Origin of the sequence: Aeromonas sp. FDAARGOS 1403 (assembly GCF_019047325.1) — a bacterium.
Classification (GTDB): domain Bacteria; phylum Pseudomonadota; class Gammaproteobacteria; order Enterobacterales; family Aeromonadaceae; genus Aeromonas; species Aeromonas dhakensis.
Map to the genome: position 1 here is coordinate 861,853 of NZ_CP077249.1, position 53,148 is coordinate 915,000.

53 protein-coding genes (2 of these 53 cut by a window edge) are annotated in these 53,148 nt (G+C 60.9%); 35 read left to right on the top strand and 18 right to left on the bottom strand.

All coding sequences use genetic code 11. From position 1 onward, the window contains the following. Positions 1-569, top strand: the 3' end of a protein-coding gene (locus I6L33_RS04155) for a sensor histidine kinase KdpD (RefSeq protein ID WP_201971891.1). The gene continues 2,020 nt to the left of window position 1, outside the view; the window shows 569 of its 2,589 coding nt (coding positions 2,021-2,589); its start codon lies off the left edge, out of view; its stop codon occupies positions 567-569. A gap of 38 nt (positions 570-607) precedes the next feature. Then, positions 608-1,291 (top strand): response regulator, encoded by a 684-nt coding sequence (locus tag I6L33_RS04160; protein ID WP_017766638.1) that lies wholly within the window; start codon positions 608-610, stop codon positions 1,289-1,291. Between the two features lie 4 nt (positions 1,292-1,295). Here I6L33_RS04160 and I6L33_RS04165 read toward each other — a convergent pair whose 3' ends face one another. Further along, entirely contained in the window at positions 1,296-2,423 is a 1,128-nt protein-coding gene (locus I6L33_RS04165) for a multidrug effflux MFS transporter (RefSeq protein ID WP_201971890.1), read from the bottom strand. 92 nt (positions 2,424-2,515) lie between these two features. Here I6L33_RS04165 and I6L33_RS04170 point away from each other — a divergent pair, with 92 nt between their 5' ends. Further along, positions 2,516-3,340, top strand: coding sequence for a helix-turn-helix domain-containing protein (locus I6L33_RS04170; RefSeq protein ID WP_017785134.1), 825 nt, complete (start codon positions 2,516-2,518; stop codon positions 3,338-3,340). Here I6L33_RS04170 and I6L33_RS04175 read toward each other — a convergent pair. Next, positions 3,270-3,503, bottom strand: coding sequence for a hypothetical protein (locus I6L33_RS04175; RefSeq protein WP_005307116.1), 234 nt, complete (start codon positions 3,501-3,503; stop codon positions 3,270-3,272). The genes I6L33_RS04170 and I6L33_RS04175 overlap by 71 nt on opposite strands. 282 nt (positions 3,504-3,785) lie before the next feature. On the opposite strand from I6L33_RS04175, the gene I6L33_RS04180 reads away from it, so the two are divergent. Further along, positions 3,786-5,036, top strand: a complete 1,251-nt coding sequence (locus I6L33_RS04180; RefSeq protein ID WP_216973606.1) for a valine--pyruvate transaminase — start codon at positions 3,786-3,788, stop codon at positions 5,034-5,036. A gap of 73 nt (positions 5,037-5,109) precedes the next feature. On the opposite strand, the gene I6L33_RS04185 is transcribed toward I6L33_RS04180, so the two are convergent. Together I6L33_RS04185 and I6L33_RS04190 are read right to left on the bottom strand one after the other, a co-directional pair. Beyond that, positions 5,110-5,550, bottom strand: coding sequence for an Hsp20 family protein (locus I6L33_RS04185; protein ID WP_216973607.1), 441 nt, complete (start codon positions 5,548-5,550; stop codon positions 5,110-5,112). Positions 5,551-5,642: 92 nt separating this feature from the next. Continuing rightward, a complete protein-coding gene (locus I6L33_RS04190; protein WP_010635612.1) occupies positions 5,643-6,056 on the bottom strand; it encodes an Hsp20 family protein in 414 nt (137 codons plus the stop codon). A 236-nt stretch (positions 6,057-6,292) separates the two neighbouring features. On the opposite strand from I6L33_RS04190, the gene I6L33_RS04195 reads away from it, so the two are divergent. Both I6L33_RS04195 and I6L33_RS04200 read left to right on the top strand, forming a co-directional pair. Next, positions 6,293-6,997, top strand: coding sequence for a YafY family protein (locus I6L33_RS04195; RefSeq protein WP_216973608.1), 705 nt, complete (start codon positions 6,293-6,295; stop codon positions 6,995-6,997). Between the two features lie 66 nt (positions 6,998-7,063). Continuing rightward, positions 7,064-7,441, top strand: coding sequence for a VOC family protein (locus tag I6L33_RS04200; RefSeq protein WP_201971886.1), 378 nt, complete (start codon positions 7,064-7,066; stop codon positions 7,439-7,441). Positions 7,442-7,543: 102 nt separating this feature from the next. Here the strand turns inward: I6L33_RS04200 and gyrB are convergent, their stop codons facing one another. The 4 genes from gyrB to dnaA all read right to left on the bottom strand — a co-directional run bounded on the left by gyrB (position 7,544) and on the right by dnaA (position 13,615). Further along, positions 7,544-9,955 carry a DNA topoisomerase (ATP-hydrolyzing) subunit B gene (gene gyrB, locus I6L33_RS04205; RefSeq protein WP_017766631.1) on the bottom strand — a complete coding sequence of 804 codons (2,412 nt, stop codon included), beginning with the start codon at positions 9,953-9,955 and terminating at the stop codon, positions 7,544-7,546. Beyond that, positions 9,952-11,055, bottom strand: a complete 1,104-nt coding sequence (recF, locus tag I6L33_RS04210) for a DNA replication/repair protein RecF (RefSeq protein WP_017787844.1) — start codon at positions 11,053-11,055, stop codon at positions 9,952-9,954. Before recF ends, gyrB begins: the two co-directional genes overlap by 4 nt. Positions 11,056-11,057: 2 nt before the next feature. Beyond that, complete coding sequence (dnaN, locus tag I6L33_RS04215) at positions 11,058-12,161, bottom strand: DNA polymerase III subunit beta (RefSeq protein ID WP_005307138.1); 1,104 nt, start codon at positions 12,159-12,161, stop codon at positions 11,058-11,060. An 83-nt stretch (positions 12,162-12,244) separates the two neighbouring features. Next, positions 12,245-13,615 carry a chromosomal replication initiator protein DnaA gene (gene dnaA, locus I6L33_RS04220; RefSeq protein ID WP_005307141.1) on the bottom strand — a complete coding sequence of 457 codons (1,371 nt, stop codon included), beginning with the start codon at positions 13,613-13,615 and terminating at the stop codon, positions 12,245-12,247. A gap of 313 nt (positions 13,616-13,928) precedes the next feature. On the opposite strand from dnaA, the gene I6L33_RS04225 reads away from it, so the two are divergent. The 8 genes from I6L33_RS04225 (at position 13,929) to mnmE (ending at position 20,279) form a co-directional block, all read left to right on the top strand. Then, positions 13,929-14,687, top strand: coding sequence for an amino acid ABC transporter substrate-binding protein (locus I6L33_RS04225; protein ID WP_005307144.1), 759 nt, complete (start codon positions 13,929-13,931; stop codon positions 14,685-14,687). Further along, on the top strand, positions 14,688-15,356 hold the full coding sequence (locus tag I6L33_RS04230; RefSeq protein WP_005307147.1) for an amino acid ABC transporter permease: 669 nt from the start codon (positions 14,688-14,690) through the stop codon (positions 15,354-15,356). It abuts the gene before it with no gap. A gap of 87 nt (positions 15,357-15,443) precedes the next feature. Next, positions 15,444-16,178 (top strand): amino acid ABC transporter ATP-binding protein, encoded by a 735-nt coding sequence (locus I6L33_RS04235; protein ID WP_005307149.1) that lies wholly within the window; start codon positions 15,444-15,446, stop codon positions 16,176-16,178. Between the two features lie 269 nt (positions 16,179-16,447). Next, the gene (gene rpmH, locus I6L33_RS04240) at positions 16,448-16,582 is read left to right on the top strand and encodes a 50S ribosomal protein L34 (RefSeq protein ID WP_005307156.1); all 135 of its coding nucleotides are present in this window, start codon (positions 16,448-16,450) and stop codon (positions 16,580-16,582) included. Then, complete coding sequence (gene rnpA, locus I6L33_RS04245) at positions 16,582-16,941, top strand: ribonuclease P protein component (protein ID WP_005307159.1); 360 nt, start codon at positions 16,582-16,584, stop codon at positions 16,939-16,941. Before rpmH ends, rnpA begins: the two co-directional genes overlap by 1 nt. After that, positions 16,908-17,156: a membrane protein insertion efficiency factor YidD gene (yidD, locus tag I6L33_RS04250; RefSeq protein ID WP_010635605.1), complete on the top strand. Its 249-nt coding sequence runs from the start codon at positions 16,908-16,910 to the stop codon at positions 17,154-17,156. Before rnpA ends, yidD begins: the two co-directional genes overlap by 34 nt. 5 nt (positions 17,157-17,161) lie before the next feature. Continuing rightward, complete coding sequence (gene yidC / locus I6L33_RS04255) at positions 17,162-18,808, top strand: membrane protein insertase YidC (RefSeq protein WP_216973609.1); 1,647 nt, start codon at positions 17,162-17,164, stop codon at positions 18,806-18,808. Between the two features lie 109 nt (positions 18,809-18,917). Continuing rightward, the gene (mnmE, locus tag I6L33_RS04260; RefSeq protein ID WP_042066464.1) at positions 18,918-20,279 is read left to right on the top strand and encodes a tRNA uridine-5-carboxymethylaminomethyl(34) synthesis GTPase MnmE; all 1,362 of its coding nucleotides are present in this window, start codon (positions 18,918-18,920) and stop codon (positions 20,277-20,279) included. A gap of 71 nt (positions 20,280-20,350) precedes the next feature. On the opposite strand, the gene fhuB is transcribed toward mnmE, so the two are convergent. The 5 genes from fhuB to I6L33_RS04285 form a co-directional block, all read right to left on the bottom strand. Continuing rightward, positions 20,351-22,333 carry a Fe(3+)-hydroxamate ABC transporter permease FhuB gene (gene fhuB / locus I6L33_RS04265; RefSeq protein ID WP_216973610.1) on the bottom strand — a complete coding sequence of 661 codons (1,983 nt, stop codon included), beginning with the start codon at positions 22,331-22,333 and terminating at the stop codon, positions 20,351-20,353. Then, positions 22,330-23,256: an ABC transporter substrate-binding protein gene (locus I6L33_RS04270; protein ID WP_216973611.1), complete on the bottom strand. Its 927-nt coding sequence runs from the start codon at positions 23,254-23,256 to the stop codon at positions 22,330-22,332. Before I6L33_RS04270 ends, fhuB begins: the two co-directional genes overlap by 4 nt. A gap of 18 nt (positions 23,257-23,274) precedes the next feature. After that, positions 23,275-24,039, bottom strand: coding sequence for an ATP-binding cassette domain-containing protein (locus I6L33_RS04275; protein WP_216973612.1), 765 nt, complete (start codon positions 24,037-24,039; stop codon positions 23,275-23,277). A 22-nt stretch (positions 24,040-24,061) separates the two neighbouring features. Next, positions 24,062-25,720 (bottom strand): multidrug ABC transporter permease/ATP-binding protein, encoded by a 1,659-nt coding sequence (locus I6L33_RS04280; protein ID WP_216973613.1) that lies wholly within the window; start codon positions 25,718-25,720, stop codon positions 24,062-24,064. Positions 25,721-25,799: 79 nt separating this feature from the next. Beyond that, the gene (locus I6L33_RS04285; protein WP_216973614.1) at positions 25,800-27,908 is read right to left on the bottom strand and encodes a TonB-dependent siderophore receptor; all 2,109 of its coding nucleotides are present in this window, start codon (positions 27,906-27,908) and stop codon (positions 25,800-25,802) included. Between the two features lie 383 nt (positions 27,909-28,291). Between I6L33_RS04285 and mioC the strand changes: the two genes are divergently transcribed. From mioC to glmU, 15 genes are all read left to right on the top strand, one after another. Next, complete coding sequence (gene mioC, locus I6L33_RS04290) at positions 28,292-28,741, top strand: FMN-binding protein MioC (protein WP_042051617.1); 450 nt, start codon at positions 28,292-28,294, stop codon at positions 28,739-28,741. A 509-nt stretch (positions 28,742-29,250) separates the two neighbouring features. After that, the gene (gene mnmG, locus I6L33_RS04295) at positions 29,251-31,140 is read left to right on the top strand and encodes a tRNA uridine-5-carboxymethylaminomethyl(34) synthesis enzyme MnmG (protein WP_017783543.1); all 1,890 of its coding nucleotides are present in this window, start codon (positions 29,251-29,253) and stop codon (positions 31,138-31,140) included. 20 nt (positions 31,141-31,160) lie between these two features. Then, a complete protein-coding gene (rsmG, locus tag I6L33_RS04300) occupies positions 31,161-31,787 on the top strand; it encodes a 16S rRNA (guanine(527)-N(7))-methyltransferase RsmG (protein ID WP_024942392.1) in 627 nt (208 codons plus the stop codon). 26 nt (positions 31,788-31,813) lie between these two features. Then, complete coding sequence (locus I6L33_RS04305) at positions 31,814-32,617, top strand: ParA family protein (RefSeq protein ID WP_005307193.1); 804 nt, start codon at positions 31,814-31,816, stop codon at positions 32,615-32,617. Continuing rightward, complete coding sequence (locus I6L33_RS04310) at positions 32,614-33,528, top strand: ParB/RepB/Spo0J family partition protein (RefSeq protein WP_042006318.1); 915 nt, start codon at positions 32,614-32,616, stop codon at positions 33,526-33,528. The genes I6L33_RS04305 and I6L33_RS04310 overlap by 4 nt, the downstream gene beginning before the upstream one ends. A 190-nt stretch (positions 33,529-33,718) precedes the next feature. Next, positions 33,719-34,129 (top strand): ATP synthase subunit I, encoded by a 411-nt coding sequence (locus tag I6L33_RS04315; protein ID WP_010635593.1) that lies wholly within the window; start codon positions 33,719-33,721, stop codon positions 34,127-34,129. Between the two features lie 8 nt (positions 34,130-34,137). Continuing rightward, entirely contained in the window at positions 34,138-34,920 is a 783-nt protein-coding gene (gene atpB, locus I6L33_RS04320) for a F0F1 ATP synthase subunit A (protein WP_005307200.1), read from the top strand. Positions 34,921-34,978: 58 nt separating this feature from the next. Next, positions 34,979-35,221, top strand: a complete 243-nt coding sequence (gene atpE, locus I6L33_RS04325) for a F0F1 ATP synthase subunit C (protein WP_005307205.1) — start codon at positions 34,979-34,981, stop codon at positions 35,219-35,221. A 52-nt stretch (positions 35,222-35,273) separates the two neighbouring features. After that, positions 35,274-35,744 (top strand): F0F1 ATP synthase subunit B, encoded by a 471-nt coding sequence (gene atpF / locus I6L33_RS04330; protein ID WP_005307207.1) that lies wholly within the window; start codon positions 35,274-35,276, stop codon positions 35,742-35,744. A 13-nt stretch (positions 35,745-35,757) separates the two neighbouring features. After that, positions 35,758-36,291, top strand: coding sequence for a F0F1 ATP synthase subunit delta (gene atpH, locus I6L33_RS04335; protein WP_005307208.1), 534 nt, complete (start codon positions 35,758-35,760; stop codon positions 36,289-36,291). Between the two features lie 15 nt (positions 36,292-36,306). Then, the gene (gene atpA, locus I6L33_RS04340) at positions 36,307-37,848 is read left to right on the top strand and encodes a F0F1 ATP synthase subunit alpha (RefSeq protein WP_010635591.1); all 1,542 of its coding nucleotides are present in this window, start codon (positions 36,307-36,309) and stop codon (positions 37,846-37,848) included. A 43-nt stretch (positions 37,849-37,891) separates the two neighbouring features. Continuing rightward, a complete protein-coding gene (gene atpG / locus I6L33_RS04345; RefSeq protein ID WP_005307212.1) occupies positions 37,892-38,758 on the top strand; it encodes a F0F1 ATP synthase subunit gamma in 867 nt (288 codons plus the stop codon). A gap of 33 nt (positions 38,759-38,791) precedes the next feature. Further along, on the top strand, positions 38,792-40,180 hold the full coding sequence (gene atpD / locus I6L33_RS04350) for a F0F1 ATP synthase subunit beta (RefSeq protein WP_005307215.1): 1,389 nt from the start codon (positions 38,792-38,794) through the stop codon (positions 40,178-40,180). Positions 40,181-40,198: 18 nt separating this feature from the next. Then, positions 40,199-40,627, top strand: coding sequence for a F0F1 ATP synthase subunit epsilon (locus I6L33_RS04355; RefSeq protein ID WP_005307217.1), 429 nt, complete (start codon positions 40,199-40,201; stop codon positions 40,625-40,627). A 94-nt stretch (positions 40,628-40,721) separates the two neighbouring features. Continuing rightward, positions 40,722-42,083 (top strand): bifunctional UDP-N-acetylglucosamine diphosphorylase/glucosamine-1-phosphate N-acetyltransferase GlmU, encoded by a 1,362-nt coding sequence (gene glmU / locus I6L33_RS04360; protein WP_099360459.1) that lies wholly within the window; start codon positions 40,722-40,724, stop codon positions 42,081-42,083. 50 nt (positions 42,084-42,133) lie between these two features. Here the strand turns inward: glmU and creD are convergent, their stop codons facing one another. The 4 genes from creD to blrA all read right to left on the bottom strand — a co-directional run bounded on the left by creD (position 42,134) and on the right by blrA (position 46,613). Further along, positions 42,134-43,495: a cell envelope integrity protein CreD gene (creD, locus tag I6L33_RS04365; protein WP_216973615.1), complete on the bottom strand. Its 1,362-nt coding sequence runs from the start codon at positions 43,493-43,495 to the stop codon at positions 42,134-42,136. Positions 43,496-43,612: 117 nt separating this feature from the next. Next, positions 43,613-44,407, bottom strand: a complete 795-nt coding sequence (gene blaOXA, locus I6L33_RS04370; protein ID WP_017780307.1) for an OXA-12 family class D beta-lactamase — start codon at positions 44,405-44,407, stop codon at positions 43,613-43,615. Positions 44,408-44,482: 75 nt separating this feature from the next. Then, positions 44,483-45,904, bottom strand: coding sequence for a beta-lactam sensor histidine kinase BlrB (gene blrB / locus I6L33_RS04375; protein ID WP_201892915.1), 1,422 nt, complete (start codon positions 45,902-45,904; stop codon positions 44,483-44,485). A 34-nt stretch (positions 45,905-45,938) separates the two neighbouring features. Then, a complete protein-coding gene (blrA, locus tag I6L33_RS04380; protein WP_026141422.1) occupies positions 45,939-46,613 on the bottom strand; it encodes a beta-lactam response regulator transcription factor BlrA in 675 nt (224 codons plus the stop codon). Positions 46,614-46,735: 122 nt separating this feature from the next. Between blrA and I6L33_RS04385 the strand changes: the two genes are divergently transcribed. Both I6L33_RS04385 and glmS read left to right on the top strand, forming a co-directional pair. Beyond that, entirely contained in the window at positions 46,736-47,509 is a 774-nt protein-coding gene (locus tag I6L33_RS04385) for a DeoR/GlpR family DNA-binding transcription regulator (RefSeq protein WP_005307234.1), read from the top strand. Positions 47,510-47,560: 51 nt separating this feature from the next. Next, complete coding sequence (gene glmS, locus I6L33_RS04390) at positions 47,561-49,393, top strand: glutamine--fructose-6-phosphate transaminase (isomerizing) (protein WP_216973616.1); 1,833 nt, start codon at positions 47,561-47,563, stop codon at positions 49,391-49,393. Between the two features lie 69 nt (positions 49,394-49,462). Here the strand turns inward: glmS and I6L33_RS04395 are convergent, their stop codons facing one another. Next, positions 49,463-50,239 (bottom strand): LuxR family transcriptional regulator, encoded by a 777-nt coding sequence (locus I6L33_RS04395; protein WP_016352388.1) that lies wholly within the window; start codon positions 50,237-50,239, stop codon positions 49,463-49,465. Positions 50,240-50,448: 209 nt separating this feature from the next. On the opposite strand from I6L33_RS04395, the gene I6L33_RS04400 reads away from it, so the two are divergent. The 4 genes in view from I6L33_RS04400 to I6L33_RS04415 are tightly spaced (each overlapping or abutting the next) and all read left to right on the top strand, a layout consistent with a single transcriptional unit that may run on beyond the window. Continuing rightward, the gene (locus tag I6L33_RS04400; RefSeq protein ID WP_216973617.1) at positions 50,449-51,210 is read left to right on the top strand and encodes a DUF3450 domain-containing protein; all 762 of its coding nucleotides are present in this window, start codon (positions 50,449-50,451) and stop codon (positions 51,208-51,210) included. Continuing rightward, positions 51,207-52,514, top strand: a complete 1,308-nt coding sequence (locus tag I6L33_RS04405) for a MotA/TolQ/ExbB proton channel family protein (RefSeq protein WP_216973618.1) — start codon at positions 51,207-51,209, stop codon at positions 52,512-52,514. Before I6L33_RS04400 ends, I6L33_RS04405 begins: the two co-directional genes overlap by 4 nt. Continuing rightward, a complete protein-coding gene (locus I6L33_RS04410; protein ID WP_005307253.1) occupies positions 52,511-53,041 on the top strand; it encodes a MotA/TolQ/ExbB proton channel family protein in 531 nt (176 codons plus the stop codon). Before I6L33_RS04405 ends, I6L33_RS04410 begins: the two co-directional genes overlap by 4 nt. Beyond that, positions 53,038-53,148 carry the beginning of a biopolymer transporter ExbD gene (locus tag I6L33_RS04415; protein ID WP_010635580.1) on the top strand. 291 nt of this gene lie beyond the right edge of the window, so 111 of the gene's 402 nt are visible here — the first part of the coding sequence; the start codon lies at positions 53,038-53,040; its stop codon lies off the right edge, out of view. Before I6L33_RS04410 ends, I6L33_RS04415 begins: the two co-directional genes overlap by 4 nt.

Sequence of the window (53,148 nt, forward strand, 5' to 3'; positions counted from 1 at the left end):
TGTTGCACTCGGTACAGGAGGAGGCGCGCCGCCTGCACAGCTATGTGCAGAACCTGCTGGACATGACCCGCATCGGCTCACCCGACTTCCAGCTGAAACGGGACTGGGTCGATCTGGCGGATCTGGTGGAGAATGCCCGCCGCCGGCTCGACTCTTCCTGGCGCCAGCACAAGCTGCTGGTGCACTTCGATCAGCAGACCCCCCGGCTCTATGTGCACGGTGCCCTGATCGAGCAGGTGCTGGTCAACATCCTCGACAACGCCTCCCGCTACTCGCCGGCCGGCACCCCCATCGAGTTCAAGGTGATGCTGGCGGACCCCGACCTCATCATCGACATCATAGATATCGGGGTCGGTATCGCCGAGTCGGACCGAGACAAGATCTTCAACCTCTTCTACACCCAGCCGGTTGGTGATTGCGGCAGCCGTGGTACCGGGCTTGGCCTCGCCATTTCCCGCGCTATGATAGAGGTCCATGGGGGCCGCATCTGGGCCTTTTCCGGCCCCAACGGCAACGGTACCTGCATGCGCATCTCCCTGCCGCTGGCCCTCAATGCTCCGGCGGCCTGATGGTCGCCGCCCTTTTTCATCAGCGAGCTGGAGGTTGAATGGCTCACATACTGGTCATCGACGACGAGGCGGCCATCCGCCGTTTTTTGCGGATCAGCCTGATCGCCGAAGGCCATCAGGTCAGCGAGGCGGTCGGCGTCAACGAGGGGCTGGCGCAGTATCGCCACCTCAACCCCGACCTGGTGATCCTGGATCTGGGCCTGCCGGATGGGGATGGCCTTCAGGTGTTGCAGGCCATTCGCGAACACCATCAGCATCCGGTACTGGTGCTGTCGGCGCGGGACTCGGAGCAGGAGAAGGTGCGCCTGCTGGATGCCGGAGCCAATGACTACATGAGCAAGCCGTTCGGCGTCGGTGAAATGATGGCCCGTATCCGGGTGCTGCTGCGCCAGCGGGCCGGGGTCAGTAGTGGCGAGCAGCGCCACTTCCCCCAGTGCGGGCTGACCCTGGACAGCAGCAGCCACAGGGTCACCCTGGGGGAGGAAGAGGTGGCCCTTTCCCGCAAGGAGTTCGCCCTGCTGCAGGCGCTGGTGTGCCACCCCGGCAAGCTGGTGCTGCAGACCCAGCTGCTCAACGACATCTGGGGGCCGAGCCACAAGGAGGACACCCACTACCTGCGCATCGTCATCGCCAGCCTGCGCAAGAAGCTGGGGGATAACCCTCAAGACCCCGCCCTTATCGAGACCGAATCCGGCATCGGCTACCGTTTTATCGGCAGCTGATGTTTCACGTGGAACGACGCCAGCAACAACACAGGGCCAACAGACCGCAACCACCGAGCAGCAGACCGAGATCCTGCAAGCTGGCTGCAACCGCCAACCCCAGGCTGAGCAGCAGGTAGTAACCGAGCCCGAACAGAGCGCCGGCACTGCCCGCCACCTCCCGATAGGCCAGCAGCGCCTGGCTCAGCACATTGGGGATAGCCAGCCCGAATGCTACCACCACCCCCATCATGGGCAGCAGAAACCAGAGTGAAGCCTGGCTGGCCCACACCAGCCAACCCGAGCCCAGTGCCAACAAGGCGGCAAGCCGGATCAGCGAGGCAGGCGACCAGCCAAGCCCCAGCAGACGCTTGTTGAGCAAACTGCCCCCCAGGGTCGCCAGTGCCAGCACAATACCGGAGTAACCAAACTCACCCGCGCTCAGACCCAGCCCGGCAAACAGAAATGGCGCCAGACTGTAGTAGCCGAACAGCATGGTGTTGAACAGCGCCACCAGAGCGGCGCTGCGCCACAAGCCGGTATCACGCACCATCCGGCATGCCAGCGGCCAGAGTGCCACTCGCTGGGTGGTGATCGGCCGGGTTTCCGGCAACTGCCGGCAGGCCATCAGCAACAAGCCGACTGCCAGCGCCAGCAGGGCGCCAAATACCCCGAGATAACCAAAACCATCGGCCAGCAGGCCGCCGCTCACCAGCCCCAGCACCGGGCTCAGGGAGAGCGCTATGCCCATCACCGAGAAGACCCGCGCCAGATCGCTGCCCTGATAGCTGTCGCGCAGCATGGTCTGGGTCACCACTGAGCCCACGGCGGCACCGAAGGCCGCAATGACCCGGGCCAGCAGCAGGGTTTCAAACTCAGTGGCCAGCAACGCCAGCAGGGTTCCGGCGCCATAGGTCAGCAACCCCGCCAGCATGGCGGGACGCCGCCCGATGAGATCGCACAGTCTGCCCCAGCACACCACGCCCGCCGCAAACGCCAGAAAATAGACCGACAGGGTCTGGGATGCCTGCCCCTCGCTCACCCGAAACTCAGTGGCGATATGGGTCAGCACCGGGCTGTAGATGGTCTCCACTATCTGGGGAAACATCATCAGCCCGACCACCAGCCAGAGCGGTGGCAACTTGTTGTTCATGACAAACCTCCTTCACTAGAGGCCGTCATTCTAGAGTGACGCCGATTGTCCGATTACAATAAGCGAGACTATAAACATCAATAATCGGACACATGGCCTTTATTCTTCCCGATCACCCTTTTGATCCTGACCAGCACGACGGCAGTGCCATCGGTATCGCCGCCGCCCTCGGCTGGCACGACTCTGGCCGCCACCAGCACAGGCGCCATCAGCTGCTGTTCGCCCAGGCCGGCTGCATGACCATAGAGCTGGACGATCAGGTCTGCCTGCTGCCGCCGACGCGGGCCGCCTGGTTGCCGGCGGGTCTGCCCCATCGGGTGCTGATGCGCGGGGTGGTGGCTTATCGCTCCCTCTATTTCACAACCGAACCCTGCTTGCCGGCCGAGATGGCGGTGCTGGCGGTCAACCCGCTGCTGCGGGAGATCATCGAACGGATGGCGCTCTGGCCGTGGGACAAACCGGAGGCAGAGCAGACCTGCACACTGGCATTATTGAAAGAGGAGCTGGCGCAAGCGCCGCGGGAATCCTGGCAGTTGCCGCTGCCGTCAGACGTGCGTCTGGCGGGCTGGCTGCAGGAGGTGAAACAGGGCGATGCCCTGCCCGATCGGCTCAACCGGCTGGCCGAACGGGTGGGTGCCAGTGACAAGACCATAGGCCGCATCTTCATGCGGGAGACCGGCATGAGCTACCAGGCCTGGCGTCAGCAGTGGCGACTGCTGCGGGCGCTGGAGCTGCTGGCCGAAGACGAGCCCATCAGCCGGGTGGCGGCTGCGCTGGAGTTCGCCAGCGACAGCGCCTTCATCGCCTTCTTCAGGCAACATACGGGGCAGACCCCCTTGCGCTATCTCAACTCTCGGGGTGAGTCGCATCGGCCGAGCTCGCCTCCACCACCAGGGTATCCAGCGCCAGCGGCTTGAGGTTGTGAATGGCTTCCGCCACCACGGCATGGGAGGCCTGCTGCTGCTGGGCCAATATTTCCTGCTCCAGCTTGACGCTGTCCAGTTCGGGTCTGGGGTATTCGTCGGCCATGACGTTCAGGCTCAGGCTGCTGGCAATCAAGGTTGCGATCAGGATTTTCATCTGGTGTGCTCCGGTGTGGTTGAGATGACCAGATAACTATTCCAATTGTCGTGCCACATCTATAACAGCATGATTTTGTTTAAATTAATTGTTTTTAGATAATAAATAGCTCCAGTTGGAAAACACCCTGTGGTCAGGGTTGAACCAACAAGTGGTTATTTTCACCACACTAGATTTTGCCTGCTGTTCCACGTGGAACGTCCCATTTTTTTGATCGACACCCGCTTTTAAACTGAGCTATGGTGCTAGCTCCCCCGTAACTGACTCTGGATCTGTCACCGAATGGAATTTTCCTTGTTCGGCGAGAAGTTCACTCGCCATGCCGGTATTACCCAACTCATGGATGACCTTAATCAGGGGCTGACCAATCCGGACGCCATCATGCTGGGTGGCGGCAACCCAGCCCCCATCCCCGCCATGCTGGAACGCTTTCAGGCCGAGGCCAAGAGCCTGCTCGACAACGGCGAGCTGGTGAAGGCGATGGCCAACTACGATGGCCCCCAGGGCAAGGACAGGTTCACCAAGGCGCTGGCGGCCCTGCTCAGCAAGGAGCTGGGCTGGGAGATCTCCGCCCGCAACATCGCCCTGACCAACGGCAGCCAGAACGCCTTCTTCTATCTGTTCAACCTGCTGGCGGGCGAATTTGCCGATGGCCGCAAGAAGAAGGTACTGTTCCCGCTCGCCCCCGAGTACATCGGTTATGCCGACTCGGCTCTGGCGGACGACTACTTCGTGGCCTACAAACCCACCATCGAGAAACTGCCCGACGGCCAGTTCAAGTACCACGTGGACTTCGAGAGCCTGCAGGTGGGTGATGACATCGGGGTGATCTGCGTCTCCCGGCCGACCAACCCGACCGGCAACGTGCTGACCGATGAAGAGATCGAGCACCTCGATCAGATCGCCCGCGACAAGGGTATTCCGCTGCTGATCGACAACGCCTACGGCGTCCCCTTCCCTGGCATCATCTTCAGCGAGGCCAAGCCGTTCTGGAACGCCAACACCATCCTCTGCATGAGCCTCTCCAAGCTGGGGTTGCCGGGCACCCGCTGCGGCATCGTCATCGCCGACGAGAAGATCATTCAGGCCATCACCAACCTAAGCGGTATCATCAATCTGGCACCGGGCAGTCTGGGCCCAGCCATCACCATTCCGATGATCGAGAGCGGCGAGATCATCGCCCTCAGCGAACAGGTGGTGAAACCCTTCTATCGGCAGAAGGCGGAGCTGGCGGTGCAGCTGCTGCGCGAGGCGATCCCCGATCCGCGCTTCCATATCCACAAGCCGGAAGGTGCCCTCTTCCTCTGGCTCTGGTTCGAAGACCTACCGATCCACTGCCAAGCACTATACGAGCGACTGAAGGCGAAGAACCTGCTGATCGTGCCGGGCCACTACTTCTTCCCCGGCATCGATGACCCGGAGTGGCGTCACAGCCGGGAGTGCATCCGCCTCAACTACTCCCAGAGCGAGGAGCTGGTGCAGCGCGGCATCGCCATCCTGGCCGACGAGATCAACGCCCTCTACGCCAGCTAATCCGCCCGGCGATACAAAAACAGAGAGGCCTGCAATGCAGGCCTCTCTTCTATCAGCTGGTCAGCGGTACTGTTTAGCCGGGCAGCGCCAGCTGCTCGGGTTTGCCGATGGGGATGGCGCGGGGCTTGAGCGCCTCCGGCAGCTCGCGCGCCAGCTCTATCGTCAGCAGACCATGCTCCAGCTTGGCACCCTGCACTTCCACGTGCTGGCTCAGCTTGAAGGCGAGCTCGAAGTCCCGCTCGGCGATCCCCTGATGGAGGAACTGGCGCTCGCCCATGGAGGCGACCTTGCGCCCCTTCACCTTGAGGGTGCCGTTTTCGGTCTCCAGCTCCAGCTCATTGCGCTCGAAACCTGCCACGGCAACCGTGATGCGATAGCCGTCGTGATCGCGCTTTTCGATGTTGTACGGGGGGTAAGCGGCGGTCTTCTGATCGAACAGGCCTTCCAGCTCACGTGCCATCCGCTCGAAGCCGACGGCATTGGAATAGAGATGAGAAAAATCGAGGTTACGCATGATCCTATCCTTCTATAAAGCAACAGGGTTTACTCTCCACGGGCCCGTCATCGGCACCCGGGAAACATCAACAATGCAACGAGGTCAGACTGTCAGCCGTTGATCTCGATCTTGCGGGGCTTCATCGCCTCGGGCACTTCGCGCACCAGGTCGATGTGCAGCAGACCGTTCTTCAGGTCGGCCCCCTTCACCCGCACATAGTCGGCCAGCTGGAAGCGACGCTCGAAGCCGCGTTCTGCTATGCCTTGATAGAGGTAGTTACGCTCGGTATCGGCCTGCTTGTTGCCCTTCACCGTCAGCAGATTTTCCTGGAAGCTCAGCTCCAGCTCTTCCTGGGTAAAGCCCGCCACTGCCATGCTGATGCGGTAGTCGCTGTCACCCAGTTGCTCGATGTTGTAGGGGGGGTAACCGGCATTGCCATTGCTGGCGGCAGATTCGATGAGATTGGCCAGACGATCGAAACCGATGGCAGAACGATAGAGCGGAGAAAAGTCGATAGAACGCATAGTATTATCCTCTTTTGAGCGATAACCGATTGTTTGCCCTCCTGATGGACGGGCGCCTGGTCGAAACCTCTGTCGAGCGTTCCGGCCTTGTTATCTATATAGAGGCCCGCTTTCGGCTTTCAAGGGCTCTGATCGAAAAATCTTCTCTCCGCCCATTTGCTGGCTTTTTCCTTATTGGGCTTCCTCCCCCAGTCACAAACATGGCACCCTGAGCGGAGATCTTGAGGAGTCACATCATGTCCCGTTCCGAACGCCTGCTGGCCCTGCTGCAACTGCTGCGCGGCCACCGCTACGCCATCACCGGCAGCGAGCTGGCCAGCCAGCTTGGCATCAGTCTGCGCACCCTCTATCGGGATATCGCCACCCTGCAGGCACAGGGCGCCCACATCGAGGGGGAAGCGGGTATCGGCTATGTGCTGCGCCCCGGCTTCATGCTGCCGCCGCTGATGTTCAGCGAAGAGGAGCTGGATGCGCTGGTACTGGGCTCACGCTGGGTGGCGGCCCATGCCGATCATGCCCTCAGCACAGCCGCCAGCAGCGCGCTGGCCAAGATAGAGGCCGTGCTACCCGCCGACTACCGCCAACAGCTGCATGCCAATGCCCTGCTGATCGGCACCGCTCGCGGTGACAGCCCCGTCGATGAGGCTCCGCTGCGCAGCGCCATCCGCCAGCAGCGCAAGGTGACCATGAGCTATCGGGATCTCAAGGAAGCGAGTTCGGAGCGCACCGTCTGGCCCTGTGCCCTCGGCTACTTCGACCAGGTGCGGATACTGGTGGCCTGGTGCGAGCTGCGCCAGGGCTTTCGCCACTTTCGGGTGGACAGGATCAGCGCGATGCGGCTGGAGGCGGAACCTTATCCTGGCAATCGGGAACGGTTGCTCAAGGAGTGGCGCGCCAGCCAGCAGATCCCGCAACCCAGATTCATTGCTGACAGAAACTGACAGCAGGCGGCGCCATGCTGATGGGGTCGGCGCCGATGCGCCATCTCATCAGCAAGGAGCATCACCATGTTAGTCCCCCAGTTCACCATCCTCTACGTTGCCAACCCGACCCGCAGCGCCCTCTTTTACCGCGAGCTGTTCGGCCGCCCACCGGTAGAAGAGTCCCCCACCTTTACCATGTTCGTGTTCGAGTCAGGCGCCAGGCTGGCACTCTGGTCCAGCGCCACGGTCGACCCCGCCGTGACCCAAACTGCCGGGGCCATGGAGCTGGCCTTCGCCCTCCCCGATGATGCCGCCGTCGATCGCCAGTCTGCGGAGTGGCAGGCGCGCGGGCTCACCCTGATCCAGGCACCGACCCGGATGGAGTTTGGCTACACCTGTATGGCCCTCGATCCGGACGGCCATCGTCTGCGCCTCTACTGCCCTGCACCTGAGCTGGGTTAATCGGGTTCAATGTTTCACGTGGAACGTGCCACCTCCTCCGCCAGAAAAACAAAAAGCCGCTCACAAGGAGCGGCTTTTTTATATCGTACTGACAGCGTCAAATTAGACGTCGAGGTTGGCCACGCGCAGGGCGTTGGTCTCGATGAAGTCGCGACGCGGCTCTACTGCGTCACCCATCAGGGTAGAGAAGAGCTGGTCGGCACCGACGGCATCGTCGATGGTGACGCGCAGCATGCGACGGGCTTCCGGATCCATGGTGGTTTCCCACAGCTGGTCCGGGTTCATCTCGCCCAGCCCTTTATAGCGCTGGATGTAGATGCCGCGCTTGCCTTCGCCCATCAGCCACTCGACCGCTTCGACGAAGCTGGCGACCGGCTTCACCTTCTCGCCACGCTTGATGTAACCGCCTTCCTCGATCAGGTTGGCGATCTCCTTGCCCAGCGAGACCAGCTGACGGTACTCGGAGGATTGCAGGAAGTCGTAGCTGATCGGGTATTCGCGGTCGACACCGTGCTGACGTACCACGGCGTGCGGCACGAACAGACGGCGCTCTTCATCGCGGCGCACCTGCATCTGGTACTGGATACCGTGGTTGCTCTCGTTGAGCACGGCTTCCATGCTCTGGCACCAGGCCTGCAGATCGCTCTCGCTGGTCAGCAGTGCTTCGTTCAGTTCCGGCTGATAGATCAGCTGGGTCAATACCGCTTCCGGCGCACGACGGGACATGCGGGTGATGAGGTGGGTCACGGCGCGATGCTGGTTGACCAGACGCTCCAGAGCCTCACCACCGATGGCCGGAGCAGACTCGTTGACGTGCAGGGTCGCACCATCCAGCGCCATGGCAGTCTGGTATTGCAGCAGCGCGTCCTCGTCTTTCAGATACTGCTCCTGCTTGCCCTTCTTCACCTTGTAGAGCGGCGGCTGGGCGATGTAGACATAGCCACGCTCGATGATTTCCGGCATCTGACGATAGAAGAAGGTCAGCAGCAGGGTACGGATGTGCGCACCATCGACGTCCGCATCGGTCATGATGATGATGTTGTGATAGCGCAGCTTGTCCGGGTTGTACTCGTCGCGACCGATACCGCAGCCCAGTGCGGTGATCAGGGTGCCCACCTCCTGGGAGGAGATCATCTTGTCGAAACGGGCCTTCTCCACGTTCAGGATCTTGCCCTTGAGCGGCAGGATAGCCTGGTTCTTTCGGTTGCGACCCTGCTTGGCGGAACCGCCAGCAGAGTCCCCTTCCACTATGTAGAGTTCGGAGAGCGCCGGGTCTTTTTCCTGACAGTCGGCCAGCTTGCCGGGCAGACCGGCGATATCCAGCGCGCCCTTGCGGCGGGTCAGTTCGCGGGCCTTGCGGGCCGCTTCACGGGCACGGGCCGCATCGATGATCTTGTTGACCACGATCTTGGCATCGCCCGGGTTTTCCAGCAGGAAGTCTGCCAGCTTCTCACCCATCGCCTGTTCGACGGCAGTCTTCACTTCGGAGGAGACCAGCTTGTCCTTGGTCTGGGAGGAGAACTTGGGATCCGGCACCTTGACGGAGATAACGGCAATCAGACCTTCACGCACGTCGTCGCCACTGGCGGCAGACTTGGCCTTCTTGCTGTAGTCCTCTTTGTCCATGTAGGAGTTGAGGGTACGGGTCAGCGCGGTACGGAAGCCCACCAGGTGGGTGCCGCCATCACGCTGCGGAATGTTGTTGGTGAAGCAGTAGACCCCTTCCTGATAGGCGTCGTTCCACTGCATCGCCACTTCGACGCCGATGCCGTCCTGCTCGGTGGTGAAGTGGAACACCTTCGGGTGGATCGGGGTCTTGTTCTGGTTCAGGTACTCGACAAACGCCTTGATGCCGCCTTCGTAGCAGAAGTGCGCCTCGCGGCCGTCACGCTCGTCCATCAGACGGATGGAGACGCCGGAGTTGAGGAAGGAGAGCTCGCGCAGACGCTTGGCCAGGATCTCGTAGTGGAACAAGGTATCGCTGAAGATGGTCGGGCTCGGCCAGAAACGCACTTCGGTCCCGGTGGTGGTGGCATCGCCGATCTGCTTGAGCGGGGCCTGTGGCTCACCCAGGTGATAGGTCTGCTCGTAGACGTGACCGTTGCGACGGATGGTCAGCAACAGCTTGTCAGAGAGCGCGTTCACCACGGAGACGCCCACGCCGTGCAGACCGCCGGACACCTTGTAGGAGTTGTCATCGAATTTACCGCCGGCGTGCAGTACGGTCATGATGACCTCTGCGGCGGAGCGACCCTCTTCCGGGTGAATGTCGACAGGAATGCCGCGGCCGTTGTCACGGACGGAGACGGAACCATCGGAGTGGATCTTGACCTGAATATCGGAGCAGTAGCCAGCGAGCGCCTCGTCAATGGAGTTATCGACCACTTCGAACACCATGTGGTGCAGGCCCGAGCCATCATCCGTATCGCCGATATACATCCCCGGGCGCTTGCGGACCGCATCCAGGCCCTTCAGTACCTTGATATTCGAGGAGTCGTAAGTATTTTCACTCATAGCTTACTCTCTGCCTTCTCTAACGTTTCGGAGATCTTGCCTTGTTCCACGTGGAACAACTTGCAGTCATTCGCATCCATCATGTCTGCGAGCTGACCGGTGTCGATGGCGGTGATGAACACCTGGGACGCACACTGCTTCAGCCTTGCGGCCAGCAAGCGGCGCTTGTCGACATCCAGTTCAGAGGCAAAATCGTCAATTAAAAAAATACAGCCACGGCTGCTATGTTGATTCAAATAGAGCCCTTGGGCCAGTCGCATGGCACAGACCAACAACTTCAGCTGACCCCTGGACAAAATATCCTGAGCGGGCACGCCGTTCGCCTTGAGGCGCACATCGGCCTTCTGCGGACCAACGCCCGTGTAACCCAGCGTCCGATCCCGCTCAAACCCCGCCTCCAGCAACTCATTGAGTGGGGTATCTTTTTCCCAGCCTCGATAGAATCCAAGGCTGATGTCGAATTCCGGCAAAAAGTCCGCCGTCATCTCCTTGATCAGGGGGGTAATGGCCTGACAATAACTGGCGCGAAACTCGGCCAGCTCTCCCCCCAACCGCACCAACTCCTGATCCCAGAACGCCAGTTGACGATACTGGGTGCTCTGGCGCAGCAGTGCATTGCGCTGTTTCAGCAGCCGCCGTACCCGTCCCCACAAGGAGAAGAAGGTCGGTTCTTGATGAAAAACACCCCAGTCGAGCCAGGCCCGCCGAGCCTGGGGCCCGCCGGTCAGCAGGTTGAAGCCATCCGGGTGGATCAGCTGCACCGGCAGCAGCTCGGCCAGGTCGGCCAGGCGCTGGGCCTGGGCACCGGCAATCTTGAGCTGGGTCTCGCCACTCTTGTCCTTGGCGAGGCCGATGGGCACCTGGCGCCCTTCCAGTTCGCACTGGGCGAACAGGGTAAACGCCCTCTCCCCCTGGCGGATGACCCGCCCGGTCAGGTGAGTGCGAAAGGAGCGACCGAGACCGAGGTAGTGAATGGCTTCCAGCACGCTGGTCTTGCCGCTGCCGTTGCACCCGACCAGGATATTGAGGCCGGGTGACAGCGCGAGACTGGCCTGCTGGATATTGCGAAAGTCGCTGAGCTGGAGTTTGACCAGGGACACGACTAGATCCGCATCGGCATTACCACGTACTGAGCATCCTGACTGTCAAAATCCTCAATAATGGCGCTGCTGATGGAATCGCTCAGGCTGATCCGGATTTGGTCACATTTTAACGTATTCAGCACGTCCAGCACATAAGAGACGTTGAAACCAATCTCCATCTCGCCGGCTTCGTATTGTACGTCAAGCAGCTCTTCGGCTTCTTCCTGTTCCGGGTTGTTGGCGGTGATGCGCAGCAGGTTTTCCTGCAGATTGAGACGCACCCCACGGAATTTCTCGTTGGAGAGGATGGCGGCACGGGCAAAGGCCTGGCGCAGATCCTCACGGCCGGCGATCAGGGCCTTGTCGCTGTTGCGCGGAATGACGCGGCGCCAGTCCGGGAAGCGGCCATCCACCAGTTTGGAGGTGAAGATGAAGCCATCGAGGGCGGCGCGCAGATTGCTGCGGCCGATCTGCAGCCGCACCGGCTTGTCTTCCGCTTCCAGCAGACGCACCAGTTCCAGCACGCCTTTACGCGGCAGGATGACCTGATGATCGGGCAGCGATTCGCTCACCACCTCGCGGCGGCAGGTCGCCAGCCGGTGACCGTCGGTGGCCACGGTACGCAGGCCATGGCCCTCGCTCTCGAACAGCATGCCGTTCAGGTAGTAGCGCACGTCCTGGCTCGCCATGGAGAACTGGGTCGCGTCGATGAGTTTTTTCAGCTCCAGCTGGCCGATGTCGAACTCGAGCACGGATTCCCAATCCTCGATGTTCGGGTATTCGGTGGCCGGCAGGGTCGACAGGTTGAAGCGGGAGCGGCCGGAGCGGATGATCAGGCGCTCGCCTTCGGTATTGAGACGAATGTCCGCCCCTTCCGGCAGACCGCGACAGATATCCAGCAGCTTGCGCGCCGGTACTGTGGTGCGGCCATCCTGACTGTCGCTGTTGAGATAGACCTGACCGATCATCTCCACTTCGAGGTCGGTGCCGGTCAGTGACAGCAGACCGTTGCTGACATCAAGCAGCACGTTGCCGAGAATTGGCAGGGTCGGCCGGCCACCGAGGGCACCGGACACCAGTTGCAGAGGACGTAACAGGGCCTCACGGCTAATTTCGAGCTGCATCTGTGCTCTCCGTTGTGATTAGGAGTAAAGGTTTCGGATCAGGTTGGCATGTTCAAGCTGCATCTGTGCACTCAGTTCCGTCATCAGGAAGAAAGGGTACGGATCAGGTTGGAATAGTCTTCCTTGATGTCGTGACTCTCTTCCTTCAGCTGCTCGATCTTGCGGCAGGCATGAAGCACGGTAGTGTGGTCACGACCACCAAAGGCATCACCTATCTCCGGCAAGCTATGGTTGGTCAGCTCCTTGGCCAGTGCCATCGCCAGCTGGCGTGGACGGGCGACGGAGCGGGAACGGCGCTTGGAGAGCAGATCCGCCAGCTTGATCTTGTAGTACTCCGCCACCGTCTTCTGAATATTGTCGATGGTGACCAGCTTCTCCTGCAACGCCAGCAGATCGCGCAGCGCTTCGCGCACGAAGTCGATGTTGATGGCGCGACCGGTGAAGTTGGCATTGGCGATCACCCGGTTCAGCGCCCCTTCCAGCTCGCGCACGTTGGAGCGCAGCCGCTTGGCGATGAAGAAGGCCACTTCGTCCGGCAGGTGGATTTGGTTCTCGTCCGCCTTGCGCATCAGGATGGCGACACGCGTCTCCAGCTCCGGCGGCTCGATCGCCACGGTCAGGCCCCAGCCGAAGCGAGACTTGAGACGATCTTCCACCCCGTTGATCTCCTTCGGATAGCGATCCGAGGTCAGGATGATCTGCTGGTTGCCTTCGAGCAGGGCGTTGAAGGTGTGGAAGAACTCCTCCTGGGAGCGCTCCTTGTTGGCAAAGAACTGGATGTCATCGATGAGCAGGGCATCGACGCTACGGTAATAACGCTTGAACTCTTCAATGGCGTTATTCTGCAGCGCCTTCACCATGTCCTGCACAAACCGCTCGGAGTGCATGTAGATGACTTTGGCGTCCTGCTTGCGCTCCTTGATGGCGTTGCCGACGGCATGCAGCAGGTGGGTCTTGCCCAGACCGGTGCCGCCATAGAGGAACAGCGGGTTGTAGGCCCCGCCCGGATTGTCGGCAACCTGACGGGCAGCCGCACGGGCCAACTGGTTGGACTTACCCTCGACGAAATTCTCGAAGGTATAGTTCACGTTGGTGTTGCTCTTGTGGTTCGGTTCGGGCTTGGCCTCGGCCTTGCTTTCCCAGCTCTTCTGCGAGTTATTCACAGGATCCGCACCCCGCGCCGGCGCCCTGGCCACCGCGACGGGATGGGGACGATTGCCGATGTCAAAACGCAGGGTGGGGCCATCGACCCCGCAGAGCTCATTGATGATGCCGTTCACCCGGATGAGATACTTGTCTCGAACCCAGTCCAGAACGAAACGATTCGGTGCATACAGGGTCAGAGTATTGTCACTCAACTCCGCTTGAAGCGGCCGGATCCACATGCTGAATTCTGCCGAGGGCAACTCATCTTGCAGCCGGTTAAGGCACTGCTGCCATAGCGAAGCAGTCACTCTAAACTCCCGTCGATTGATTAACTAAAGACCGGCTATTCTACGTTTTTAGCGGCTGGATCTCTAGCCGCGACCTCGCGGATCCAGCAAATAAGATCCTTGACTTTCAAGGATCCAGCAGCCGTGGATCTGATTTCATCCCCAAAGTTACCCACAGCCCGATCCCGTCACCGATGCACCAAAGATCCAGACCTGAAGCGGTTATTTTATATAACCAAATATCATTTATTCTTTAGGTTTTATTCCAATAACATCAGCGCAACCCCAGCGTTTACAACTAAAAATACAGAACTACAGAGAGAGAGGAATCACCATGACGTCATCCATCAAGCTGGTCTCCGGCGCCGCCATTCTGCTGGCCGCCCTGTCCGGTCAAGCCATCGCCCAGGAAACCATCAAGGTCGGCATGTCCGGCAAGTACTTCCCGTTCACCTTCGTCAAGCAGGACAAGCTGCAGGGCTTTGAAGTGGACATGTGGAACCAGATCGGCGAGCGCACCGGCTACAAGGTCGAGTTCGTGACCGCCAGCTTCTCCGGCCTGTTTGGCATGCTGGAAACCGGCCGCGTCGACACCATCTCCAACCAGATCACCATCACCGACGAGCGCAAGGCCAAGTACGCCTTCTCCCAGCCCTACGTCTATGACGGTGCCCAGATCGTGGTGCGCAAGGGCAACAGCACCATTCACGGCATCAAGGATCTGGAAGGCAAGAAGGTTGCGGTGAACCTGGGCTCCAACTTCGAAGAGCTGCTGCGCAAGAACGACCCCAACAAGAAGATCGACATCCGCACCTATGACTCCGCCTTCGAGCAGGACGTTGCCCTGGGCCGCATCGACGCCTTCGTGATGGACCGCGTCTCCACCGCCCAGCTGATCAAGGAATCCAAGCTGCCGCTGCAACAGGCTGGCGCACCGTTCGAGACCATCGAGAACGCCCTGCCCTTCCTGAAGACCCCGGAAAAGCAGGCACTGCTGAAGAAGGTCGATGACGCCCTCACCGCCATGCGCAAGGATGGTTCCCTGCGTCAGATCTCTGAAAAATGGTTCGCTTCCGACATCACCGACAAATAAATGATGGAATTTGACCTCGAATACACGCTGGGGCTGTTTCCCATCCTGCTCAAGTATCTGGGCACCACGATGGAAATGGCCCTGTGGGGATTCGCATTGGCACTCGTACTGTCGCTGGCCCTGGCGATAGTACGGGTCTTTCGCGTTCCCGTGATCCACTGGCTGGCGATGCTCTATATCTCGTTCTTTCGGGGTACACCGCTGCTCGTCCAGCTGTTCCTGCTCTACTACGGGCTGCCGCAGCTGTTCCCCATCTTCGTGGGAATGGATGCCTTCACCGCCGCCATCGTCGGTTTGACCCTGCACTTTGCCGCCTACATGGCCGAGTCGATCCGTGCCTCCATCATTGGCATCCACAAGAGCCAGATGGAAGCTGCCCTCAGCATCGGCATGAGCCGTTACCAGGCGATGCAGCGGATCATACTGCCGCAGGCGGCCCGCATCGCCACGCCGTCCCTGATGAACTACTTCATCGACATGATCAAGAGCACCTCGCTGGCCTTCACCCTGGGGGTGGCCGAGATCATGGGCAAGGCGCAGATGGAAGCCTCCTCCTCCTTCAAGTTCTTCGAGAGCTTCATGGCGGTGGCCCTGGTCTACTGGGTGGTGGTCATCTTCTTTACCCGCCTGCAGCATCTGCTGGAAGTGCGGCTCAACCGTGCCTATTAGGGGTTTGCCATGACAACGCAACCGACCCGCTTGCAATGCACGCCGGAAGTCCGTTTTAACTCTGCGCCTGTTTAAAGGAGGGCCATCATGATCAAGCTAACCGGCCTCTCCAAGGCATATGACGGCAATCAGGTGCTAAACAGCATCGATCTGGAGGTGAAAAAGGGGGAAATCGTCGTCATCATCGGCCCCTCCGGCACCGGCAAGTCCACCTTGCTGCGCTGCCTCAACCTGCTGGAGACTCCCGATACGGGCACCCTCGCCATCGACGATCTGCAGCTCAACCTGGCCAAGGCCAGCGAGCAGCAGGCCATCGAATTGCGCAAGCGCGCCTCCTTCGTGTTCCAGAACTACGCCCTGTTCGCCAACAAGACGGCGCTGGACAACATCGCCGAAGGGCTGATCACCGTCTGGAAACAGCCGAAGGCAGAGGCCCGTGCCACCGCCCTCGGCATCCTCAAGGACATCGGCCTCGCCGACAAGCAGGACGCCTATCCGGCCTCATTGTCGGGCGGTCAGCAGCAACGGGTCGGCATTGGCCGGGCCATGGCGGCTCACTCCAAGGTGATCCTGTTTGACGAGCCCACCTCGGCCCTCGATCCCGAATGGGTTGACGAAGTTCTGGGCCTGATGAAGGAGCTGGCCCGCCAGCACCAGACCATGGTGGTGGTGACCCATGAGATTGAATTTGCTCGAGATGTTGCCGATCGGGTGATCTTCATGGAGGGGGGCCGGATCGTGGAACAGGGCCCGCCGGATCAGATATTGGTCGATCCGCAGGATCCCCGCACCCGGGAGTTCCTGCGCAAAGTGCTTAAATAGCTCTCTCTTTGGCGGCTCTGCCGCCTTTTTTATTGGAGGATCCTTGTTAAACCCCGGGTTGCCAGTATAATCCGGAGCCCTTGATCCTTCGGATCCTCACGCTCGCCCAAGACCTTTTCCAGGTCGGGGCAGGATGGGAGGGAACGGCGGATTGACTAAAAGCCGAACTCTGTTTAGAATTCGGCCTCTTTTGCTAGTCGTCACACGCTATAGCTGGCGCGTCGGCTAAGTGTGACAATCAAAACTGTACAGAAATACGGAATCGAATCATGAAACGTACTTTTCAACCGTCCAACCTGAAGCGCAAGCGCTCTCACGGTTTCCGCGCCCGCATGGCAACTGCCAACGGTCGTAAAGTTCTGGCCGCTCGTCGTGCCAAGGGTCGTGCCCGCCTGGTAGTCTAATGCCTACCCAGCACGCCTTTTCTCGGGAGTTACGTCTGTTAACTCCCGAACACTTCAAACGCGTTTTCGCCGAGCCTGTCCGGGCCGCTTCTCCGCAGATTACACTTCTCGCCTCTCCCAATTCGCTCGAACACCCTCGCCTTGGTCTCGCCGTGCCCAAAAAAGCACTCAAGCGTGCCGTCTGGCGCAACCGTGTAAAACGGGTGGTTCGGGAAAGTTTCCGCCTCAATCAAGCCAATCTGCCCGCTATCGACATCGTCGTGATCGCCAAGGCCGGTGTGAAGGAGATGGATAACGAGGAACTGTTCAAGTTACTGGAAAAGCTATGGCGCACTCTGTCACGCCGTTGCAATGGGTAGCTGTCAAACTGATACGCCTGTATCAGCTAATCATTAGCCCTCTGCTCGGGCCGCGCTGCCGTTTCACCCCGACTTGTTCCCAATTTGCGATAGAAGCAATCCGACTTCACGGTTTCATAAAAGGCGTTTGGTTAGCCAGCAAACGTCTATTAAAATGCCATCCCTTATCCGAGGGTGGTTATGACCCGGTTCCGCAACCAAAGCGAAGAAACTGAAGACTATGGAATCACAACGCAATCTCATCCTGATCGGTTTGCTGTTCGTGAGCTTTTTGCTCTGGCAACAGTGGGAGTCCGACAAGGCTCCGAAGCCGGCCCCGACAACCGTGGCCCAAACCGAACATTTCGTACCTGAAGCCGGTCAGACCGGTGATATTCCTCAGGTTTCCGAGCAAGCCAACGCGAACACCGCACGCAAGCTGATCACCGTCACCTCCGACGTGCTCAAGCTGACCCTGGATACCCAGGGTGGTGACATCGTCTCTGCCGAACTGCTGGCCCACAAGCTGGAAGAAGGCAAGGATCAACCGTTCGTACTGCTGACCAGTCAGCCTGAGCACCTCTATGTTGCCCAGAGCGGTCTGGTTGGTCGCAATGGCCCGGACAGCCAGCCCCAGGGTCGTCCCACCTATGAAGCCGCCCAGACCAGCTACCAGCTGGCCGACGGTCAGGATCAAGTCGTCGTCCCGATGACCTGGACCGACAGCAAGGGCGTGGTCTTCACCAAGGAGTTCGTCCTCAAGCGTGGTGACTACGCAGTCGGCGTCGACTACAAGATCGACAACAAGTCTGCCGAGCCGGTCCAGGTGCAGTTCTACGGTCAGCTGAAGCAGAACGTGGCCACGCCGAAAGACCAGCAGGGTCACGCCATGGTGGCCAGCGCCTACCGCGGTGGTGCCTTCTCCAGCGAAGATACCCGCTACAAGAAGTACACCTTCGACGAGATGAAGGATGCCGACCTGAACAAGACCACCAAGGGTGGTTGGGTCGCCATGCTGCAACACTACTTCGTCTCCGCCTGGGCACCGAATGCCGACGACACCAACAGCTTCTACAGCCGTGTGATCCCTGGCAAAGACCAGGCCATCATCGGCTACAAGGCACCGCTGGTTGACATCGCTGCCGGCCAGCAGGCCGAAGTGACCAGCAAGCTGTGGGTCGGTCCCAAGCTGCAGGATCAGATGGCCAAGGTAGCCAACCACCTCGACCTGACCGTCGACTACGGCTGGCTCTGGTTCATCGCCCAACCGCTGCACTGGCTGCTGACCGTGTTCCACGGTTTCGTCCAGAACTGGGGTCTGGCCATCATCATGCTGACCCTGCTGGTGCGCGGCGTCATGTTCCCGCTGACCAAGGCCCAGTACACCTCCATGGCCAAGATGCGCATGCTGCAGCCCAAGCTGGCCGCCCTGCGCGAGCGCTTCGGCGACGATCGCCAGAAAATGTCTCAAGGCATGATGGAGCTGTACAAGAAGGAGAAGGTCAACCCGCTGGGTGGCTGTCTGCCGATCCTGGTACAGATGCCGATCTTCATCGCCCTCTACTGGGCACTGATGGAGTCCGTCGAGCTGCGCCACGCGCCGTTCGCCCTGTGGATCACCGACCTGTCGGTGAAGGACCCCTTCTTCGTGCTGCCGATCCTCATGGGTGCCTCCATGTGGTATCTGCAGAAGATGAGCCCGACCACCATTACCGACCCGATGCAGCAGAAAGTGATGCAGTTCATGCCGATCATCTTCACTTTCATGTTCCTCTGGTTCCCGGCAGGTCTGACCCTGTACTGGCTGGTGAGCAACGTCATCTCCATTACCCAGCAGACCATCATCTATCGTCAGCTGGAGAAGAAAGGCCTGCATACCCGCAGCTAATCGCTCCCGATGGCAAGATGGATGACAAAAGAGGCGGCCTTCGGGCCGCCTTTTTTATTACAATGACCCCACTGCTGTGAACCATCAGCGAACAAATGAGCCAAGCAAGATGACTACAGATACCATCGTGGCCCAGGCCACCGCCCCCGGCCGGGGTGGCGTCGGCATAGTCCGCGTCTCCGGACCCGCCGCCGAACAGGTCGCCGAGATAGTGCTCGGCAAGCTCCCCCGGGTGCGTTATGCCGAATATCTGCCGTTCAGGGATGAGCAAGGCCAGCCGCTGGATCAGGGCATCGCCCTGCTGTTCAAGGCCCCCAACAGCTTCACCGGCGAAGACGTGCTGGAACTGCAGGGCCACGGCGGCCCGGTGATCATGGACATGCTGGTGCGCCGCATCCTGCAGATAAAGGGGCTGCGCCCTGCCCGCCCCGGCGAGTTCAGCGAACGCGCCTTCATGAACGACAAGCTGGATCTGGCCCAGGCCGAGGCCATCGCCGACCTCATCGAGGCTTCCAGCGAGCAGGCCGCCCGCAGTGCCATGCACTCCCTGCAGGGGCAGTTCTCCGGCAAGATCCAGCAACTGGTGGAGAGTCTCACCCGGCTGCGTATCTATGTGGAGGCCGCCATCGACTTCCCGGATGAGGAGATCGATTTTCTCTCCGACGGCAAGGTGGCGGGCGATCTCTACGCCATCATGGACGAACTGGATGCGGTGCGCGGCGAGGCCAAGCAGGGCGCCCTGCTGCGGGAAGGGATGAAGGTGGTGATCGCCGGTCGCCCCAACGCCGGCAAATCGAGCCTGCTCAACGCCCTGGCCGGGCGCGAGTCCGCCATCGTCACCGAGATCGCCGGTACCACCCGCGACGTGCTGCGCGAGCACATCCATCTGGATGGCATGCCGCTGCACATCATCGACACCGCAGGCCTGCGCGACACCCAGGACAAGGTGGAGCAGATCGGCATCGAGCGTGCATGGGCCGAGATTGAGCAGGCCGATCGGGTGCTGTTCATGGTGGATGGCACCACCACGGCTGCGGTCGACCCGCGGGAGATCTGGCCGGAATTTGTTGATCGGTTGCCAAAAAAGATCGGCCTCACCGTCATTCGCAACAAGGCGGACCTGACCGGCGAAGATCTGGCGCCGAGTCAGGAGCAGGGCCACGCGGTCTACCGCATCTCCGCCAAGACCGAGCTGGGACTGCCCGCCCTGCGCGAGCATCTGAAAGCCTGCATGGGCTTCCAGGGCAACACCGAGGGGGGCTTCATGGCCCGCCGCCGCCACCTGGATGCGCTGGAGCGTGCCGCCGAGCGGCTGCTGGTGGCCAAGGAGCAACTGGAAGTGTTCGTGGCCGGCGAGCTGGTGGCCGAAGAGCTGCGGCTGGCGCAGGAGTCCCTCTCAGAGATCACCGGCGAGTTCAGCTCCGACGATCTGCTGGGCCGCATCTTCTCCAGCTTCTGCATCGGCAAATAACGCCGCACGGCAGGCAATAAAAAGCCCGGGTTCATCCCGGGCTTTTTATTGCGCGTTTTTCATCCACCAACCTAGAGGCGGCGCAGGCACCACATGAAGTAAGCGCCCCCTAACAAGGTGGAGACCAGCCCCACCGGCACCTCCTGCGGGAACAGGATCTGCTGGCCTACCCAGTCTGCCGACACCATCAGCAGGGCGCCGGAGACGGCGGCACCGAGCAGATGCCAGCGTGCCCGCACCAGCCCCATCAGTTTGGCCATGTGCGGTGCCAGCAGGCCGACAAAGGAGAGTGGCCCCACCACCAGGGTCGCGCTGGCGGTCAGCACGGCCACCAGCAGCAGGATGGCGAGCTGGGCCCGGTTGAGCCGAATGCCGAGCGCGACGGCCACCGCCGGCCCCATCGGCAGCAGATCGAGCCAGCGGCTGAGCAGCAGGCAGGCCGCCAGCAGCGTCAGCGCCAGCACCACCAGCCCACCGGCAATCGGCAGGGTGACGTAATAGGTGGAGCCGGACATCCAGGAGAGCAGTTGCTGCACCCGCAGGTCACCGTTGGCCAGCGCGATGGCCTGCAACGGCTCGAACAGCGCCGTGATGGCGATGCCGGAGAGCAGCAGCCGCTCCGGCTGGAAGCCGTGGCTGCGATTGACCAGCAGCAACAGCAGCAGACAACCGAAGGCACCTAACAGGCCGCCGGCCAGCATCATGGGCAGAGGCAGGGCGGGTAGCAGCAGCGCCGTGGCAATCACCCCCATGAAGGTGCCACCACTCACCCCCAGCAGCTCGGGACTCGCCATGGGGTTGCTGCTGACCCGTTGCAGCAGGGTGCCCGCCAGCGCCAGCAGCATGCCCGCCGCACCGGCCGCCAGGGTGCGCGGCAGCCGCCACTCCAGCTGGGCCTGCCAGCGCAGCCAGCTCGGCCAGCGCCAGCCGTCCATCCCCTGCCCAAACAGCAAAGAAGCGATCACCGCCACTACCAGCCCCATCAACATCAGGCCGACAAGGCGAGCCGGTGCCGGGTGGCGGGCCACCAGCAGGGCAGCATTCGCCTTTGGTGTGCCCGACTTGATACCCAGGCGCGGGATCAGCCACAACAACAGCGGAGCTCCCAACAGGGCCGTCATGGCGCCGGTCGGAATGAGTACAGAGCCGCTGCGGCTCAAGGATTGCAGCAACAGATCGGTGGCCGCCAGCAGCAGAGCGCCCAATAGCGGGGCCCACAGCAGTCGCAGGGCCAGTTTTCTCACCCCCAGCAAGCGCACCAGGGCGGGCGCCGCCAACCCGATGAAGCCGATCAGCCCCACCACGCTCACCACGCAGGCAGTGACGAACACCGCCAGCCCCAGTCCGGCGAAACGCAGGTGTTGAAGAGAGACCCCCAGACTGCGGGCACTGGCATCATCCAGCTCCAGCACCGCCAGCGGGCGCACCAGCACCGCGGCCAGCACGCCAGCCAGCAGCAGACGGGGCAGCAGGTAACTCACCCCGCTCCAGCTGTTCTGCACCAGCGAGCCACTGCCCCACACCAGCAAGCCTTTCAGCTCCTCCTGAAAGAACAGCAGGAGCCCCATGCTGATGGCAGCCAGATAGAGGTTGATCACCAGCCCGGCAAAGACGATGACCACCGGATTGAGCTGGCGACGCCAGGCCAGGGCAAACACCAGCCCCATGGCGAGACTGCCGCCGGCCATGGCGATCCACTCCCGCCCCAGCAGCAGCCAGGAGGGAGCAAACAGGGTCACCATCATCAGCGCCAGCTGGGCGCCGGAGGCTACCCCCAGGGTGGTGGGCGAGGCCAGCGGGTTGCGCAACACCTGCTGCATCAGGGTGCCGGCCAGCCCGAGGGCGGCGCCGGCCAGCAGGCAGACGGCAAGGCGCGGCAGCCAGCTGAAGTGGACTACCGCCTGGCTGGCATCGGTCAGATCTGGCGATAACAGGGTCGCCAGCCAACGCGCCACCGGCAATTGATCGGCCAGCTCCCAACCGGCGAGCGCCAGCGTCAATCCCAGCAACAGGCTGACAGGCAGTCGCAGCGGCGATGGAAAAATCTGGTTCATTGCAGCCCCTCCCCGCTTTGCCCATCCCGCTGCAGCGCAGTACTCAGCTGCACGGCAAAGCGACGCGCCGCCAGCACGCCGCCAAAACTCCACACCGCGGGCAGATGCAGCACGGCCGCCGCCCTCACCTGTGGCAGCTGTTGCCACAGACCGGGCTCCTGCAGCCGCTCACTCACCCCGACCGGGATCGGATCGACCACCACCAGCCGCGCCTGCGGCAGCGCCATCAACTGCTCCAGACTGGCCACGGCAAAGCCCCAGGCATTGGTCTCCCCCTGCCAGCCATTGCGCAGGCCGAGCCGCTGCATCACCGCCTCGAACAGGCTGTGGCGGCCAAATACCCGCACATGGCGCTCATCGATGAACTGCACCACCAAGAGGGGCGGCAGCTCTGCAGGCAACGCCGCCCGCATCTGCGCCAGATCCTGGTCCAGCCTGGCCAGCAGTTGCTCGGCCTCGGCGGTTTTGTTCACCAGCGCAGCTATGGTCAGGGTCGCCTCGTGCAATCGCTGCCACAGATCGGCATCCGGCTCGTAGAGCGCGATGGATTGCACCGGCGCGATGCGGGAGAGGGTCGGCGCCAGCGGGGCCGCCAGCGGCGAGATAAGGATGCGATCGGGTTTGAGCTCCGCCAGCAGCTCCCGGTTGGGCTGGGCGCGCTGGCCGATGTCCACCACGGCGGCCGGCAGCAGCGGCTCGCCGACCCAGGCGCGGTAGGAACCGACATCCCCCACCGCCAGCGGCGTCACCCCGAGCGCCAGCAGGGTTTCCGCTATGGTCCAGTCGACGGTGGCGATACGGGGTACCGACTTCACAGCATCGGCTCGAGGGAGGTCTGCAGCGGCAGGCACCACTGGCTCGGCCTGCAACATGAGCGGAGCCAAGAGGCAGCAGAACCAGCCAACTTTCTTGAATAAAAGCATCGAGATAACAAGCCTTGTCTAAACGATGGCGATGGCGTGGTCATGGGCCGGGTGGCGAATGACCTCCATCGGGATGCCATAGATGGCGTGCAGGGTCTCGCCGGTCATGATCTGTTCGGGTTCGCCGTGGGTCAGCAGGCGGCCGGAGTGCAGCGCCACCAACCGATCGCAGAAGCGGGAGGCCATGTTTATGTCGTGAATGACGATGATGACCCCGAGCTTGAGCTGACGGCTCAACTGCTTGACCAGCGTGAGCACCTCCACCTGATGGGCCACGTCCAGCGCGGCCAGCGGCTCGTCCAGCAGGATGAAACGGCTCTCCTGGGCCAGCAGCATGGCCAGCCACACCCGCCCCCGCTCACCACCGGAAAGCGTGTCCACCAGCCGATCGGCAAAGCGTTCAGTATGAGTAAGAGCGATGGCCCGTTCGACCTGGCGGTGATCCTCCGCCCCCATCCGGCCCAGCAGGCCGCGCCAGGGGTAGCGACCCATCTCCACCAGCTCCCGCCCGAGCAGGTTTTCGGCGCTCGGCAGATGCTGGGGCAGATAGGCCACCTGACGGGCGAAGTCGCGCGCCCCCCACGCCGGCAGCGGCTTGTCATCGAACCGGATCTCGCCTTCACTGAGCGGCTGCTGGCGTGCCAGCAGCTTGAGCAGGGTGGATTTGCCCGAACCGTTGTGGCCGATGAGGCCATAGACCTTGCCCTGCTCAAAACAGAGATCGGTGGGGTGCAGCAGCGTACGGTCATTGACCGCGAAGCTGGCTGATTTCATCTCAAACATAAGCGGTTCCTGTTGGCCGGGTTCAAACCGGCACCTCTGCATTCAAGTCACAATCCAGATGGGCGACCGCATCGCGGCTCACCTGCTCGCGCCGCTCGCCGGTCAGCTCGCTGAGCCGGCCCTGGCGCATCTCCAGCAACCGGTCGGCCTGGGAGAAGTAGAGATCGTCGTGGCTGATGGCGATCACCGTCTTGCCCATCTCCTTCAGGCGCGGCAACAGCAGCTGATAGAAGATGCGGCGGAACTGGGGATCCTGATCCGCGGCCCACTCGTCAAACAGCATCACCTCGCGCTGCTCGGCCAGCGCCAGCAGCAGGGCGACTCGCTTGCGCTGCCCCTGGGAGAGGTCGATATCGGCGATGAAGCCATCTTCGATGGTGAGCTTGCTGCCCATCTGCAGCCGCTCCAGCCACTCGGCCACCAGCTCATCCTTGGGTTCCGGCCCCAGCAGGTGCTGGAACAGGTGATAGTCGGTGAAGATGGCGGAGAAGAGCGCCAGATAGGCGTTGCGATTGGTGACCGGCTCCCCATCCAGCAGGATCCGGCCCGCTACCGGCTGATAGAGGCCGGTCAGCAGCATGGCCAGGGTCGACTTGCCGGAGCCGTTGCCACCGATGATGAAGATCTGCTCCCCCTTTTCGATGACCAGATCGATAGGGCCGACGGCAAAGCCGCCCTCCCCCTGATAGTGAAAGATCACCTGCTCCAACTCGATGCGCTGCCAGGCGCGGGGCGCGGACGGCAGCGGGAAGTCGGCGTCCGGCGCAGCCAGATTGAGGGCCGCAATCTTGTCGAACGCCACCTGGGCAGAGAGCAGGGTCGGCAAGGCGCCAATGCCCTGCAGCAAGGGGGTACGCAAGAACAGCAGGGTCAGCGCGAAGGTGGCGGCCACCCGGGTGTCGGCCCAGCCCAGTCCGTTGGCCAGGAAGAAGACCAGGCCGATGGCCCCCAGCATCATGATATTCGACCAGTTCACCGCGCTCAGGTGATAGGTGTCGGCACGGATGATCTGCTGGCGGTACTCCTGCGCATTCTGCTGATAAAGCTGGTGGTAGACGAAGTGGGCACGCTCGCGGTTGAGCGCCAGCTCCTTGCTGCCGGCGATGATGGCCTGATAGTTCTGATAGAGCCGATCCTCGGCCTGACGCATGTGGGAGAGATGGCGATAGACCCGGTTCACCAGCAGCCAGCCCACCACCATGGTGAAGGTGACCCAGAGGGTGGTGACGCCAAGCAGGGCCGGTGACAGCCAGCCGAGGTAGAGGGCCGACCCCAGGGTGAGCACCAGCCCCTGCACCAGCTCCGGCAGGCGCACGAAGGCGATGGTGATCTGGCCGATGTCGCTGGAAAGGGAGGCCAGCAGCGGCCCCTGGCCAATCTGGCGCAGGCGGGCGACATCGGTATCCAGCAACTGCTTGAGCAGGCGGCCGCGCAGCCGGTAGACGAAATGATGGCCGAGGGTGGTCAGCGCCAGCTGAGAGCCGAGCGTGATCACCAGCAGCAATAAGATGAGGCCGATCAGCTGGCCGAGCACCGGCAGCGGATCGCCGACGGATTCGACGAGAGACTGATTGATAAAGGCAATGACACCAATCCCGCTGACGGCACTGAGCAGGCTGAGCAGGGTAATGGCGATGAAGGGCCAACGATATTGGCGATAAACCAGAGACAAGAGTTCCATAACGGACCGGTATTCCAGAGAGATCAGAGCAACAGCAGGTGAAAAGAAGGGCGGGAACCCGGTTCCCGCCCCACTTCGATTACCAGCGGTAGTTGATGCTGCCCACTACGCTGCGCGGCTCGCCGTAGTAGCAGTAGTAGTCGCAGCTGGCCACGTAGGTATCACCCAGCAGGTTGTTGACGTTGAGCTGAGCCCGCCAGTTCTTGGCAAAGTCATACCCGATCATCGCATCCCATACGGTATGGGCCGGCACCTGGGCCGAGCCGTAGATGGGGGTGTAGTCCGCATTCACGGCACCGATGCCGACGCTGGAGCCGACGTAGCGCACGCCGCTCCCCAGCTCGAGACCGGAGACCGGACCCTGCTGCACCTTGTAGTTGCCCCAGAAGGAGGCCTGGTGGCGCGGGATCAGGCTGGCACGGCGATCGCCATTGCCGGTGTCGTTGGTCTTGGCATCGGTATAGGTGTAGGCGGCGGTCAGGCGCAGCGCCTCGGTGGCCTGCACGCTCCCTTCCAGCTCGACACCCCGGGAGGTTACTTCGCCGGCCTGGGTCTGCTGGCCGGAACCGGTGGACACCAGCGAGTTGGTCTGCTCCAGATCGAACAGGGCCAGGTTGATGTAGCCATCGAGGAAGCTCGGCGCGTACTTGACGCCGGTCTCGTACAGGGTGCCCTTGAGCGGCTTGTAGGATTCGCTGGTGTTGGGATCGATCCCAGGCAGCACCTCGAACGACTCGGCATAGGCAACATAAGGAGAGAGACCATTGTCGGCCAGGTACATCAGGCTGCCGGAGAGGGAGAGCTCGTGATCATACTGCTTCTCGCTCTTGCCCTTGGCTTCGCTGATGTTGTGGGTCTCCACGTAGTCGAAGCGACCGCCACCAGTCAGCAACCAGCGATCGTCCCAGCGGATCTGGTGCTGGGCATAGAGGCCGCTCTGGCCCTTGGTGCTCTTCTGGTGGGTGGCGGTGGACTCATCAAAACCGGGGAAGCCGCTGTAATCCGGGTTCATGGTATTGATGGAGCCCATGCCGTAGTTGTCGGCTTCCTGGCCTTCATTGACATGGCGCTGCAGATCCACCCCCAGCAGCAGGGTCTGCTCTGTGCTGTCGGTGTTCCAGTAACCCACCATCTGGTTGTCCATGGTGGCGCTCTTGGTGGTGCCGTCGCGATAGATCAAGCCGCGGAAGGCGGTGGTGCCTTCATAGGTCGGGAAGATATAGGTCTGACGCAGCAGCAGATCGTTGTAGTTGAAGCGGACGTTCTGCTTGAACTCCCAGGTCTGGTTGAGCTGGTGGGCCAGCTCGTAACCGGTGGAGAGCTGGGTATTGCGGTTGCGATCGTAATCCGGCTGGCTCAGGTTGGTACTGGGATCGATCTGGCCACCGCTGGTATTGAGGGTGCCGTAAACCGGGAAGAAACCGTTGGTCGGCACCCCTTCGTCGTGCAGGAAGCTGGCCAGCAGGGTCAGGCTGGTGCGATCCGAGAGATCGAAGGTCACGCTCGGCGCCAGATAGACGCGATCGTTGTAAGTGCCGTCCAGCACGCCGTCACGCTCCTTATAAAGAGCAACCATGCGGTAGCGGCTGTTGTCGGTCAGTGCATCGGAGACATCCACCCCGATCTGGCGATGATCACGGCTGCCCAGCTGCAGATCCAGCAGCCCCTGCGGGGTGGCGGTCGGCCGCTTGCTGATGGCATTGATCACGCCGCCGGGAGGCGCCTCGCCGTAGAGGATCGAGGCCGGGCCTTTGAGCACTTCCACGCTCTCCAGGCCGAACGGCTCCGGCGTCCAGAGATAATAGCCGGTGCCGAACAGGCGGTTGCCATCCAGATAGGAGGCGGCATCGAAGCCGCGCACCTTGAACCAGTCGGTATTGTTGTCGGAGCCATAGAGGCCGGTGAGCACGCCGGAGCGGTAGCGCAGGGACTCGTCAAGCTGCTGCACGGCACGCTGATCCAGCTCCTCGCGGTTGACCACGGAGACGGCGCGAGGCGTCTCGGCCATGGGCACTTCCACCTTCATGGCGGTGCCGGTGACCACCATGGTCTCGCTGGCTTTCGGCAGTTCTTTCGGTTGTTCGGCCGCCAGCACGGGCAGGCTGGCCAACAGGCAGGAGAGCGGCAGCAGTTGCTGTGCCCCTCTCTTTCGCATCGCTGCGATGGGGGTGTTTTTTTGCGCAATCATAGTAAGTGTCTCAAATATCAATGAGTTGTTTCTGATTTCTTATTATTGATAGCCGGTCATGCCGGCAGCCCGGTTCCTCAGGCGAATAAAGCAGCGACATGCTACTACAGGAGCCATGATCGAATCGATTCAATAATTGCTAATCATTTGCATCCGCATTGTTACTTAACGTATCAGGAGCCGAGCGGAGAACACACAAGAGGAGGAAACGGCCCCTTTTCGACACGATCGCAAGATTGGGCAGGATCGGTGGGCGGGGATCCCTTTTTTCCGTACAAAAGCAGCGAGGATCCATTATCCCCAAGCTTTATCCATATTTATCCACACCCTTTGGCGGTAGAATCCGGCTTTCTCTTGCTTCGTCTGAAATCAGGATCCATTCCATGGCCAAACTCAATCTCGTCGTCGGCTCCATGCTGGGCGCCTCTGAATATGTCGCGGACCACGTCGCCGGCCTGCTGGAACAAGCGGGCCACCAAACCGAGATCCACAACCCCGCCAGCCTGGCCAGGGTGCTTGCCGAGCCGGAGTCCATAGTGCTGGTGGTCACCTCCACCCACGGTGCCGGCGATGTGCCCGACAATCTGCAGCCTTTCGCCAAGGATCTTGCCGAGCAGCGTCCGGATCTTGATGGCTGGAAATACGGGGTGATCGCGCTGGGAGACAGCAGTTATGACACCTTCTGCCAGGGTGGCAAGACGCTGGATCGACTGCTGGCCGAGTGCGGCGCCAGCCGGATTGGGGATCGTCTCGACATCGACGTGACCCGGCACGAGATCCCGGAAGATGCGGCCGAAATCTGGATCCGGGACTGGTTGGCCCTGATCGCCTGAACCGGGAGCGGGAGATCCGGCATGAACGGCTCGATCTCCCCGCTTATCCCCAGATCGCTATCCACCAGGTTATTAACAGGTGGATCCGGAGAAGTTGTTCCAAAGGTTCCCCTAGAATGCTCCGAGAAATTGTGAATAACTCCTGTGTAAAACTCTGTAAAACCTATAGTTATCCATGTATTAGATCTAAACCAAAGGGTGTCTGTGCATAAAAACCCTTGTTATCCCCCAGTTCACGGAGCCAGGATCCAAGCTTTTCCACAACCAGAGATCGCTCTTAAGACGATGATCTTTATGATCAAAAAGTGCTTATCAACAGAAGAGGCGGATCCTAATAAAAGATCCAATAAAAGATCGATCTAAAGATCCTTAAGATCTATTTAGTGGATCCTCCCTCCATACTGAACGTTAAGTAGACGTTCCCCTCAGGACGCTAAACAGATAGAATGTTCCGCCCTCGAGCACAGGCAAACAAAGATCTTCAGGCGTGCAGATCAAGGTGATCCCCAATGCAATACCATGAACAATTTGATGTGATCGTCGTCGGTGGCGGTCATGCAGGAACCGAAGCGGCAACAGCGGCAGCCCGGATGGGCCTCAATACCCTGTTGCTGACCCACAATATCGATACGCTGGGACACATGTCCTGCAACCCGGCGATCGGCGGGATCGGCAAGGGACACCTGGTCAAGGAAGTTGACGCTCTCGGCGGGATCATGGCGCGTGCCATCGATCTTGGCGGGATCCAGTTCCGTACCCTCAACTCCTCCAAGGGCCCGGCGGTTCGCGCCACTCGCGCCCAGGCGGATCGTCTGCTTTACAAGGCAGTCGTGCGCCAGATGCTGGAGAACTACCCCAACCTGAAGATCTTCCAGCAGGCCTGTGACGATCTCATCATGGACGGGGATCGGGTTGCCGGCGTGGTCACCCAGAGCGGGATCCGTATCAGCGGCAAGACGGTCGTGCTGACCGTGGGTACCTTCCTGAACGGCCTGATCCACATCGGCATGGAAAACTACAAGGGCGGCCGCGCCGGGGATCCTCCCTCGATCGCCCTCGCCCAGCGCCTGCGGGAACTGCCGCTGCGCATCGATCGCCTCAAGACAGGTACACCGCCCCGCATCGATGCCCGCAGCGTCGATTTCTCGGTGATGCAGGCCCAGCACGGCGACGATCCGCGTCCGGTCTTCTCCTTCATCGGCGATGCCAGCCAGCATCCGCGTCAGGTGCCCTGCTACGTTACCCATACCAACGAGCGCACCCACGAGGTGATCCGCAACAACCTGGATCGCAGCCCCATGTACGCCGGGGTGATCGAGGGGATTGGCCCGCGCTACTGCCCGTCGATCGAGGACAAGATCACCCGTTTTGCCGACAAGACGGCGCACCAGATTTTCGTCGAGCCGGAAGGCCTGACCACCCATGAACTCTACCCGAACGGGATCTCCACCAGCCTGCCGTTCGACGTGCAGGTGCAGATCGTCCGCTCCGTGCGCGGCTTCGAGAATGCGCACATCACCCGCCCGGGCTATGCCATCGAGTACGATTTCTTCGATCCGCGGGATCTCAAGGCCAACATGGAGAGCAAGTGCATTGGCAACCTGTTCTTCGCCGGACAGATCAACGGCACCACCGGCTATGAAGAGGCGGCAGCCCAAGGCCTGCTGGCCGGTCTGAACGCCGCCTTGCGTGCGCAGGGCAAGGATCCCTGGCATCCGCGCCGGGATCAGGCCTACATCGGCGTGATGATGGACGATCTCTCCACCCTGGGAACCCGCGAACCCTACCGCATGTTCACCAGCCGTGCCGAATATCGCCTGCTGCTGCGGGAAGACAACGCCGATCTGCGCCTGACAGCCATCGGCCGCGAGCTGGGCCTGGTGGATGACGAGCGCTGGAGCAAGTTCAACGCCAAGATGGAACAGGTGGAGCAGGAGCGTCAGCGCATGCGCTCGACCTGGATCCACCCGCAACATCCGTCGCTGGAGGCGGTCAATGCCCTGGTCAACACCCCGCTGACCCGCGAGCAGAGCCTGGAAGAGCTGCTGCGCCGCCCCGAGGTGACCTACGATGCGCTGATGGCCATCGAGGGGGTCGGGCCTGCGCTGAGCGATTCGGCCGCCGCCGACCAGGTGGAGATCCAGATCAAGTACGCCGGCTACATTGAACGCCAGCACGACGAGGTGGAGAAGCAGCTGCGCAACGAGAACACCCTGCTGCCGCTGGACATGAACTACCGCGACGTCAACGGCCTCTCCAACGAGGTGATCGCCAAGCTCAACGATGCCAAGCCGCAGACCATAGGTCAGGCGTCCCGCATCTCCGGCATCACCCCGGCGGCCATCTCCATCCTGCTGGTTCATCTGAAAAAACACGGCCTGCTGCGTAAAACCGCCTGAGGATCCTACCGTTGCAAAACATGCTGGAAAGATTGAACGGCCTGCTCATGCAGGCCGGAATTGTTATCACCGAGACCCAAAAGACCCAGTTGGTTCGGCTTGTCGAGTTGCTGCACAAGTGGAACAAGGCTTACAATCTCACCTCGGTACGAGATCCGGACGCCATGCTGGTCAAGCACATCCTCGACAGCCTGGTGGTGAGCCGGCACCTGCACGGTGAGCGCTTCATCGATGTGGGCACAGGCCCGGGTCTGCCCGGACTGCCGCTGGCGATCATCAATCCGGACAAGCAGTTCGTGCTGCTGGACAGTCTGGGCAAGCGGATCAACTTCATCCGCCAGGTGATCCTGGAGTTGGGCTTGACCAACGTGACTCCCGTCAAATCCCGGGTCGAGGAGTATCAGCCCGAGGTGGGATTTGACGGCGTGCTGAGCCGGGCCTTCGCCTCGCTGGAGGACATGCTGGGCTGGTGTCACCATCTGCCGTCGGCCCAGGGCAGCTTCCTCGCGCTCAAGGGACAGTATCCCGAGCAGGAGCTGGCCCAGTTGCCCGCCAACATCCGTCTGGTCGCCTCCCATCAACTGGTGGTGCCGGAGCTGGAAGGCGAACGTCATCTGCTGGAATTCAAACATATCCAGCCCGAATAGGGTCGCAGTTTCATTTAGGGGACAGTGTGGGAAAAGTCATCGCCATAGCCAACCAGAAGGGTGGAGTGGGTAAAACCACCACCTGTGTGAATCTGGCCGCCTCCATGGCCGCTACCCGCCGCAAGGTGCTGGTGATCGATCTGGATCCGCAGGGCAATGCCACCATGGGCAGCGGTGTCGACAAGTACGAAGTCGAGCGCACTGCCTATGAGCTGCTGATCGAGGACGCCCCCATCGGCGAGGTGATCATCCCCGAAACCTCCGGGGGCTATCACCTGATCGCCGCCAACGCCGACGTGACCGCGGCCGAAATTCGTCTGATGGAGTTCTTCGCCCGCGAGATCCGCCTGCGCAACGCGCTGGCCGCGGTGCGGGACAAGTACGACTACGTCTTCATCGACTGCCCGCCTTCTCTCAACATGCTGACCGTCAACGCCATGGCCGCCGCCGACTCCGTGCTGGTGCCCATGCAGTGCGAATACTATGCGCTGGAAGGGTTGACCGCCCTGGTGGACACCATCAGCAAGCTGGCAGCCGTGGTCAATCCGGATCTGAAGATCGAAGGGGTGCTGCGCACCATGTTCGATCACCGCAACCGGCTGGCCAATGATGTGTCCGATCAGCTTAAACAGCACTTCGGGGACAAGGTCTATCGCACCATCATTCCCCGCAACGTAAGACTGGCGGAGGCACCGAGTTTCGGCGCCCCGGCCATGCACTATGACAAATCATCGGTGGGCGCCAAGGCCTATCTGGCTCTGGCTGGCGAGATCCTGCGTCGCCAGGAGCAGGAGCGCCAGGTGACCATCGCAGACCGAGAGAGCATATGACGCCGAAAAAACGTGGGCTGGGCAAGGGGCTGGACGCTCTGCTCAGCACCAGCACGGCCGCGCGCCAGAAGCAGGTGATGAGCGATCAGCGCACCGAGCAGGCCATGGCCCCGACCCCGACCAACCAGGGCGAACTGCGCAAGCTGCCGGTGGAGTGGTTGCAGTCCGGCAAGTACCAGCCGCGCAAGGACATGTCGCAGGATGCGCTGGAAGAGCTGGCCAACTCCATCCGTGCCCAGGGGGTGATCCAGCCCATCGTGGTACGCCCCCTCGGCGAGCACTCCTTCGAAATCATCGCCGGTGAGCGGCGCTGGCGCGCCTCCCAGCTGGCCCGCCTCGAGGTGGTGCCCTGCCTGGTCAAGGATGTGCCTGACGAGGCTGCCGTCGCCATCGCGCTCATCGAAAACATCCAGCGTGAAGACCTCAACGCCATCGAAGAGGCGGTCGCCCTGCAGCGGCTACTGACCGAATTCGAACTGACCCACCAGCAGGTGGCCGATGCGGTGGGCAAGTCCCGCACCACGGTGACCAACCTGCTGCGCCTCAACCAGCTCAACGACGACGTGAAGCGCTTCGTCGAGCACGGTGACCTCGATATGGGCCATGCCCGTGCCCTGCTGGCCCTGAGCGGCCAGGCCCAGTCCGAACTGGCCAAATTGGTGGCCCAGAAGGGGCTGACCGTGCGAGATACCGAGAAGTTGGTGCAAAAGGCGCTGGAACCGGCAAAAGCCAGGGTCGAGCCCGTCCGCGATCCCCAGTTTGGTTATCTCGAGCGCCAGATTTCAGAAAAAATTGGCAATCAGGTACAACTTCAGCCGGGAAAACAGGATAGCGGCAAGTTAGTAATTAGTTACGAGAACTTGGCGGATTTGGACCGGGTATTGAGCTATTTTGGCCTGTCAGAATCGTGATTTTTACGCTTTTTGTAGTAATAAAACATCCATTCCTTTTGATATGAACATAACCTTAATTCTGTGCGGAAAGCCGCAAAAATTAAGGATTTTTGCCATGTTGCAATAGCTGTCTTCAAGGGTATAATTTGACCGGCTTTTTGGGCTGTAAACGCGGGGTCTTCGGATCCCGATTTTTTACAGTTCTGTAATGTTCAGGGGTAGGTTGGTGAAGCAGAAAATAGCCTTGGAAGGTTTAACGCTGGCCTTGGCTATGCTCGTTTGTCAGCTCGTCCTGATCCTGGCGATCAGTACCGTCTGGTTTTACCAGGCTGGTGCGTTTGCCGGACGCTCCTCCCTCTACGGGGGGAGCATGTACTGGGTTCCTCAAGCCCTGTTCACGCTCTGGGTTCTGCGCCGCAAGGTGACGAAAGAGAGCGTGGGCCTGGTTCTGCGGGACTTTTATGGTGGGGCAGGGATTAAGCTCATTACTACAACAGGACTTTTCGCCCTGATGTTTGGCGCCGGGATCGAGGTCGATACCGTCTCGTTCTTTGCCACTTATATCCTCGCCCTCGTTGTACAGTGGATAGTCTCATTCACGCTTAACAACCACTATTAGGAAAACTCATGTCTGCAACCGGAGAAGTCCTGACTCCTCAGGGATATATCTCCCACCATCTGACCCATCTGCAAGTCGGGTCTGGGTTCTGGACAGTCAATGTCGACTCAATGATATTTTCTGTTCTGTTGGGCGCTCTGTTTATCTGGTTGTTCCGCCGCGTAGCCGTCAACGCTACCAGTGGTGTGCCCGGTAAACTGCAGTGCTTTGTGGAGATGCTGGTCGAGTTTGTGAGTGGTAACGTCAAGGACATCTTTCACGGTCGCAACAAGGTCATCGCACCTTTGGCCCTGACGGTGTTTGTGTGGATCTTCCTGATGAACCTGATGGATCTGATCCCCGTTGACTTTATCCCCCACGCTGCACAGTTGATGGGTGTTCCCTATCTGCGTGTGGTTCCCTCTGCTGACGTTAACATCACCATGTCCATGGCTTTGGGCGTGTTCTTCTTGATCCTGTACTACAGCATCAAGGTCAAGGGTATCGGCGGGTTTGTGAAGGAGCTGACGCTTCAGCCTTTCAACCACCCGGCGGCCATCCCGGTTAACCTCATCCTGGAAACTGTTACGCTGATTTCCAAACCTGTTTCTCTGGGTCTTCGACTGTTCGGCAACATGTATGCTGGCGAACTGATCTTTATCCTGATTGCGGGTTTGCTACCCTGGTGGTCTCAGTGGATCCTGTCCGTGCCTTGGGCAATTTTCCACATCCTGATCATCACTTTGCAGGCGTTTATCTTCATGGTGCTGACCATCGTCTATCTGTCGATGGCTCAAGAAGACCATGGTTGATGCAACTCAAATAATCCTTTTTATACAATCAATTACATCTAAATAAATGGAGATCCTCATGGAAAACTTGAACATGGACCTGCTGTACATCGCTGCTGCAATGATGATGGGTCTGGCGGCTATCGGCGCTTCCATCGGTATCGGTATCCTGGGTGGCAAATTCCTGGAAGGTGCAGCTCGTCAACCGGACCTGATCCCTGTTCTGCGTACCCAGTTCTTCATCGTGATGGGTCTGGTGGATGCGATCCCGATGATCGCCGTTGGTCTGGGTCTGTACGTGATGTTTGCGGTTGCCGGCTAAGTCATAGCGACCTCCGGACATAACCCATTAACTAACTAAGAGGACACAGGCTGTGAATATCAACGCCACCCTCCTCGGCCAAGCAGTCGCTTTTTTCTTCTTCGTAGTGTTTTGCATGAAGTACGTGTGGCCGCCGCTGATGGCTGCCATCGAAGCCCGTCAGAAAACCATTGCTGACGGCCTCTCTTCTGCCGAGCGTGCCAAGAAAGATCTGGATTTGGCCAAGGCCAACGCCACCGATCAGCTGAAAGAAGCCAAGCTCCAGGCTGCAGAAATCATTGAACAGGCCAACAAACGCAAGGCCCAGATCATTGATGAAGCTGCTGCCGGTGCCCAATCTGAGCGGGAAAAAATCCTGGCTCAGGGCCGTGCCGAGATTGAAGCTGAACGTCATCGTGCCAAAGAAGAACTGCGTAAGCAGGTTGCTGCTCTTGCCATTGCTGGTGCAGAGAAGATCCTGGCGCGCCAAATCGACCAGGCTGCCAACAGCGACATCGTCGACAAGCTGGTAGCAGAACTGTAACGGGAACGGGGCTATGTCTGAACTGACTACAATCGCTCGCCCCTACGCCAAGGCTGCTTTCGAGTTTGCCGTTGAGCACAAGGCGGTTGACCAGTGGCTGGGGATGCTCGGCTTCGCTGCACAAGTAGCGGAGAACGAGACCATCCACAACCTGGTAAACGGCTCTGTGGCTGCCGAAGAGCTGGCAAAGTTGTTTGTCGGCATCTGTGGTGAGCAACTCGACGAGCATGGTCAGAACCTGATCCGGGTGATGGCCGAGAATGGTCGCTTGGGTGTGCTGCCGGCGGTCGTTGCCGAATTCGTCGCGTTCAAGGCTGAACTGGATAAAGAAGTTCAGGCTGATGTGATTTCGGCGATCGAACTGACCGACCAGCAGAAAGCCAATATTCAGGCTTCTCTGGAACAACGTCTCGCGCGCAAAGTGAAGCTGAATTGCAGCATGGATGCGTCCTTGATGGCCGGGGTGCTCATCAAGGCCGGTGACCTGGTTATCGACGGCACGGTCCGCGGTAAGCTGGATCGCATGGCTGACGCGCTGCAATCTTGATTGGGGTATTAGAGCATGCAACTGAATTCCACTGAAATCGCCGAGCTGATCAAGCAGCGCATTGCGCAGTTTGATGTAAAGAGCGAAGCGCGTAACGAAGGTACCATCGTCTCTGTGAGCGACGGTATCATTCGTATTCACGGCCTGGCCGATGCCATGCAAGGTGAGATGATCGAGCTGCCGGGCAACCGCTACGCTCTGGCATTGAACCTGGAGCGTGACTCCGTCGGTGCGGTGATCATGGGTTCCTATGACGGTCTGTCAGAAGGAATGAAAGTAAAAGGGACTGGCCGCATTCTGGAAGTGCCGGTCGGTCGTGGTCTGTTGGGCCGGGTGTTGAACACCCTGGGTCAGCCGATCGACGGTAAAGGCCCAATCGACAACGACGGCTTCTCGCCGATCGAAGTGATTGCACCGGGCGTTATCGAGCGTAAGTCTGTTGACCAGCCGGTCCAGACCGGTCTGAAAGCCATCGATGCCATGATCCCTATCGGTCGTGGCCAGCGTGAGCTGATCATCGGTGACCGTCAGGTGGGCAAGACTGCCATCGCCATCGACACCATCATCAACCAGAAAGACTCCGGCATTAAGTGTGTCTACGTTGCGATCGGCCAGAAGGCCTCCACCATCGCCAACGTGGTACGCAAGCTGGAAGAGCACGGCGCCCTGGCCAACACCATCGTGGTGGTTGCCTCTGCCTCCGAAGCGGCTGCCCTGCAGTACCTGGCTCCGTATGCCGGCTGCTCCATGGGTGAGTACTTCCGTGACCGCGGTGAAGACGCGCTGATCATCTATGATGACCTGTCCAAGCAGGCCGTAGCTTATCGCCAGATCTCCCTGCTGCTGCGCCGTCCGCCAGGACGCGAAGCCTACCCGGGCGACGTTTTCTATCTGCACTCCCGTCTGCTGGAGCGTGCTGCTCGCGTCAACGCCGAGTACGTAGAGAAGTTCACCAACGGTGCCGTGAAAGGCCAGACCGGTTCTCTGACCGCGCTGCCGATCATCGAAACCCAGGCCGGTGACGTATCCGCGTTCGTTCCGACCAACGTGATCTCCATCACCGATGGCCAGATCTTCCTGACTTCACAACTGTTCAACTCCGGTATCCGTCCGGCCGTTGACCCGGGTATCTCTGTATCCCGTGTAGGTGGTGCCGCTCAGACCAAGATCGTCAAGAAGCTGTCCGGTGGTATCCGTACCGCGCTGGCCCAGTATCGTGAACTGGCTGCATTCGCCCAGTTCTCTTCCGACCTGGACGATGCGACCCGCAAGCAGCTGGACCACGGTCAGAAAGTGACCGAGCTGATGAAGCAGAAGCAGTACTCTCCGCTGAGCGTGGCTCACCAGTCTCTGGTGCTGTTCGCCGCGGAAAAAGGCTATCTCTCCGATGTCGAGCTGAACAAGATCGTCGACTTCGAAGCCGCTCTGCTCTCTTACGCCAATACCCAGCATGCCGAGCTGATGGCTGAAATCAATGCCAAGGCCGACTACAACGACGCGATCGTTGGCAAGCTGACTGCGTTGCTGGACAACTTCAAGGCAACCCAGACCTGGTAAGCGTGTGTGGCAGCGCGAGCTGCCACCTGATGGAGAGTAAGAGATGGCCGGCGCAAAAGAGATACGTAACAAGATCGCGAGTGTGAAAAACACTCAGAAGATCACCGGCGCTATGGAAATGGTGGCAGCAAGCAAGATGCGCCGTGCGCAAGATCGCATGTCTGCCAGCCGTCCGTACGCTGAAACCATGCGCAAGGTGATCGGCCATATCGCTCAGGGGAACCTGGAATACAAGCACCCCTACCTCATCGAACGTGAGGTCAAGCGAGTGGGTTACATCGTCGTCTCCACCGACCGTGGCCTGTGTGGTGGTCTGAACATCAACCTGTTCAAGGCTGCCCTCAATGACATGAAGCAATGGAGCGCGAAAGGAGCCAAGGTTGACCTGGCTCTGATCGGCAACAAGGCCTCCAACTTCTTTGAACGGCACGGCGCCAAGGTGAAAGCTCACGTCGCAGGACTGGGCGATAACCCGAGCGTCAATGACCTGATTGGTTCAGTCAAGGTCATGCTGAAGGCTTACGACAACGGTGAGATTGACAGGCTGTATCTGGTGTACAACAAGTTCGTCAACACCATGGTTCAGCAACCACGAGTCGATCAACTGCTGCCTTTGCCCGTAACTGAAGACAGCAAGCTCGCCAAGAAACACCACTGGGATTACCTCTATGAGCCGGATCCCAAGCAACTGCTGGATACCCTGCTGATTCGCTACGTCGAATCCCAGGTCTACCAGGGGGTAGTGGAAAACTTGGCAAGTGAACAGGCAGCCCGAATGGTTGCCATGCAAGCCGCGACTGACAACGCCGGTAACCTGATTAACGATCTGCAACTGGTATACAACAAGGCCCGTCAGGCCAGTATTACCCAGGAACTGACAGAGATCGTGTCCGGTGCTGCTGCGGTGTAAGGCAAGGGTTATCAAAGGTTTAGAGGATTTGACATGAGTAACGGTTTCATCGTCCAAATCATCGGCGCTGTGGTGGACATCGAGTTCCCGCAAGATGCCGTGCCCCAGGTGTACGATGCACTGAAGGTTGTCAGCGAAGGTCAAGGCCAGGGTCTGGTGCTGGAAGTTCAGCAACAGATCGGTGGCGGCGTCGTTCGTTGCATCACCATGGGCTCCTCCGACGGTCTGCGTCGTGGGTTGGAAGTAGTGAATAGCGGTAAATCCATCCAGGTGCCGGTCGGCGTATCGACTCTGGGTCGGATCATGAACGTACTGGGCGATCCGATCGACGAAAAAGGTCCGATCGGTGAAGAAGAGCGTTGGTCCATCCACCGCGCGGCTCCCAGCTACGAAGATCAGTCCAACAGCAACGACCTGCTGGAGACCGGTATCAAGGTTATCGACCTGGTATGCCCGTTCGCCAAGGGGGGTAAGGTTGGTCTGTTCGGTGGTGCCGGTGTAGGCAAGACCGTAAACATGATGGAGCTGATCCGTAACATCGCGATCGAACACAGCGGTTACTCCGTGTTCGCCGGTGTAGGTGAGCGTACCCGTGAGGGTAACGACTTCTACCACGAGATGATGGAGTCCAACGTACTGGACAAAGTATCTCTGGTTTACGGTCAGATGAACGAGCCGCCCGGAAACCGTCTGCGCGTGGCGCTGACCGGCCTGACCATGGCCGAGAAGTTCCGTGACGAAGGTCGTGACGTGCTGTTCTTCGTGGACAACATCTACCGTTACACCCTGGCCGGTACTGAAGTATCCGCACTGCTGGGCCGTATGCCCTCTGCAGTAGGTTACCAGCCGACCCTGGCCGAGGAGATGGGTGTTCTGCAGGAACGCATCACCTCCACCAAGACCGGTTCCATCACCTCCGTACAGGCCGTTTACGTGCCTGCGGATGACTTGACCGACCCGTCTCCGGCGACCACCTTCGCCCACCTGGATGCGACCGTGGTACTGTCCCGTCAGATCGCGGCACTGGGTATCTACCCGGCCGTTGACCCGCTGGACTCCACCTCCCGTCAGCTGGATCCGCTGGTGGTTGGCAAGGAGCACTACGAGACTGCTCGTGGCGTTCAGACCGTACTGCAGCGCTACAAGGAGCTGAAGGACATCATCGCCATCCTGGGTATGGATGAACTGTCAGAAGAAGACAAACTGACCGTAGCCCGTGCCCGTAAGATCGAGCGTTTCCTGTCCCAGCCGTTCTTCGTGGCCGAAGTGTTTACCGGTTCTCCGGGCAAATACGTGCCGCTGAAAGAGACCATCCGTGGTTTCCAGGGCATCCTGAAAGGCGAGTACGACGATCTGCCGGAGCAGGCGTTTTACATGGTTGGCAGCATCGACGAAGTTGTCGAGAAAGCCAAGAAACTGTAAGCCTCGATAGGAGGGCCCATGGCTGAGATGATCTCCTTTCACCTGGACGTGGTGAGCGCCGAAGGAAAACTGTTTTCCGGTCGCGTGCAGTCCGCTCAGGTATCAGGCTCCGAAGGTGAGCTGGGTCTCCGCCACGGTCATGCTCCGTTGCTGACTGCCATCAAGCCGGGCCTGGTCCGCTTGGTGAAGCAGAACGGAACTGAAGAGGTGCTGTACATCTCCGGCGGCATGCTGGAAGTGCAGCCCGAAGCCGTGACCGTGCTGGCGGACACCGCGATTCGTGCCGACGATTTGGATGAGGCGAAAGCCCAGGAAGCCAAACGCGCGGCGGAAGAGCGGATCCACAGCTCCCATGGTGATATCGACTACGCCCAGGCCGCCACCGAGCTGGCCAAGGCGATGGCTCAACTGCGGGTCATCGATATCGTCAAAAAGAATTACCGTTAATAACGGTGAGGTAAAAAGCGACCTGCGGGTCGCTTTTTTTTTACTCGTTGGATAGACTCCGCCGAGTATTTTTTCATGTTCCAAAGGTCGAATTATGTCCCTCAACGTCGTGATCCTTGCTGCGGGTAAAGGTACCCGTATGCGTTCCTCCCTGCCCAAGGTACTGCACCCGGTCGCCAACAAGCCCATGGTCTCCCATGTGATCGATACCGCCCGCCAGGTGGGGGCCGAGCAGCTGCACCTGGTCTATGGCCACGGTGCCGAACTGCTGAAGGAGCGGATCCAGGCATCCGACCTGAACTGGGTGCTGCAGGCCCAGCAACTGGGAACCGGTCATGCGGTGGCCCAGGCCATCCCGTTCTGGAACGATGAAGACGACGTGCTGGTGTTGTACGGTGACACCCCGCTGATCCAGCCGGAAACCCTGCAGCGGCTGCTGGCCGCCAAGGCCGACGACGGCATGGCGCTGCTGACCGTGGTGCTGGACAACCCGACCGGCTATGGCCGCATCGTGCGCAGCAATGGTCAGGTGGTCGGCATCGTCGAGCAGAAGGATGCCAACGCCGAGCAGCTCGCCATCCGCGAAGTGAACACCGGCGTGCTGGTGGCCAACGGTGGCCAGCTGCGCAGCTGGCTCTCCCGTCTGGACAACAAGAATGCCCAGGGCGAGTTCTATCTGACCGACGTCATTGCCATGGCCCACGCCGACAACTGCCCCATCGCCGCGGTTCACCCGGACAGCGCCATGGAGGTTGAAGGGGCCAACAACCGGGTGCAGCTGGCTCAGCTCGAGCGCAGCTATCAGCAGATGCAGGCCGAGAAGCTGATGATCGCCGGTGCCACCCTGATCGACCCTGCCCGCTTCGATCTGCGCGGTACCCTGGAGATCGGGGAAGAGGTGGTGATCGACGTCAACGTCATCATCGAAGGCAAGGTGGTGCTGGGTAACCACGTCCGCATCGGGGCCGGCAGCGTGCTGAAGGATTGCGTGATCGGCGATCACACCGAGGTGAAACCCTACTCCGTCATCGAAGGCGCGCAAATCGCCGACCAGTGCTCGGTCGGTCCTTTTACTCGCCTGCGCCCGGGTGCCGTACTGGAGCAGGATGCCCACGTCGGCAATTTCGTCGAGATGAAGAAGGCCCGGCTGGGGGTTGGCTCCAAGTGCGGTCATCTGACTTATCTGGGGGATGCCGAGGTGGGTGCCAAGGTGAACATCGGTGCCGGCACCATCACCTGCAACTACGACGGGGTCAACAAGTTCCAGACCATCATCGAGGATGACGTCTTCGTCGGCTCCGATACCCAGCTGGTGGCACCGGTGCGTATCGGCAAGGGGGCGACCCTGGGGGCCGGCTCCACCATCACCAAGGACGTGGCCGAGAACGAGCTGGTGATTACCCGGGTGCCACAGCGCCATATCCAGAACTGGGCTCGCCCGGTCAAGAAGAAGTGATGCCCGATCAATGAAATGCAAACCGGCGCCTGATGGCGCCGGTTTTGTTTTCAGCTCTCCTGCCCGCTGGCGGGGGGCATCGGGGCGTTCCCCATCACCCGATACCAGTCCAGCTTGCGGGTCAGCACCATGACCAGCGCCAGGATGGCGAACAGCAGCAGGGCGCCGAGCAGCAGGGCTATCTCCTCGGCCTGCAGCAAGCCGAACAGGATGGCGTAGACCAGCCCGAGCAGGGCCGCGAAGCCGAGCCCCTGTTTGGGGCCACCCAGCACATGGCTGAGGTAGAAGCCGTTGAGGGCCACGCTGGCCAGGGCGGCAATCAGATAGGCCCAGGCAAAGCCGAGGTGTTCGGTGAGTGCCAGCAGCACCAGATAGAAGATGGCCAGCCCCATGCCCACCAGCGCGTACTGGATCGGGTGCACCCGCAGCCCCTTGAGCAGCTCGAACATGAAGAAGCTGAGGAAGGTGAGGCCGATGAACAGCAGCGCATACTTGGCGGCCCGCTCGTTCTGCTGATAGTGATCCACCGGCTGCACCAGGCTGATGCTGAAGGCGGGCAGATCGCCGCTGGTACCCTTCATCATCCGGTTGAAACGGCTCTCCATGTCGGTGGCAAACCAGCTGCTCTGCCAGCTCGCCTCGAAGCCGCTGGCTGTGAGGGTACGGCTGCCCGGCAGAAAGTCGCCGATGAAGTTGGGGTGGGGCCAGTTGCTGGCGAGGTTGAGCCTGCTGTCCTGGCCGAGCGGCACCACTTCCAGCTGGTTCATCCCCTGCAGGTCCAGTTCGATGTGAAAAGCGCCACCTTCCCCCGGCAGGGCCGCGAGCGGCGCATGGATGCCGGCCAGTCCGTCACCCAGCAGGGCGCCGGGGGCGAACGGGATGCGCTGCTCCCCCAGTTGCAGCTCGGGTACCCGGTTGATGCCGCGGGCATCGGACAGCACCAGGCTCAGATAGGGTTTACCTGCCACCAGGGCGGGATCGGCCCCATCGACGGTCAGATCCGGTTCGCCGCTGATCAGGGTCTGACCGTTCAGTTCGGCAGGCAGCCGCCCGGAGAGGGAGAGCCGGGTGTGATAGACCTGTGCCTGGTAGATGCCGAGCTTGCGCGGGGTCACCTCCATGCTGGCCTGCACATCCAGCTGTTCCGGCAGCAGGTAGCGATAGAGCTGCAGCTTGCGCTCGAAGCGCTTGCCATCCTGCTCCACCGTGACGGTGCGGGTATAAGGCTGCACCACGACCGGCCCCAGCAGTCGCTGCGGCCCGCTGCTGCTGACCATGATGCTGTGGATGGCCTGGCTGCGATAGGCCTGGCGCTCCCGGTTCAGCTCCATGATGGATTGCACCGGCACCATCAGCAGCAGGCTGAGCAACAGCAGCAGAAAGATCTTGTGGCTGAATATCTGTTTGACCATGACACGTCTCCTTGTTGATGGAGCGAGTGTGGCTGGGTCGGGTGAAGGGGGGATGGGGCTGTGTGAAGTAGGGGTGAAGGGGGATAAAAAAACCGGCGCAGAGCGCCGGTCTCGGTATCACAGGGTTTTCAGTTTGGCCGGCAGGGCGGCCAGCACCTCTTCCTTGGCCTTGAGGGAGGCGAACTGCTTGCCGGGTTTTTGCACCACGGTATGGACGAAGATGAGTTGCTTGCCCGGTTTGCTGGCCCAGCCGACGAACCAGCCGATCTGCTGATCCCGGTTGAGGCTGCCATCCAGCTTCTTCGGATAGCCCATGCCGGTCTTGCCGTGGATCTGCCAGCCGTCGATCTCGCTCACCTTGAGGATGTTGGCGGTGTACTGCAGGGTCTGCGCCGACACCGGCAGCTTGCCGCTCACCATCTTGCCGAGGAAGCGGGCCTGCTCCTCTGGACTGATGGCCAGGCTGGAGCTGAGCCAGGCCTGGGTCAGGCCGTCGTGTTTGCCGGGGTTGCCGGAGAGATCCCGGTTGCCGTAGTCGAAACGGTCGACGTACTGCTGGAAGCGATCCATCCCCAGCCATTCGGTGATCTGCTGGGAGAACCAGACCACCGAGTAGGTTTCCCAGCGGCGCGGGGTGGTGGTCTCCCGCCAGGCGGGCAGCCAGTCGTCGTAACCCGGCTTGAAGGGCAGCGCCGGGTGCTCTTCGTCTACCAGAAAGCCGCTGTCATAGCCCATCAGCGCCAGCGGAATTTTGAAGGTGGACGCGGGTGGCAGCTGGCTTGAACAATCCCCTTCGCTGGAGAGGGTCTGGCCGTTGCCGTCGGCATAGAGAAAGCAGCCGGTGGCGGCGCTGGCCGGCAGCGAAAACAGCAGGCCTGCGCCGAGCAGGCCGGATAACAGAAGGCGGGACATGGGGGCTCCTTGAGCGCATAAAGTTCGCTGGGAAAACACCAGCATAGCGCCGCTTTATGTGCCCAGTGTGAAGTGTCAGCCCGCTGGCAACCAGAGCTCGGCCAGCACTCCGCCGTCAGCCTGGTTGGTGAGGGTCAGCCGGCCGCCGTGCTGGCGCGCCACCTCCATGGCGAAGCTGAGCCCGAGGCCGCTGCTCTTGCCCTTGTCGGGTCTGGGCAGGGAGTAGAAGCGCTCGAAGATGCGCGGCAGGGCGTAGGCCGGAATGCCGGGTCCCTGATCCCGCACCCGGAAGCAGTAACCCCCCTCCTCCATGGTGCCGCTCAGCCTGAGGGTGCTGCCGACGGGGGAGAAGTCGAGGGCGTTGTCCAGCAGGTTGCCGAGGGCCTGTTCCACCAGCAGGGGATCCCACTTCTGTTTCTGGGCTTCCCCCAGCTCGGCGTGCAGGGTGATCTGGCGGCGCTGGGCCAGGATCTGGCGGGCGTCTAGCGCCCGTCTGCCCAGCCTGGCCGGCTCGACCGCCTGTCTGTCCAGCCCCTGCCCCGACTCCAGTTTGGCCAGCTGCAGCATCCGCTCGATCAGTTGCTGCATGCGGGCCGTCTCCAGATTGATGTTGCCGATAAAGCGCTTTGCGACGTCCAGCGGCGGGGCCTCGGTCAGTATTTCCCCTGCCCCGCGAATGGCGGCCAGCGGGCTCTTGAGCTCGTGGGTCAGGCTGTGCACATAGGCTTCGATGTAGGCCTTGCCGTCCAGCTGGCGGCGCATGGTCTCAAGGGAGCGGCCGAGCCGATCCAGCTCCGGGCTGTAGAGGCGTGGCAGAGTGGCGGGCTGGCCCTGGCTGACCGCATCGGCATAGTGCACCAGCTTGCCGATGGCGCGGTTGAGCCACCACACCAGCAGGGCGCCGATGAGCAGTGAGATGAACAGCAGCAAGGCTGCCCCCTGCAGCAGCTGGTGCTCGCTGCGTTCTATCATGGGCAGCAGGGTGCGGTTGGGTTTGGCGACGGTGAGGGAGCCGAGGATGTCGTCCCCCTCCCGCAGCGGGGCGGCGACGTGCATCACCGAGCTGGTGGGATCGTCGGGATCGCTGCGGGTGCTGCGGGCGCCGTATTCGCCGCGCAGGGTCAGGTAGACGTCGTTCCAGCGCGAGTAGTCCTTGCCCAGATCCACCCCGTCCGAGTCGTAAACCACCTTGCCCCAGCGGTCGACCACATAGATGCGGTACTCCGCCTGCTGCTTGAGGTGGCCGTCGATGAGGGCGTTGATGGGGCTCTGGTTGAGGCGGGCGAAGGCGCTGGCCAGCCGGCCGTCGGCCATTTTCCCCTCCTGCAGGTCATCCAGCGCGAGCGGGGCCAGCATCTGGGCCATGTCCACCAGGGTATCTTCGGTGGCGCTGCGCACCCCTGGTTTGATCTCCTCGACGAAGATCTCCAGCACGAACCAGGCGGCCAGCGCAAAGATCAGCACCAGCCCGCACAGTAGTTGCAGTCCGATTCTCATGTCATCCCCCGGCCGTGACCCGGCAACCGTCTGTTCATGCCTGCTCCAGGCTGTAGCCGAGTCCACGATGGGTCAGGATCAGGTTGGCGTGGGGATCCCGCTCCCGCAGCTTGGCACGGATGGTCTTGATATGGGTATCCACGGTACGATCCAGGCTCTCCTCCGCCCCGCTCCACACCAGATCCATCAGCTGCTGGCGGGAGTAGACCCGGCCCGGCGCCTGCATCAGGGTCTTGAGCAGCAGGTATTCGTAACGGGTGAGCGCCAGCGGCTGGCCGTGAAAGCTGATGCGGGCCCGCTCCTCGTCCAGGGTGAGTGTCTGGCTCGGCTGGGTGGCGGCTGGCTGGCTGCGGCGCAGGATTACCCGTACCCTGGCGCACACCTCGCGGGGCGAGAAGGGCTTGGCCACATAGTCGTCGGCCCCTATCTCCAGCCCGATCAGGCGGTCTATCTCTTCGCTGCGGGCAGTGAGGAACATCAGGGGAACGTCGCAGCGGGCTCGTACCTCCTTGCACAGCTCGAAGCCGCTGATGTCCGGCAACCCCACATCCAGGATCAGGAAGTCGGGGCGCGACTGGGCAAGTCGCGCCAGCAACGGCTGGCCGAGGGAAAACCACTCCACCTCGAAACCGTCGGTTTGCAGGGCATAGATCAGGGTGTCGGCGATGCTGGCTTCATCTTCTACCAGCCAGATGGTTCGTTTTTGCATGGCATCCTCGTCGCAAATCAGCTCCCCATTCTGGCATCGAACCATATCGGATCCTATTTGCCGTTTGATTTTTCCAGAAAAGGCATTAATATTTCGAAATTCTTTCGAATCGAAACCTTAAGATGACCAAACGTAATACTCAGCAGCGCCGTCACACCATAGTGAGCCTGGTGCAGGAGCAGGGTGAAGTGAGCGTCGATGCCCTGGCCAAGCACTTCTCCACCTCCGAGGTGACCATTCGCAAAGATCTGGCCGTGCTGGAGACCGGTGGTCTGTTGCTGCGTCGTTACGGTGGCGCCGTCCCCCTGCCCAGCGAGATGGTGGTGGACGGCAATCCAGAGCAAGTTTCGAAACGAAAGCTGGCTATCGCCAAGGCGGCGGCCGAACGGATCCGCGATCACAACCGCGTCATCATCGACAGCGGCACCACCACCAGCGCCATGATCCCGCTGCTCGGCAACAAGCGCGGTCTCATCGTGATGACCAACTCCCTCAATGTGGCCGGCGCCCTGCGCGAGCTGGAAAACGAGCCTACCCTGTTAATGACGGGAGGCACATGGGACCCCCACTCCGAATCCTTCCAGGGTCAGGTGGCGGAGCAGGTGCTGCGTTCCTATGACTTCGACCAGCTGTTCATCGGTGCCGACGGCATCGATCCGGAACGCGGTACCACCACCTTCAATGAGCTGGTGGGGCTGTCCCGGGTGATGGCCGAGGTGTCGCGGGAGGTCATCGTCATGGTGGAGTCGGAGAAGATCGGCCGCAAGATCCCCAATCTCGAACTGCCCTGGTCCAGCATCCATACCCTGGTGACCGACGAGGGGCTGGCCATCTCGGCCAGAGAACGAATTCAGGCCAAGGGGATCCAGCTGATCTGCGCCCCCGTGGCAGTCTGACCTGAACAAATGATTATCCAACCGAATCAATAGCGTCTTAAGGAGAAGTGTATGTGTGGCATCGTCGGGGCCGTCGCCCAACGTGATGTGGCTGAAATTCTGGTAGAGGGTCTGCGCCGTCTGGAATATCGCGGCTACGACTCGGCCGGTGTGGCCGTGTTCAGCGCCAGTCAGCCGCTGCAGCGGGTGCGTCGCCTCGGCAAGGTGGCCGAGCTGGCCAAGGCGCTGGACGAGCAGTCCGTGCATGGCGGTACCGGCATCGCCCACACCCGCTGGGCCACTCACGGCGAACCGTCCGAGCGCAATGCCCACCCTCACGTCTCCGAGCATATCGTGGTGGTGCACAACGGCATCATCGAGAACCATGAAGAGCTGCGTGAAGAGTTGAAGGCGCTGGGCTATGTGTTCAGCTCCGACACCGACACCGAGGTGATCGCCCACCTGGTGCACCACGAGCTGAAATCCGCCCCCAGCCTGCTGGCTGCCATGCAGGTCGCGGTGAAGCAGCTGCGCGGCGCCTACGGCACCGTGGTGATGGACAGCCGTGACGACAGCCGCGTGGTGGTGGCCCGTTCCGGCTCCCCGCTGGTGATCGGCCGCGGCATCGGCGAGAACTTCATCGCTTCCGACCAGATGGCGCTGCTGCCGGTGACCCGTCGCTTCATCTTCCTGGAAGAGGGTGACGTGGCCGAAGTGACCCGTCGCGACGTGCACATCTTCGATACCCACGGCGAGGCCGTGGTGCGTGAAGAGCAGGAGTCCGAACTCTCCCACGACGCCGGTGACAAGGGCGAGTATCGCCACTACATGCTCAAAGAGATCCACGAGCAACCCAAGGCCATCACCAACACCCTGGAAGGGCGTCTGGGTGGTGATCACGTGGTGGTCGAGTCCTTCGGCAACGGCGCGCGCGCCATCTTCGACAAGGTCGATCACGTGCAGATCGTCGCCTGCGGCACCTCCTATCACTCCGGCATGGTGGCTCGCTACTGGTTCGAAGAGATCGCCGGCGTCTCCTGCGACGTGGAGATCGCCTCCGAATTCCGCTATCGCAAGTCGGTGGTGCGCCCCAACAGCCTGCTGGTGACTCTCTCCCAGAGTGGCGAGACCGCCGATACCCTGGCCGCCTTGCGCCTGGCCAAGGAGTCCGGCTACATGAGCTCGCTGGCCATCTGCAACGTGCCGGGCTCCTCTCTGGTGCGCGAATCGGATCTGGCCTTTATGACCCGAGCGGGGGCTGAAATTGGCGTGGCCTCTACCAAGGCGTTCACCACCCAGCTGGCCGGTCTGCTGATGCTGGTGGCCTCCATCGGTCGTTGCCGCGGCAACCTGAGCGCCGCCGCCGAAGCCGAGCTGGTCAAGGCGCTGCAGGCACTGCCGCTGCGCATCAAGGAGAGCCTGGCGCTGGCCAAGGATATCGAGGCCCTGGCCGAAGAGTTTGCCGACAAGCACCACAGCCTGTTCCTGGGTCGCGGCAGCCAGTACCCCATCGCCATGGAAGGGGCACTCAAGCTCAAAGAGATCTCCTACATCCACGCCGAGGCCTATGCCGCCGGTGAGTTGAAGCACGGTCCGCTGGCGCTGATCGATGCCGAGATGCCCATCATAGTGGTGGCGCCGAACAACGATCTGCTGGAGAAGCTCAAGTCCAACGTGGAAGAGGTGCGTGCCCGTGGCGGTATCCTCTACGTCTTCGCCGATGCCGATACCGGCTTCAAGAGCGACGAGACCATGCGGGTGATGAGCCTGAACCGCGTGGAAGAGGTGATCGCGCCGATCGTCTATACCGTGCCGCTGCAGCTGCTCTCCTACCATGTAGCCCTCATCAAGGGTACCGATGTGGATCAGCCGCGCAACCTGGCAAAATCCGTGACGGTGGAATAAGCCGTCGTCAGAAATGAAAAAAGAGCCGCATTGCGGCTCTTTTTTATTGGCGGTGCTGCCGGGCTGGCGTCATGACAGCCGCAGGTTGGTGATGGTCACGTCGTCCAGCGAAGGCACTATGATGCCGCTGGAGATGCTCTTGGCGATCGCCTGGTTGCGGTTCTTCGAGTCGGTCTTGTTGGTAACCTGATTGAGGTGGAAGTTCACGGTCCGTTCGCTGATGCCGAGGATGGTGGCGATCTCCCAGGAGGTCTTGCCCTCGCTGGCCCAGAACAGGCACTCCTTCTCCCGATCGGACAGTTCGGTCAGGTACTTCATCAGATCCGGTCTGCTCTTTATCAGCTGCAGCGCCGAGTTGAAGATGTAGCTGGCGCAAAACGACAGCAAGGGAACGTTTTCAAACATCAGATCGGAATTGGACTTCTCCTTGCTGATGAAGGAGAGGATGCCGTGTTCCCCCTGCGGCGTATGCAGCGGGAAAGAGACGCCGTTTCTCACCCCGAAGTCGGCGGCCAGGTTCATCACCTCCCGGCTGGCGCTGGGCAGCCAGGGGGAGTCGCAGTCGAGCTTGTTCCAGAAGATGGGCTGGGTCTGTTTCAGCCCCAGGAAGACGACCGGATCCTGGGTCAGGTAGTGCCGCTCCGAATAGGCATCGAACCAGCTGGTGGGGCAGTTGTTGAACAACGCCACATGGGATTTCTGCATGCTGATGGGGAAAATAATCAGCAAACGAAAGTAATCAAAGCCCATCTGGTGACTGAAGCGCTCCAGCTGCTGCTGGATGTCGCTGGTCTTCTTGGCCTTGGTGAACCGATCGATATGTTCCCAGATCGCATCGTTGAACATGAACTTCTCCTTTTTCGATCTCTATCAGATTGATCGAAAAGATATTTTTTATTTATTAATTTGGTGTTGTGACGAACAACGCCAGTGACTCCCGTGCTTGCTTAAAAATTATCCTGTTTTTTCAGCCGAAGGCCAACAAAATCATCTGATTGCCACTGACCCTCCACTCTGAGACAATGAGAATAGTTATCATTGTTAAGATTTATATCATGAACAAGTTTTGGGGTTTGGCCTTGTTGCCACTGTCAGTCCACTTCGCTGCCGGCGCCGACGAGCTGGTCGCGCCGGCACTGAAAAACAGCATAGCTGCCGGGAAAGCCTCCCAGCAGCGCGTGGAGAAAGCCGCCGATGCGGCCGTTGCCGCCAGGCTGGAGCTGCAGAATGCGCAGCTGCAACTGCGCGATCTGGAAGCCTACAACCGCTATATGCAGTCTCTGGTGGCCGATCAGCAAAATGAGTTGGGCAAGCTGAGTCAGCAGCTGGAGGCGGTACAGGAGACCCGGCAGGGCCTGATCCCGCTGATGCTGCAGATGCAGGCCGAGCTGGAGCAGCTGGTACAAAATGACATTCCGCTGCGCAAGGAAGATCGCCTGGCGCGGGTTGAACAGCTGAAAGCCACTCTGGCCAGGGCTGACGTGAGCGAAGCGGAGAAGTTCCGCCAGCTGCTGCAGGCCTACCAGATCGAAGCGGAATATGGCAGCCGGCTCGACAGCTATGCCGCCGAACTGGTGCTGGACGGCGCACCGCGCCGGGTCGACGTGCTGGCGGTGGGTCGGGTCTCCCTGTTGGCGATGACCGCCGATCGTTCCCAGGCGTGGCGCTGGTCCGGGCAGAACAAGCAGTGGCAGCCCCTCGACAGCCAGTGGCTCTCCCCCGTCGCCGAGGCGCTGGATATGGCCGCCGACAAGAAGGTTCCCCAGTTGTTGAATGTCCCCCTTTCTGTCAGCCGTGGTCAGGAGGCCCAGTCATGAGCGTCACCATGAAGTGGTTCCCCCTCGCCCTCGCCCTCTCTCTGGGCACCACTGCCGCTGTGGCCGACGAAGCCTGGCAGCAGCAGGAACAGGCCCGTGAACAGCAGGCACAGCAGGATCTGGCGTCCGTCTCCAAGGAGCTGAACAGTGCCCGCGCCAAGCTGGCCGAGGCCCAGCACCTGAGCAAGGAGCTGGCCAGCCAGTTCGCTACCAATGAGAAGCAGCTGGTGGAGCTCAATGCCCAGTGGGAGCAGGCCTCCGGCGACATGAACGAGATCTTTGCGGTCACCCGTCAGGGGGCCAGCGATGCGGTCAAGCTGCTGAGTGAATCCGCGGTCGAAGGTCAGTACCCCGAGCGCCTCGCGCCGCTCAAGGCGATGGCGCAGGAGAAGCAGGTACCGGATCGCGCCGCCCTCGCCCTGCTGCCTGCCACCCTGCAGCAGGAGATCCGCGAATCGGGCCGGGTTGCCCAGTTCAACGGCAAGGTGCTGGATGCCCAGGGGGCGGCCAGCGAGCAGCCACTGACCCGGGTCGGCAGCTTCGCGCTGTTTGGCGAGCAGGGGTTCCTGCAACCCACTGCCGAAGGCCTGAGCCCGGTGCTGGGCCTGCCCGGCAACGTGCTCTCCGCCGCGGCCGCCTATCAAGGCCAGGAAGGAGAAACGCTGCCGCTGGATCCCTCCCACGGCACCCTGCTGGCAATGCTGGCGCAAGCCCCTACCTTCTGGCAGCAAGTCCAGCAGGGTGGCCAGGTCGGCGCCATCATAGTGCTGCTGGCCGCCATCGGCCTGGGGATCGCCGGGGTGCGGCTGTGGAGCCTTTCCCGTGAACTGGGTCGGGTTCGTCGCCAGCTCAAGAGCGGTGAATATCATGCCGACAACGCCCTCGGCCGGGTGCTGACGGTGGCTGACAAGCATCCCGAGCTGAGCATGGAGACCCTCGAACTGCGTCTCGACGAGGCGATCCTGCAGGAGACCCCTCGCATGGAGCGCGGCATCGGCATGGTCAAGGTGATCGCGGCCATTGCCCCCATGCTGGGGCTGCTCGGTACCGTGACCGGGATGATCGGCACCTTCCAGGCCATCACCCAGTTCGGCACCGGCGATCCCAAGATCATGGCGGGCGGCATCTCCATGGCACTGGTCACCACGGTACAGGGTCTGGTCGCGGCCATTCCGCTGATCTTGGCCCACAGCCTGCTGCAGTCTCGCTTCACCGAGCTCTCCAACGTGCTGGAGCAGCAGGTGGCCGGCATTCTGGCCGAGCGGGCCGAAAGCAACCGTGACGGGATGGAGCGGGCGGCATGATGCTCGACATCTGGCAACAGCTGCAGAGCTTCATGGGTCGTGGCGGCCCGGTGCTCTGGGTCATTCTGGCCCTGCTGGTGCTGATGTGGATTCTGATGATCGAGCGGCTGCTCTACCTCAACCTGGGGTTTGCCCCGCTGCAGCGCCAGCTGCTCGGCCGCTGGCAGGCCCGCAGCGAGCGCCACAGCTGGCACGCTCGGGCGATTCGCGGGCGCTGGCTGGCCGAGGCCGAGCTTGAGCTCAACCGTCATCTGATCTTCATCCGCACCCTGGTGGTGCTCTGCCCCATGCTGGGGCTGCTGGGTACCGTGACCGGCATGATAGGCGTATTCGATGCGTTGGCCGCGGCCAACCGCTTTAACCCGGAGAGCATGGCGGGCGGGATCTCCCGTGCCACCATCCCCACCATGGCTGGCATGGTGGTCGCTCTCTCCGGCGTGTTGTTACTCAGCCGGCTCGAGAGCCAGGCCAAGCGTGCGCTGGCCAAGACCCGGGACGGCCTGCGAGAAGAGAAGGTAATGCAATGAGACGGCAATCCAAACGCCAGCGCGACGAAGTGCAGATCGACATGACCCCCATGCTGGATATCGTGTTCATCATGCTGATCTTCTTTATTGTCACCACCTCCTTCGTG

What these genes read in the sequence shown, in the direction of transcription:
- I6L33_RS04160 (WP_017766638.1), top strand. Translation starts at nt 608, where the DNA reads ATGGCTCACATACTGGTCATCGACGACGAGGCGGCCATCCGCCGTTTT.
- I6L33_RS04165 (WP_201971890.1), bottom strand. Translation starts at nt 2,423, where the DNA reads ATGAACAACAAGTTGCCACCGCTCTGGCTGGTGGTCGGGCTGATGATG.
- I6L33_RS04170 (WP_017785134.1), top strand. Translation starts at nt 2,516, where the DNA reads ATGGCCTTTATTCTTCCCGATCACCCTTTTGATCCTGACCAGCACGAC.
- I6L33_RS04175 (WP_005307116.1), bottom strand. Translation starts at nt 3,503, where the DNA reads ATGAAAATCCTGATCGCAACCTTGATTGCCAGCAGCCTGAGCCTGAAC.
- I6L33_RS04180 (WP_216973606.1), top strand. Translation starts at nt 3,786, where the DNA reads ATGGAATTTTCCTTGTTCGGCGAGAAGTTCACTCGCCATGCCGGTATT.
- I6L33_RS04185 (WP_216973607.1), bottom strand. Translation starts at nt 5,550, where the DNA reads ATGCGTAACCTCGATTTTTCTCATCTCTATTCCAATGCCGTCGGCTTC.
- I6L33_RS04190 (WP_010635612.1), bottom strand. Translation starts at nt 6,056, where the DNA reads ATGCGTTCTATCGACTTTTCTCCGCTCTATCGTTCTGCCATCGGTTTC.
- I6L33_RS04195 (WP_216973608.1), top strand. Translation starts at nt 6,293, where the DNA reads ATGTCCCGTTCCGAACGCCTGCTGGCCCTGCTGCAACTGCTGCGCGGC.
- I6L33_RS04200 (WP_201971886.1), top strand. Translation starts at nt 7,064, where the DNA reads ATGTTAGTCCCCCAGTTCACCATCCTCTACGTTGCCAACCCGACCCGC.
- gyrB (WP_017766631.1), bottom strand. Translation starts at nt 9,955, where the DNA reads ATGAGTGAAAATACTTACGACTCCTCGAATATCAAGGTACTGAAGGGC.
- dnaN (WP_005307138.1), bottom strand. Translation starts at nt 12,161, where the DNA reads ATGCAGCTCGAAATTAGCCGTGAGGCCCTGTTACGTCCTCTGCAACTG.
- I6L33_RS04225 (WP_005307144.1), top strand. Translation starts at nt 13,929, where the DNA reads ATGACGTCATCCATCAAGCTGGTCTCCGGCGCCGCCATTCTGCTGGCC.
- I6L33_RS04230 (WP_005307147.1), top strand. Translation starts at nt 14,688, where the DNA reads ATGATGGAATTTGACCTCGAATACACGCTGGGGCTGTTTCCCATCCTG.
- I6L33_RS04235 (WP_005307149.1), top strand. Translation starts at nt 15,444, where the DNA reads ATGATCAAGCTAACCGGCCTCTCCAAGGCATATGACGGCAATCAGGTG.
- rpmH (WP_005307156.1), top strand. Translation starts at nt 16,448, where the DNA reads ATGAAACGTACTTTTCAACCGTCCAACCTGAAGCGCAAGCGCTCTCAC.
- rnpA (WP_005307159.1), top strand. Translation starts at nt 16,582, where the DNA reads ATGCCTACCCAGCACGCCTTTTCTCGGGAGTTACGTCTGTTAACTCCC.
- yidD (WP_010635605.1), top strand. Translation starts at nt 16,908, where the DNA reads ATGGCGCACTCTGTCACGCCGTTGCAATGGGTAGCTGTCAAACTGATA.
- yidC (WP_216973609.1), top strand. Translation starts at nt 17,162, where the DNA reads ATGGAATCACAACGCAATCTCATCCTGATCGGTTTGCTGTTCGTGAGC.
- mnmE (WP_042066464.1), top strand. Translation starts at nt 18,918, where the DNA reads ATGACTACAGATACCATCGTGGCCCAGGCCACCGCCCCCGGCCGGGGT.
- fhuB (WP_216973610.1), bottom strand. Translation starts at nt 22,333, where the DNA reads ATGAACCAGATTTTTCCATCGCCGCTGCGACTGCCTGTCAGCCTGTTG.
- I6L33_RS04270 (WP_216973611.1), bottom strand. Translation starts at nt 23,256, where the DNA reads ATGCTTTTATTCAAGAAAGTTGGCTGGTTCTGCTGCCTCTTGGCTCCG.
- I6L33_RS04275 (WP_216973612.1), bottom strand. Translation starts at nt 24,039, where the DNA reads ATGTTTGAGATGAAATCAGCCAGCTTCGCGGTCAATGACCGTACGCTG.
- I6L33_RS04280 (WP_216973613.1), bottom strand. Translation starts at nt 25,720, where the DNA reads ATGGAACTCTTGTCTCTGGTTTATCGCCAATATCGTTGGCCCTTCATC.
- I6L33_RS04285 (WP_216973614.1), bottom strand. Translation starts at nt 27,908, where the DNA reads ATGATTGCGCAAAAAAACACCCCCATCGCAGCGATGCGAAAGAGAGGG.
- mioC (WP_042051617.1), top strand. Translation starts at nt 28,292, where the DNA reads ATGGCCAAACTCAATCTCGTCGTCGGCTCCATGCTGGGCGCCTCTGAA.
- mnmG (WP_017783543.1), top strand. Translation starts at nt 29,251, where the DNA reads ATGCAATACCATGAACAATTTGATGTGATCGTCGTCGGTGGCGGTCAT.
- rsmG (WP_024942392.1), top strand. Translation starts at nt 31,161, where the DNA reads ATGCTGGAAAGATTGAACGGCCTGCTCATGCAGGCCGGAATTGTTATC.
- I6L33_RS04310 (WP_042006318.1), top strand. Translation starts at nt 32,614, where the DNA reads ATGACGCCGAAAAAACGTGGGCTGGGCAAGGGGCTGGACGCTCTGCTC.
- I6L33_RS04315 (WP_010635593.1), top strand. Translation starts at nt 33,719, where the DNA reads ATGTTCAGGGGTAGGTTGGTGAAGCAGAAAATAGCCTTGGAAGGTTTA.
- atpB (WP_005307200.1), top strand. Translation starts at nt 34,138, where the DNA reads ATGTCTGCAACCGGAGAAGTCCTGACTCCTCAGGGATATATCTCCCAC.
- atpE (WP_005307205.1), top strand. Translation starts at nt 34,979, where the DNA reads ATGGAAAACTTGAACATGGACCTGCTGTACATCGCTGCTGCAATGATG.
- atpH (WP_005307208.1), top strand. Translation starts at nt 35,758, where the DNA reads ATGTCTGAACTGACTACAATCGCTCGCCCCTACGCCAAGGCTGCTTTC.
- atpA (WP_010635591.1), top strand. Translation starts at nt 36,307, where the DNA reads ATGCAACTGAATTCCACTGAAATCGCCGAGCTGATCAAGCAGCGCATT.
- atpG (WP_005307212.1), top strand. Translation starts at nt 37,892, where the DNA reads ATGGCCGGCGCAAAAGAGATACGTAACAAGATCGCGAGTGTGAAAAAC.
- atpD (WP_005307215.1), top strand. Translation starts at nt 38,792, where the DNA reads ATGAGTAACGGTTTCATCGTCCAAATCATCGGCGCTGTGGTGGACATC.
- I6L33_RS04355 (WP_005307217.1), top strand. Translation starts at nt 40,199, where the DNA reads ATGGCTGAGATGATCTCCTTTCACCTGGACGTGGTGAGCGCCGAAGGA.
- glmU (WP_099360459.1), top strand. Translation starts at nt 40,722, where the DNA reads ATGTCCCTCAACGTCGTGATCCTTGCTGCGGGTAAAGGTACCCGTATG.
- creD (WP_216973615.1), bottom strand. Translation starts at nt 43,495, where the DNA reads ATGGTCAAACAGATATTCAGCCACAAGATCTTTCTGCTGCTGTTGCTC.
- blaOXA (WP_017780307.1), bottom strand. Translation starts at nt 44,407, where the DNA reads ATGTCCCGCCTTCTGTTATCCGGCCTGCTCGGCGCAGGCCTGCTGTTT.
- blrB (WP_201892915.1), bottom strand. Translation starts at nt 45,904, where the DNA reads ATGAGAATCGGACTGCAACTACTGTGCGGGCTGGTGCTGATCTTTGCG.
- blrA (WP_026141422.1), bottom strand. Translation starts at nt 46,613, where the DNA reads ATGCAAAAACGAACCATCTGGCTGGTAGAAGATGAAGCCAGCATCGCC.
- I6L33_RS04385 (WP_005307234.1), top strand. Translation starts at nt 46,736, where the DNA reads ATGACCAAACGTAATACTCAGCAGCGCCGTCACACCATAGTGAGCCTG.
- glmS (WP_216973616.1), top strand. Translation starts at nt 47,561, where the DNA reads ATGTGTGGCATCGTCGGGGCCGTCGCCCAACGTGATGTGGCTGAAATT.
- I6L33_RS04395 (WP_016352388.1), bottom strand. Translation starts at nt 50,239, where the DNA reads ATGTTCAACGATGCGATCTGGGAACATATCGATCGGTTCACCAAGGCC.
- I6L33_RS04400 (WP_216973617.1), top strand. Translation starts at nt 50,449, where the DNA reads ATGAACAAGTTTTGGGGTTTGGCCTTGTTGCCACTGTCAGTCCACTTC.
- I6L33_RS04405 (WP_216973618.1), top strand. Translation starts at nt 51,207, where the DNA reads ATGAGCGTCACCATGAAGTGGTTCCCCCTCGCCCTCGCCCTCTCTCTG.
- I6L33_RS04410 (WP_005307253.1), top strand. Translation starts at nt 52,511, where the DNA reads ATGATGCTCGACATCTGGCAACAGCTGCAGAGCTTCATGGGTCGTGGC.